Source organism: Nonomuraea sp. KM88 (assembly GCF_052245635.1).
In the GTDB taxonomy this organism is placed as follows: Bacteria; Actinomycetota; Actinomycetes; order Streptosporangiales; family Streptosporangiaceae; genus Nonomuraea.
In genome coordinates, this window is the sequence record NZ_JBQQCC010000003.1 from 1 (window position 1) to 55553 (window position 55553).

The 55553-nt window shown below is 70.6% G+C and carries 52 protein-coding genes (1 of these 52 running past the window's edge); 27 read left to right on the forward strand and 25 right to left on the reverse strand.

Translation table 11 applies throughout. From position 1 onward, the window contains the following. Nucleotides 1-288 precede the first annotated feature (288 nt). Nucleotides 289-1017, reverse strand: coding sequence for an SDR family NAD(P)-dependent oxidoreductase (locus tag ACTWPV_RS09675; RefSeq protein WP_347643093.1), 729 nt, complete (start codon nt 1015-1017; stop codon nt 289-291). A 181-nt stretch (nt 1018-1198) separates the two neighbouring features. Beyond that, nucleotides 1199-2140, reverse strand: a complete 942-nt coding sequence (locus tag ACTWPV_RS09680; protein WP_443151467.1) for an RNA polymerase sigma-70 factor — start codon at nt 2138-2140, stop codon at nt 1199-1201. Nucleotides 2141-2663: 523 nt separating this feature from the next. On the opposite strand from ACTWPV_RS09680, the gene ACTWPV_RS09685 reads away from it, so the two are divergent. The 6 genes from ACTWPV_RS09685 to ACTWPV_RS09710 are packed head-to-tail and all read left to right on the forward strand — an operon-like array spanning nt 2664 to nt 9223. Beyond that, nucleotides 2664-4004: an ABC transporter substrate-binding protein gene (locus ACTWPV_RS09685; protein WP_443151468.1), complete on the forward strand. Its 1341-nt coding sequence runs from the start codon at nt 2664-2666 to the stop codon at nt 4002-4004. 57 nt (nt 4005-4061) lie between these two features. Further along, nucleotides 4062-5018, forward strand: coding sequence for a carbohydrate ABC transporter permease (locus ACTWPV_RS09690; RefSeq protein ID WP_443151469.1), 957 nt, complete (start codon nt 4062-4064; stop codon nt 5016-5018). Next, complete coding sequence (locus ACTWPV_RS09695) at nt 5015-5845, forward strand: carbohydrate ABC transporter permease (protein WP_347643089.1); 831 nt, start codon at nt 5015-5017, stop codon at nt 5843-5845. The genes ACTWPV_RS09690 and ACTWPV_RS09695 overlap by 4 nt, the downstream gene beginning before the upstream one ends. Continuing rightward, nucleotides 5842-7251, forward strand: a complete 1410-nt coding sequence (locus ACTWPV_RS09700; protein WP_443151470.1) for a GH1 family beta-glucosidase — start codon at nt 5842-5844, stop codon at nt 7249-7251. The genes ACTWPV_RS09695 and ACTWPV_RS09700 overlap by 4 nt, the downstream gene beginning before the upstream one ends. After that, entirely contained in the window at nt 7232-8230 is a 999-nt protein-coding gene (locus ACTWPV_RS09705) for a LacI family DNA-binding transcriptional regulator (protein WP_347643087.1), read from the forward strand. Before ACTWPV_RS09700 ends, ACTWPV_RS09705 begins: the two co-directional genes overlap by 20 nt. Before the next feature lie 15 nt (nt 8231-8245). Beyond that, the gene (locus ACTWPV_RS09710) at nt 8246-9223 is read left to right on the forward strand and encodes a phosphotransferase family protein (RefSeq protein ID WP_443151471.1); all 978 of its coding nucleotides are present in this window, start codon (nt 8246-8248) and stop codon (nt 9221-9223) included. A gap of 55 nt (nt 9224-9278) precedes the next feature. Here the strand turns inward: ACTWPV_RS09710 and ACTWPV_RS09715 are convergent, their stop codons facing one another. Further along, nucleotides 9279-10073 carry an anti-sigma factor domain-containing protein gene (locus tag ACTWPV_RS09715; RefSeq protein ID WP_443151472.1) on the reverse strand — a complete coding sequence of 265 codons (795 nt, stop codon included), beginning with the start codon at nt 10071-10073 and terminating at the stop codon, nt 9279-9281. 171 nt (nt 10074-10244) lie between these two features. Here ACTWPV_RS09715 and ACTWPV_RS09720 point away from each other — a divergent pair, with 171 nt between their 5' ends. The 3 genes from ACTWPV_RS09720 to ACTWPV_RS09730 all read left to right on the forward strand — a co-directional run bounded on the left by ACTWPV_RS09720 (nt 10245) and on the right by ACTWPV_RS09730 (nt 13859). Then, nucleotides 10245-11450, forward strand: coding sequence for an FAD-dependent oxidoreductase (locus ACTWPV_RS09720; RefSeq protein WP_443151473.1), 1206 nt, complete (start codon nt 10245-10247; stop codon nt 11448-11450). 81 nt (nt 11451-11531) lie between these two features. Beyond that, nucleotides 11532-12869 (forward strand): class II 3-deoxy-7-phosphoheptulonate synthase, encoded by a 1338-nt coding sequence (locus tag ACTWPV_RS09725; protein ID WP_443151474.1) that lies wholly within the window; start codon nt 11532-11534, stop codon nt 12867-12869. A 183-nt stretch (nt 12870-13052) separates the two neighbouring features. Then, nucleotides 13053-13859, forward strand: coding sequence for an SAM-dependent methyltransferase (locus ACTWPV_RS09730; protein ID WP_443151475.1), 807 nt, complete (start codon nt 13053-13055; stop codon nt 13857-13859). Between the two features lie 49 nt (nt 13860-13908). Here ACTWPV_RS09730 and ACTWPV_RS09735 read toward each other — a convergent pair whose 3' ends face one another. Next, nucleotides 13909-14283, reverse strand: coding sequence for a thioredoxin family protein (locus ACTWPV_RS09735; RefSeq protein WP_347618937.1), 375 nt, complete (start codon nt 14281-14283; stop codon nt 13909-13911). Nucleotides 14284-14352: 69 nt separating this feature from the next. Beyond that, nucleotides 14353-15054, reverse strand: coding sequence for an endonuclease/exonuclease/phosphatase family protein (locus ACTWPV_RS09740; protein WP_443151476.1), 702 nt, complete (start codon nt 15052-15054; stop codon nt 14353-14355). Nucleotides 15055-15243: 189 nt separating this feature from the next. Here ACTWPV_RS09740 and ACTWPV_RS09745 point away from each other — a divergent pair, with 189 nt between their 5' ends. Both ACTWPV_RS09745 and ACTWPV_RS09750 read left to right on the forward strand, forming a co-directional pair. Beyond that, nucleotides 15244-16521: a prenyltransferase/squalene oxidase repeat-containing protein gene (locus ACTWPV_RS09745; protein WP_443151477.1), complete on the forward strand. Its 1278-nt coding sequence runs from the start codon at nt 15244-15246 to the stop codon at nt 16519-16521. A 124-nt stretch (nt 16522-16645) separates the two neighbouring features. Then, nucleotides 16646-17002 (forward strand): AraC family ligand binding domain-containing protein, encoded by a 357-nt coding sequence (locus tag ACTWPV_RS09750; protein ID WP_443151478.1) that lies wholly within the window; start codon nt 16646-16648, stop codon nt 17000-17002. A gap of 3 nt (nt 17003-17005) precedes the next feature. Here the strand turns inward: ACTWPV_RS09750 and ACTWPV_RS09755 are convergent, their stop codons facing one another. Further along, nucleotides 17006-17602, reverse strand: a complete 597-nt coding sequence (locus ACTWPV_RS09755; protein ID WP_443151479.1) for a hypothetical protein — start codon at nt 17600-17602, stop codon at nt 17006-17008. Nucleotides 17603-17819: 217 nt separating this feature from the next. Continuing rightward, nucleotides 17820-19541 (reverse strand): ExeM/NucH family extracellular endonuclease, encoded by a 1722-nt coding sequence (locus ACTWPV_RS09760; RefSeq protein WP_443151480.1) that lies wholly within the window; start codon nt 19539-19541, stop codon nt 17820-17822. Between the two features lie 105 nt (nt 19542-19646). Between ACTWPV_RS09760 and ACTWPV_RS09765 the strand changes: the two genes are divergently transcribed. Then, nucleotides 19647-20849, forward strand: coding sequence for a pentapeptide repeat-containing protein (locus ACTWPV_RS09765; RefSeq protein WP_443151481.1), 1203 nt, complete (start codon nt 19647-19649; stop codon nt 20847-20849). Between the two features lie 12 nt (nt 20850-20861). Here the strand turns inward: ACTWPV_RS09765 and ACTWPV_RS09770 are convergent, their stop codons facing one another. Beyond that, nucleotides 20862-21311 (reverse strand): SRPBCC family protein, encoded by a 450-nt coding sequence (locus ACTWPV_RS09770; RefSeq protein WP_443151482.1) that lies wholly within the window; start codon nt 21309-21311, stop codon nt 20862-20864. After that, entirely contained in the window at nt 21289-21630 is a 342-nt protein-coding gene (locus tag ACTWPV_RS09775; RefSeq protein WP_347643074.1) for an ArsR/SmtB family transcription factor, read from the reverse strand. The genes ACTWPV_RS09770 and ACTWPV_RS09775 overlap by 23 nt, the downstream gene beginning before the upstream one ends. A gap of 129 nt (nt 21631-21759) precedes the next feature. On the opposite strand from ACTWPV_RS09775, the gene ACTWPV_RS09780 reads away from it, so the two are divergent. Continuing rightward, on the forward strand, nt 21760-22431 hold the full coding sequence (locus ACTWPV_RS09780) for a permease prefix domain 1-containing protein (protein WP_347643073.1): 672 nt from the start codon (nt 21760-21762) through the stop codon (nt 22429-22431). A 13-nt stretch (nt 22432-22444) separates the two neighbouring features. Here the strand turns inward: ACTWPV_RS09780 and ACTWPV_RS09785 are convergent, their stop codons facing one another. Further along, nucleotides 22445-22780 (reverse strand): helix-turn-helix transcriptional regulator, encoded by a 336-nt coding sequence (locus tag ACTWPV_RS09785; protein ID WP_347643072.1) that lies wholly within the window; start codon nt 22778-22780, stop codon nt 22445-22447. 100 nt (nt 22781-22880) lie between these two features. On the opposite strand from ACTWPV_RS09785, the gene ACTWPV_RS09790 reads away from it, so the two are divergent. The 8 genes from ACTWPV_RS09790 to ACTWPV_RS09825 all read left to right on the forward strand — a co-directional run bounded on the left by ACTWPV_RS09790 (nt 22881) and on the right by ACTWPV_RS09825 (nt 31162). Continuing rightward, nucleotides 22881-24050, forward strand: a complete 1170-nt coding sequence (locus ACTWPV_RS09790; protein WP_443151483.1) for a cytochrome ubiquinol oxidase subunit I — start codon at nt 22881-22883, stop codon at nt 24048-24050. Nucleotides 24051-24064: 14 nt separating this feature from the next. Further along, complete coding sequence (locus ACTWPV_RS09795) at nt 24065-24829, forward strand: cytochrome d ubiquinol oxidase subunit II (RefSeq protein ID WP_347643070.1); 765 nt, start codon at nt 24065-24067, stop codon at nt 24827-24829. A 6-nt stretch (nt 24830-24835) separates the two neighbouring features. Then, nucleotides 24836-26722 (forward strand): thiol reductant ABC exporter subunit CydD, encoded by a 1887-nt coding sequence (gene cydD, locus ACTWPV_RS09800; protein WP_443151484.1) that lies wholly within the window; start codon nt 24836-24838, stop codon nt 26720-26722. Further along, a complete protein-coding gene (cydC, locus tag ACTWPV_RS09805) occupies nt 26719-28503 on the forward strand; it encodes a thiol reductant ABC exporter subunit CydC (protein WP_443151485.1) in 1785 nt (594 codons plus the stop codon). Before cydD ends, cydC begins: the two co-directional genes overlap by 4 nt. A gap of 95 nt (nt 28504-28598) precedes the next feature. Continuing rightward, nucleotides 28599-29222 carry a hypothetical protein gene (locus ACTWPV_RS09810; RefSeq protein WP_443151486.1) on the forward strand — a complete coding sequence of 208 codons (624 nt, stop codon included), beginning with the start codon at nt 28599-28601 and terminating at the stop codon, nt 29220-29222. Then, nucleotides 29219-29542, forward strand: coding sequence for a transcriptional regulator (locus tag ACTWPV_RS09815; protein ID WP_347643066.1), 324 nt, complete (start codon nt 29219-29221; stop codon nt 29540-29542). The genes ACTWPV_RS09810 and ACTWPV_RS09815 overlap by 4 nt, the downstream gene beginning before the upstream one ends. After that, a complete protein-coding gene (locus tag ACTWPV_RS09820) occupies nt 29539-30429 on the forward strand; it encodes an ABC transporter ATP-binding protein (RefSeq protein WP_443151487.1) in 891 nt (296 codons plus the stop codon). The genes ACTWPV_RS09815 and ACTWPV_RS09820 overlap by 4 nt, the downstream gene beginning before the upstream one ends. After that, nucleotides 30422-31162 (forward strand): ABC transporter permease, encoded by a 741-nt coding sequence (locus tag ACTWPV_RS09825; protein WP_443151488.1) that lies wholly within the window; start codon nt 30422-30424, stop codon nt 31160-31162. The genes ACTWPV_RS09820 and ACTWPV_RS09825 overlap by 8 nt, the downstream gene beginning before the upstream one ends. 67 nt (nt 31163-31229) lie before the next feature. Here ACTWPV_RS09825 and ACTWPV_RS09830 read toward each other — a convergent pair whose 3' ends face one another. The 6 genes from ACTWPV_RS09830 to ACTWPV_RS09855 form a co-directional block, all read right to left on the reverse strand. Next, a complete protein-coding gene (locus ACTWPV_RS09830) occupies nt 31230-32447 on the reverse strand; it encodes a S1C family serine protease (RefSeq protein WP_443151489.1) in 1218 nt (405 codons plus the stop codon). 222 nt (nt 32448-32669) lie between these two features. Beyond that, nucleotides 32670-34205 (reverse strand): AMP-binding protein, encoded by a 1536-nt coding sequence (locus tag ACTWPV_RS09835; RefSeq protein WP_443151490.1) that lies wholly within the window; start codon nt 34203-34205, stop codon nt 32670-32672. A 114-nt stretch (nt 34206-34319) separates the two neighbouring features. Beyond that, nucleotides 34320-34904, reverse strand: coding sequence for a hypothetical protein (locus tag ACTWPV_RS09840; RefSeq protein WP_443151491.1), 585 nt, complete (start codon nt 34902-34904; stop codon nt 34320-34322). 135 nt (nt 34905-35039) lie between these two features. Beyond that, nucleotides 35040-35861 carry a MetQ/NlpA family ABC transporter substrate-binding protein gene (locus ACTWPV_RS09845; protein ID WP_443151492.1) on the reverse strand — a complete coding sequence of 274 codons (822 nt, stop codon included), beginning with the start codon at nt 35859-35861 and terminating at the stop codon, nt 35040-35042. 10 nt (nt 35862-35871) lie between these two features. After that, nucleotides 35872-36528 (reverse strand): methionine ABC transporter permease, encoded by a 657-nt coding sequence (locus tag ACTWPV_RS09850; RefSeq protein WP_347643059.1) that lies wholly within the window; start codon nt 36526-36528, stop codon nt 35872-35874. Next, nucleotides 36525-37502, reverse strand: coding sequence for a methionine ABC transporter ATP-binding protein (locus ACTWPV_RS09855; RefSeq protein WP_443151493.1), 978 nt, complete (start codon nt 37500-37502; stop codon nt 36525-36527). The genes ACTWPV_RS09850 and ACTWPV_RS09855 overlap by 4 nt, the downstream gene beginning before the upstream one ends. Nucleotides 37503-37879: 377 nt before the next feature. Here ACTWPV_RS09855 and ACTWPV_RS09860 point away from each other — a divergent pair, with 377 nt between their 5' ends. Further along, complete coding sequence (locus tag ACTWPV_RS09860; protein WP_443151494.1) at nt 37880-38317, forward strand: MarR family winged helix-turn-helix transcriptional regulator; 438 nt, start codon at nt 37880-37882, stop codon at nt 38315-38317. A gap of 105 nt (nt 38318-38422) precedes the next feature. Here the strand turns inward: ACTWPV_RS09860 and lon are convergent, their stop codons facing one another. Continuing rightward, complete coding sequence (gene lon, locus ACTWPV_RS09865; protein WP_443151495.1) at nt 38423-40780, reverse strand: endopeptidase La; 2358 nt, start codon at nt 40778-40780, stop codon at nt 38423-38425. A 385-nt stretch (nt 40781-41165) separates the two neighbouring features. Between lon and ACTWPV_RS09870 the strand changes: the two genes are divergently transcribed. The 3 genes from ACTWPV_RS09870 (at nt 41166) to ACTWPV_RS09880 (ending at nt 44783) form a co-directional block, all read left to right on the forward strand. Beyond that, entirely contained in the window at nt 41166-42686 is a 1521-nt protein-coding gene (locus tag ACTWPV_RS09870) for a sensor histidine kinase (RefSeq protein WP_443151496.1), read from the forward strand. Then, the gene (locus tag ACTWPV_RS09875; protein WP_443151497.1) at nt 42683-43342 is read left to right on the forward strand and encodes a response regulator; all 660 of its coding nucleotides are present in this window, start codon (nt 42683-42685) and stop codon (nt 43340-43342) included. Before ACTWPV_RS09870 ends, ACTWPV_RS09875 begins: the two co-directional genes overlap by 4 nt. A gap of 79 nt (nt 43343-43421) precedes the next feature. Continuing rightward, nucleotides 43422-44783 (forward strand): phenylacetate--CoA ligase family protein, encoded by a 1362-nt coding sequence (locus ACTWPV_RS09880; RefSeq protein WP_443151498.1) that lies wholly within the window; start codon nt 43422-43424, stop codon nt 44781-44783. Here ACTWPV_RS09880 and ACTWPV_RS09885 read toward each other — a convergent pair. From ACTWPV_RS09885 to ACTWPV_RS09915, 7 genes are read right to left on the reverse strand one after another with little or no spacing between them, the layout of a single operon-like run. Continuing rightward, nucleotides 44780-45772, reverse strand: a complete 993-nt coding sequence (locus ACTWPV_RS09885) for an Lrp/AsnC family transcriptional regulator (RefSeq protein ID WP_443151499.1) — start codon at nt 45770-45772, stop codon at nt 44780-44782. The two genes, ACTWPV_RS09880 and ACTWPV_RS09885, sit on opposite strands and share 4 nt — an antisense overlap. Before the next feature lie 19 nt (nt 45773-45791). Continuing rightward, a complete protein-coding gene (locus tag ACTWPV_RS09890) occupies nt 45792-46631 on the reverse strand; it encodes an alpha/beta fold hydrolase (RefSeq protein ID WP_443151500.1) in 840 nt (279 codons plus the stop codon). Nucleotides 46632-46641: 10 nt separating this feature from the next. After that, nucleotides 46642-47811, reverse strand: a complete 1170-nt coding sequence (locus ACTWPV_RS09895) for a M24 family metallopeptidase (protein WP_443151501.1) — start codon at nt 47809-47811, stop codon at nt 46642-46644. After that, nucleotides 47808-48656: an ABC transporter permease gene (locus ACTWPV_RS09900; protein ID WP_347643049.1), complete on the reverse strand. Its 849-nt coding sequence runs from the start codon at nt 48654-48656 to the stop codon at nt 47808-47810. Before ACTWPV_RS09900 ends, ACTWPV_RS09895 begins: the two co-directional genes overlap by 4 nt. Then, nucleotides 48653-49606, reverse strand: coding sequence for an ABC transporter permease (locus ACTWPV_RS09905; protein ID WP_347643048.1), 954 nt, complete (start codon nt 49604-49606; stop codon nt 48653-48655). The genes ACTWPV_RS09900 and ACTWPV_RS09905 overlap by 4 nt, the downstream gene beginning before the upstream one ends. Nucleotides 49607-49610: 4 nt before the next feature. Then, nucleotides 49611-51194 (reverse strand): ABC transporter substrate-binding protein, encoded by a 1584-nt coding sequence (locus ACTWPV_RS09910; RefSeq protein WP_443151502.1) that lies wholly within the window; start codon nt 51192-51194, stop codon nt 49611-49613. Then, the gene (locus ACTWPV_RS09915; protein ID WP_347643046.1) at nt 51194-52402 is read right to left on the reverse strand and encodes a dipeptidase; all 1209 of its coding nucleotides are present in this window, start codon (nt 52400-52402) and stop codon (nt 51194-51196) included. Before ACTWPV_RS09915 ends, ACTWPV_RS09910 begins: the two co-directional genes overlap by 1 nt. A 128-nt stretch (nt 52403-52530) precedes the next feature. Here ACTWPV_RS09915 and ACTWPV_RS09920 point away from each other — a divergent pair, with 128 nt between their 5' ends. Beyond that, a complete protein-coding gene (locus tag ACTWPV_RS09920; RefSeq protein ID WP_443151503.1) occupies nt 52531-53532 on the forward strand; it encodes an ABC transporter ATP-binding protein in 1002 nt (333 codons plus the stop codon). Next, the gene (locus ACTWPV_RS09925) at nt 53516-54541 is read left to right on the forward strand and encodes an ABC transporter ATP-binding protein (protein WP_443151504.1); all 1026 of its coding nucleotides are present in this window, start codon (nt 53516-53518) and stop codon (nt 54539-54541) included. Before ACTWPV_RS09920 ends, ACTWPV_RS09925 begins: the two co-directional genes overlap by 17 nt. Nucleotides 54542-54563: 22 nt before the next feature. On the opposite strand, the gene ACTWPV_RS09930 is transcribed toward ACTWPV_RS09925, so the two are convergent. Then, on the reverse strand, nt 54564-55553 hold the 3' portion of the coding sequence (locus tag ACTWPV_RS09930; RefSeq protein ID WP_443151505.1) for a SpoIIE family protein phosphatase. The gene runs 609 nt beyond the window's last position; the window shows 990 of its 1599 coding nt (coding positions 610-1599); the start codon falls outside the window, past its right edge; the stop codon is at nt 54564-54566.

The following is a 55553-nucleotide window of genomic DNA, read 5'->3' on the forward strand; positions in this document are numbered from 1 at the left end:
GGGGCTGGGCATCCTGCTCGGCGGCCTCCTCGTCGAAGCGGCCGGACCGGAGCACGGCCTGGCGATCGCCGGCGCCGCCGGGCTGGTCGCGGGAGTGCCGGTGCTGCTGGCCTGGAACAGAGCCACCCACTCGGGTCCGCGCGACCAGCCCCAGAGTAGCTCTCTGTGATCACACCTCTGAAACACCGCCCCGGTCGGGCCGCGTCCAGGGCGAAGCTGTTTCATGAGTCGGTGCAAACGGATGGCTGTCAGAAACATCTCGGCTCGTGCCGGCGCTCGCCCAGATTTTCACCAGGCGATGGGGCCGAGGCGATCGATGAAGATCCCGGTCGGCCCGTCAGAGGCGAGCGTCGCGAGCTCGATGATCGGATCGCTGCCCTCGGCGACCGTCAGCTCGCCCGTGTGGATGTTCATGTCGGTGGCGGTGAACTTGCCGTTGGCCACCTCGCCGGGGGTCACGGCGTTGAACTTGATGGCCGGCAGCGCCTGGGCGTATCGGACGGTGATCATGTTCAACGCCGCCTTCGACGAGGTGTAGGCAAGTTCGTACATCTTCGAGACGGCTTGCGCGGGGTCGGTTACGACGGCGATAGACCCCCCGGCGCCGGTGACCATCACCACCCGCGGGTTGTCGGCCGCCTGCAACAGCGGCAGGAACCCGTGCGTGACCCGGACCGGCCCGTACACATTGGTGTCGTAGACGGCGTGGATGTCCTTGGCTGTCGCGTCCGCCGGGTTGACACCGCCGCCCGGCGTGCCGGCGTTGTTGATCAGCACGTCGATCCGGTCGGTGTGCTCCCGGACCAGCCGCACAGCCCCGGCCACCGACTCATCCGAGGTCACGTCCAACGGAACCATGATGACGTGTGCGCCGTCGGCGGCCAGCTTCTGCGCGGCGGCCCTTCCCCGACCCTCGTCACGTGAGCCGAGGAAGACCGTCCAGCCCAGCTCTCCGAGCCTACGCGCGGTCTCGTAGCCCAGCCCTTTGTTCGCTCCAGTGATCAATACTGAGGTCATGTTCTCTCCTGACGTCGTTGTACTTATGGCCATGTGACGGTGCCGACCCGATTCCTGTGACACTGCCGATTGACGTGGTCACAAGGCGGGCCGGTACGCACGTGTGCCGATGAACGGATGCCTTCGCTCGGGATGCTCCGCACTGCCGCGATGCCGTGATCAAGGCGCGGCGGCTGACGGACTACCTCAGCGTGAGTGGGGTCTCGGATGCGATGCGGGTCAGCTTGGCCGGGTTGCGGACGTAGTAGAGGCCGGTGATGCGGGCGTCCTCGACCCGGACCGCGATGACGCCGTCGATCTCGCCGTCCACGCGGAGCAGGAGCGCCGGGTTGCCGTTGACCACGGTGGGCTCGCTGGTGAGCGCGATCCGGGCTCTGCCGAGACCGTTGACGATCATGCGGGCCACCTTGCCGGCGCCGGTGATCGGCTGCGGCACGGCCTGCTTGACGCCGCCGCCGTCGCTCACCAGAACGACCTGCGGGGCGAGCACGTCCAGCAGCCCCTGCAGGTCCCTGGTCTCCAGCGCGCGCCGGAACGACTCCAGAGCCGCCCGGGCCTGGCCCGGCGAGACCGCCTCGCGCGGGCGGCGTGCCTCGACGTGCCGGCGGGCGCGGTGCGCGATCTGGCGGACGGCCGCGCAACTCTTGCCGACGGCGGCCGCGATCTCCTCGTGACTGACACCGAAGACCTCACGCAGCACGAAAACAGCCCGCTCGGTCGGCGACAGCGTCTCCATGACCAGCATCAGCGCCATCGACACACTCTCGGCGAGCTCGACGTCCTCGGCCACGTCCGGCGCGGTGAGCAGCGGCTCGGGCAACCAGGAGCCGACGTAGTCCTCCTTGCGGCGCCGCATGGTGCGCAGCCGGTCCAGCGAGCGCCGGGTGACGATCCGTACCAGGTAGGCGCGCTGGTCGGACACCTGCTCCAGGTCGACCCTGACCCACCGTAGCCAGGTCTCCTGCAGCGCGTCCTCGGCGTCGGCCGCCGAGCCGAGCATCTCGTAGGCGACGGTGAACAGCAGGTTGCGGTGGGCGAGGAACGCCTCGGTCGCCGGGCCCATCCGGCCGCCACCGGCCACCGGCCCGGCGCTGCCCGTCGCCGCATCCCCGCGCTCGTCCATACCCGGCTCCCGCCTGTCCACCCGTAATCGTTGCTCTATGCACAAGGCGCCGACGCCCGCCACTGTGTGACACCCGAGACCGGTGACACACGTCATATGCCTGCACTGTCACAAAGTCCGGGCGCCGACGCCGCGGTCAGGACGCCGTGCGGACGATGCGCGCGGCACACCACTGCCCGGTCCCTCTCTGTCAGAACCGTCTCCAGGCATGGCCCAAAGCCCTTAACTGACCGGCATTGCCGCCAGGCGCGGTGACGGCCGCGCTGGAGACATGCCCTTGATGCGACACAAAAGATGTCTCTTGTGGTGGGAGCGCTCCCAATCGGCTCTTTGCGAGGTTTGAGGCCATACATCCGGTTACACAGTGATAAACCGCACCATTGGTAACGGTTGCGTTTCGCGGGATTGACGCACAGAGCGGGCAAGTGCACCCTTTGTGGGAGCGCTCCCAAACACTCCCACCGCGGCGGAATCCGAGGCCGCGGTGCTCTCCCCAACACATTCACCCGAGAAGGGGTCCACCATGATGATCAGCAAGCGTCGCGGCGGTCTCGCCGCGGCCTCGGCCCTGGCTGCGGTCGCGCTGACCGTGGCGTCGTGCGGTTCCGGCGGCAGTTCCGAGTCAAGCGGCGCGCCGGCCTCGTCCGCCCCTGCGGGACCGGTCACCATCCGCGTGCAGACGTTCGGCGGCGGCACCAACTTCGGCTACAAGAACGCCGTCGAGAAGTGGAACGCCGAGCACAAGGACATCCAGATCCAGCACGAGAACCTGACCGACCAGTTCGAGCAGCAGTACTGGCCGCAGATGATCCAGTGGCTGCAGGCCGGCAGCGGCGCGGGCGACGTGGTCGGCATCGACGAGGGCGGCATGGGCCTGGCCAAGGCGCGCACCGAGTGGTGGGCCGACCTGAAGGAGCACGGCCTCGAGTCGCGCAAGGCCGACTACCCCGCGTGGAAGTGGGAGAACGGTGTCGCCCCCGACGGCAAGCTGTTCGCCCTGGGCACCGACATCGGCGGCATGAGCCTGTGCTACCGCAAGGACCTGTTCGAGAAGGCCGGGCTGCCGACCGACCGTGACGAGGTCAGCGCGCTGTGGCCCACCTGGGACGAATATCTCGAGGTCGGCAAGCGGTTCCAGTCGAAGGTCAAGGACACCAAGTGGGCCGACGGCACCAACACGCTGTACCAGGTGGTGCTGTACCAGGAGGCGGCCAAGAACGGCAACGTCTCCTACTTCGACAAGGACAACAACCTCATCGTCGACAAGAACCCGGCGGTCAGGACGGCGTTCGACTTCGTGCAGAAGCTGAGCCAGGACGGCCTGACCGCCAAGCTGCGCAACTTCACCGACGAGTGGGCGACGGGCACCCAGAAGGGCGCGTTCGCCACGCTGGGCTGCCCGTCCTGGATGCTCGGCGCGGTCAGCGGCAACGCCGGTGACGACGGCAAGGGCAAGTGGGACGTGGCCGCGGTGCCCGGCGGCGGCGGCAACTGGGGCGGCTCCTGGCTGGCCGTGCCCAAGCAGTCGAAGCACCCGAAGGAAGCGGCCATGGTCGCCGACTACCTGACGCAGGCGCAGACCCAGGCGAGCGTCTTCACCGACTTCGGCAACATGCCGAGCAACACCAAGGCCCAGCAGGACCCGGCGGTGCAGGGCGCGAAGAACGAGTACTTCAACGACGCCCCCATCGGTGACATCTTCGCCAAGTCCGCCGCCAGCCTCCAGCCGGTCTTCCTCGGCGTGAAGCACGCCCAGGTCAAGAACGCCACCGAGGCGGTCATTCAGGGCATGGACGACGGCTCGGTCCCCTACGGCAAGGCCTGGCAGCAACTGGTCGACGACGCGGTCAAGGCCGCGGGCTGATCTCCCCGCCCGGCCCGCCCCGCGGCGGGCCGGGCACGTTGCCGTGAAAGGTCTGTTATGAGCATCGACACCCTTCCCCGGGCGACGCGGAGCGGTAATCGCCGCGCCCGTCCGCCCGGCCGCCGCTGGCGTTCCCGCCTGGACGTCAAGGCGATGCCGTACGCACTGGTGTCCCCGTATTTCCTGCTGTTCGCCGCCTTCGGGCTGTTCCCGCTGGCGTTCACGCTCTACTACTCGCTGTACGACTACGACCTGACCGGCACCACCGAGTGGGCCGGGCTGGGCAACTACACCGCGCTGCTGGGCGACGACGACTTCTGGCGCGCCACGGTGAACACGGTGGCCATGTTCGTCATGGCCACCGTCCCGCAGATGTTGCTGGCGCTGTTCCTGGCCAACGCGCTGAACAAGCGGTTGCGCTTCCGGCTGGCGATCCGCATGAGCGTGCTGCTGCCGCTCGTCACGTCGGTCGTCGCCGTCGCGGTGGTGTTCACCCAGCTGTTCGCCCGCGACTGGGGCCTGGTCAACTGGCTGCTCGGCATGTTCGGCGTCGAGAACACGAACTGGCGGGCCGAACGGGTGCCGTCATGGATCGCCATCGCCACCATGGTCGACTGGCGCTGGACCGGCTACAACGCGATCATCTTCCTGGCCGGCATGCAGACGATCCCGCGCGACCTGTACGAGGCCGCCTCCATCGACGGCGCCTCCCAGCGCAGGCAGTTCTGGCAGATCACGCTGCCGATGTTGCGCCCCACCATGATCTTCGTGGTGCTCAACTCCACGATCGGCGGCCTGACGTTGTTCTCGGAGCCGATGACGTTCTACAACGGCAATCCCGACGGCGGGTCGCAGGGCCAGTTCCAGACGGTGGCCATGTTCGTCTACAAGGAGGCCTTCCGCGAGTTCGACTACGGCTACGCCTCCGCGGCCGCCTGGCTGCTGTTCCTGCTGATCCTCATCGGAGCGGCGATCAACTTCCTGTTCGTGCGCAGGATCGGGGGCACGCGATGACCATCTGGAAACCGTCCGTCCTCACGAGGGTCCTGCTCGGGCTGGCCATCTTCCTGTCGGCCTTCCCGCTGTACTGGATGCTGGTCATCGCCTCGCGTACGAACTCCGACGCGGTGGCCTCCCCGCCGAAGTTCCTGCCGGGCGGGAACCTGGGCCAGAACATCATCGCGGTGCTCAACCACCCCGAGGCCAAGTTCGTGGCCGGCCTGACCAACTCGTTCATCGTGGCGAGCGTCGTCACCCTCTCGGTCATCATCATCTCGACGCTGGCCGGCTTCGCGTTCGCCAACCTGAACTTCAAGGGACGCAACGCGCTGCTGCTGCTCGTGCTGCTGACGATGGCGGTGCCCCTGCAGCAGATGGGCGTGGTCCCGCTCTACCGGCTCATGGTGAGCCTGGAGTGGACGGGCACGCTCAAGGCGGTCATCCTGCCGTACCTGCTCAACGGGTTCGGTGTCTTCCTGATGACGCAGTACACGCGGCAGTCCGTGCCGATGGAGCTGGTCGAGGCCGCCCGGGTCGACGGCGCCGCCACGCTGCGCATCTGGTGGAACGTCGTGCTGCCCGCGGTCAGGCCCGGCATGGCCGTGCTCGGCATCAACACGTTCATGCTCATGTGGAACGACTACATGTGGCCTCTGATCGTGCTCAACCAGGACAACCCGACCGTGCAGATCGCGATCAACTCGCTCAACGCGAGGTTCTCCACGGAGTACTCGTTGATCTTCGCGGGAACGGCGCTGTCCATCATCCCGCTCATCGCAGTATTCGTCGCATTCGGCCGCCAAATCGTCGGCGGACTCATGGAAGGTGCGGTCAAGGCGTGACGACACAAGAGGAACAGACGCGTACCGGGCTGCGCTTCCCCGCGGGCTTCGCGTGGGGCGCGGCGACCTCGGCCTACCAGATCGAGGGGGCCGTCGAGGAGGACGGGCGAGGGCGGTCCATCTGGGACACCTTCACCAGGAAGCCGGGACGGGTGCTCAACGGGCACAACGCGGACGTGGCCATCGACCACTACCACCGGTACAAGGACGACGTCGCCGTCATGGCGCGGCTGGGCCTGTCGGCCTACCGCTTCTCGGTCTCCTGGCCCCGCATCCAGCCGGCCGGCACCGGCAGGATCAACCAGAAGGGCCTCGACTTCTACAAGCGGCTCACCGACGAGCTGCGCGAGCACGGCATCGACCCCTGGCTGACCCTCTACCACTGGGACCTGCCCCAGGAGCTGGAGGACAGGGGCGGCTGGCCCAACCGCGACGTCGCCTACTGCTTCGCCGACTACGCGGCGACGGTGCACGAGGCGCTGAAGGACCACGTGCACACGTTCAGCACCGTCAACGAGCCGTGGTGCGCCGCGTTCCTCGGTTACGCCTCCGGCGAGCACGCTCCTGGCAGGCGCGAACCGGAGAACGCGATCAGGGGCGCGCACCACCTCAACCTGGCGCACGGCCTGGCCGTGCAGGCGATGGGCGCCCGGCGCGTCGGCGGCAGCGTGAACCTGTACGCGGTCACGCCCGCCACCGACAGCGCGGAGGACCTCGACGCGGCCCGGCGCATCGACGGCCTGCAGAACCGGTTCTTCCTGGACGCCCTGCTGCTGGGCAACTATCCGGAGGACGTGCTGGCCGACCTGCCCGTCGAGATGGACTTCGTCCAGCCCGGCGACATGAAGATCGTCAACGCGCCCATCGACGTGCTGCTCGTCAACTACTACAGCCGCTTCACGGTCTCGGGAGCACCAGGCGGCGCCCAGTCGGCCGCCGCGGCCCCCACGGACACGGGGTCGCCGTGGGTCGGCAGCGAGCACGTGTCGTTCGTCAACGGCGGCCGTCCGACGACGGCGATGGGCTGGGAGATCGACGAGTCCGGCCTGGTCGAGGTGCTCACCAGGGTGGCCCGCGACTACCCCGCGATCCCGATGGTGATCGCCGAGAACGGGGCCGCCTTCGACGACGTGCTCGACGACGGCCGCGTGCACGACCACGAGCGGCGGGCGTACGTCGAGGCGCACCTCGGCGCCTGCAAGCAGGCCATCGACGCGGGCGTGCCCCTGGAGGGCTATTTCGCCTGGTCGCTCATGGACAACTTCGAGTGGGCCTGGGGTTACGGCAAGCGGTTCGGCCTGGTTCGGGTGGACTACGAGACGCTGGAACGGCTGCCCAAGGACAGCGCGCTCTGGTACTCGGAGATCATCCGGCAGAATAGGCGACATGAACCGACCGACTCTTGAGGCAGTCGCGGCTCGGGCCGGGGTGGGCCGGGGCACGGTGTCGAGAGTCATCAACGGCTCGCCGAACGTCAGCGCCAGGGCCCGCGAGGCCGTTGAGCTGGCCATACGCGAGCTGGGCTACGTGCCCAACCGCGCGGCGCGGGCGCTGGTGACGCGCCGCACGGACACCGTGGCGCTGGTGGTGTCCGAGTCGCAGCTGCGCGTCTTCGACGAGCCGTACTTCGCGGGCACCATCCGCGGCATCGGCTCGGCGCTGGCCGAGACCGGCCTGCAGCTGATCCTGGCCATGGCCAGGTCGCCGGAGGAGCACGAGCGACTCGAGAACTACCTGACGGGGCAGCACGTCGACGGCGTGCTGCTCCTGTCGCTGCACGGCGCCGATCCGCTGCCGGGCCGGCTGGAGGCGATGGGCGTGCCCACCGTGCTCGGTGGCCGGCCCGTCGGCCTCGACCCCTACAGCTACGTCGACATGGACAACAGGGCCGGGGCCCGGCAGGCGGTCAAACACCTGCTGAGCCTCGGCCGCCGCGCGATCGCCGCGATCGCCGGCCCGCAGGACATGGGCGTGGGCGTCGACCGGCTCTCCGGCTACCGGGACGCGCTGCTGCCCTCGGGCCTGCCGGAGCTGGTGTCCTACGGCGACTTCTCCGAGCAGAGCGGGGCCGTCGCGATGGCCGAGCTGCTGCGGACGCATCCCGAGCTCGACGCGGTCTTCGCCGCGTCCGACCCGATGGCGCTGGGCGCGATGCGCGTGCTCAAGGCCGCGGGGCGGTCGATCCCCGGCGACGTGGCCGTGATCGGGTTCGACGACTCCAAGGCCGCGCTCAGCGCCGACCCGCCACTGACCACCGTCCACCAGCCGACCGAGGCCATGGGCCGCCAGATGGCCCGGCTGCTCGTCGCCCGCATCAACGGCGAGGAGCTGCGCCAGCCCGTCGTCATTCTCGACACGCACCTGGTACGCAGGGAGTCCGCCTGAGGAAAAGGGGTTCTCGTGGACAGCAGGACGAAGCGCCGGTTATCCGCGGCCGAGCTCGACGCGCTGGCCCGGCGCGCGCTGGGCGCGGGCGTCGCGTTCGCCACCGAGCTGACCGACGGCTTCGCCAACGCGGTCTGGCGGCTCGCGCTCGACGACGGCCGCGAGGTGGTGCTCAAGCTGTCGCCGCCGCCCGAGCTCGACCAGCTCAGCTACGAACGCAACCTGCTGCGCATGGAGGCCGCCGCCTACGAGCACGCCCTCAAGGCGGGCGTCCCGGTGCCGTCGCTGCTGCGGGCCGGCTTCGACGACCCGGTGCTCGGCGGCGACTACCTGTTGCTGAGCGCCCTCGACGGCGTGTCGTGGAACGACGTCAAGCCCGACGGCGAGGACGCGCTGCGCAGGGAGCTCGGCCGCCACCTGGCCAGGTTCAACACGGTGACGGGCGAGGTGTTCGGCTACCCGCACGCCGGCATCGTGGGCGCCACGTGGCGCGAGGCGTTCCTGTCGATGGTGGCCGCGCTGCTCGGCGACACCGAACGTTATCCCGCCCCGCTGCCGCGCCCGGCGGCCGAGCTCATGGCCGTGTTCGAGGCCGCCTCTCCGGTGCTCGGCGAGGTGACGACACCCCGGCTGGTGCACTTCGACGTGTGGGCGGGCAACGTCTTCCTCGACCTGAGCGGCCCGCCCAGGATCCAGGCCATCATCGACCACGAGCGAGCCTTCTGGGGCGACCCGATCGCCGAGTTCGTCACCCCGACGATCTTCGGTGAGCTGCGCGAGGACGATCCGCTGCTGGCCGGCTACCGCGAGGTGACGCCGCTGGAGCTCACCCCCTCGGCGCTGACCCGGCTCGACCTCTACCGCGCCTACCTCTACCTGATCCTGCTGGTCGAGAACGGGCCCCGGCAGTATCCGGAGGAGGAGTACGCCAGGGTCCGCGACCGCTCGCTGTCCGCGCTGGACGTCGTCCTGCGCCGCCTCTCCCACGGCTGACGGAAAAGCCCGGCCGCGCGCGTGGCGCGCCGTCGGGCGCGCGGGGTCCGCGCGTTCAGGCGGCGGGCAGGCGGGCCACCATGATGGGGCGCGTGGTGGGCCTCTCGGAGCCGCCCGCGGGCTCGACGGTGAGCGCCACCCGCCGCCCGCCCTCCAGCGGGGCCACCACGGGCACGGTCACCCCGCCGGCCGCCCGGTCGAGCAGCCCGGCGGGGCGTGCGCCTTCCGGCCCCGTCAGCCACAGCTCGTAGTCGTGGGAGTCGGGCAGGTCCCGCAGCCCCGACGAGGTGAACACCATCCGTCCCGCGGAGCGCGAGACCACCACCGTGCCGGTGCCGCCGGTGAAGACGGGCAGGCGCACCGTCCGGACGTCGGGCGCGGCCAGCACGGCGGCGACCTCCCCCGTCCTGGCGGTCAGGTCGCCGAGGTCGCGGCGGGCGTCGACGGCCACCGCCCCGAACGCCGCCGCGGCCGCGGCGCACACCGCCGCCAGCCCTGCCGGCACCTTGGACCGCCGCCACCCGTCCGGCGGACCGGTACGGCGGCGTTCCCGCGCACCGGTACGGCGGCGGCCACGCGACCCGGCGCGACGATCCTCCGGCGGACCGGCGCGAGGGCCCTCCTGCGGGCTGGTGCGGCGGTGTGCGGCGGCCAGCAGGCGGGCGCGCAGGGTGGCGGGTGGGGGTTCGGCCGCCGCCTCCGCCAGCCAGGCGGCCGTCTCACGCAGGTGCCGCACCTCGGCCGCGCAGCCGGGGCACGCGCGCAGGTGGTCCTCGAACAGAACCTCCTCGGCGTACGGCAGCGCGTGCACGGCGTAGGCGCCGGACAGGGCGTGGAGGTCGTCGTCCATCGGTTCCTCCTTCGCTGGAGATCCCGGTCCGGGGATGTCCCGCCTGCGGGCGTGGGAAGGAAGTCAATGTCCACTCCCCTGTGAGAGAGGCGGCTCACGCATGTACTTCGGCTGCCCGGGCATGTCGGATGCCCACGGCCCCGGCTCTTCTGGTTCACCGGGTGATGGCTCATGGGATGCGTGATAGCGGGCGGCGGGCCGGCGGGCGCGGTCCTCGCGCTGGTGCTGGCCAGGGCGGGCGTCGAGGTGACGCTGCTGGAGAAGCACGGCGACTTCCTGCGCGACTTCAGGGGCGACACCATCCACCCGTCGACCCTGCAGGTGCTCGACGAGCTGGGGCTGGCGCGGGAGTTCCTGCGCCTCCCGCACAGGAAGGCCTACGAGGTCGGAATCGTCACCGACACCGGCGAGATCAGGCTGGCGAACCTGCGCGGTCTGCCGGGCAAGTATGACTACATCGCGTTCGTCCCGCAGTGGGAGTTCCTCAACCTCGTCACGTCGGCGGCCGGCAGATATCCGAACTTCCGGCTGCTGATGAACGCGGAGGCGTACGACCTGGTCCGCGAGGGCGACGCCGTGCGGGGGCTCCGCTACCGGGACGCGTCCGGCGAGCACGAGATCAGGGCAGCCCTGACCGTGGCCGCCGACGGGCGTTCCTCGACGCTGCGCGAGCGGGCCGGGCTCGTGCCCGAGGATCTCAGGGCGCCCATGGACGTGGTGTGGTTCGCGCTGCCCAGGAACGACGGGGATCGTGACGACACGTTCCTGCGGATCTCGAGCGGCAACATGATGGTCGCGATCAACCGGGAGACCTACTGGCAGCTGGCGTACCTGATTCCCAAGGGAGGATACTCCGCGCTCGTGAGCGGTGGCATCGACGCGCTGCGCGAGCCGGTGGCCAGGCTGCTGCCGTGGCTGGCCGACCGGACCGGCGGGATCGGCGGCTACGACGACGTGAGCGTGCTCACGGTCAAGCTCAACCGGCTGCGCCGCTGGCACCGGCCCGGGCTGCTGTGCATCGGGGACGCCGCGCACGCCATGTCGCCGGTGTTCGGGGTGGGCATCAACCTGGCCGTCCAGGACGCGGTCGCCGCCGCCAACCTGCTGGCCGGCTCGCTCAGGTCCGGCGCGCCCGTCCCCGAGCCGACGCTGCACCTGGTGCAGCGGAGGCGGATGGCGCCGACCAGGGTCACGCAGGCGGCCCAGCGGCTGGTCCAGAACCTGGTGATCCGCCCGGCCCTGTCGCGCCGGTTCGACCCGTCAGGGCTGCCCACGGACCTGACGAAGGTCCCGCTGGTCAACCGGATGATCCCGCGGTTCGTCGGGCTCGGTGTGCGTCCCGAGCACGTGTACGTCAGGGAAAGCCCGCCGCTGTGAGCCCGTATCCGGATAACTGCCTTCTCACAACGTGGACAATGGGGTCGGTGGGGCCGACGCAGTGGAATACCCTCGTATCTCGTGAGCAGCAATCTCGTGGATCTCGATTCCTGGCGAGCCCTCCCCGCGGCGCAGCAGCCCGACTGGCCCGACCCCAGTGAGCTCGACAAGGTCGTCGCCGAGCTCGGCGGCCTGCCCCCACTCGTCTTCGCGGGCGAGTGCGACCAGCTGAAGGACCAGCTGGCCGCCGTGGCCCGCGGCGAGGCGTTCGTCCTGCAGGGCGGCGACTGCGCCGAGACCTTCGCCGGCGCCACCGCCGACAACGTGCGCAACAAACTCAAGACGCTGCTGCAGATGGCGATCGTGCTGACCTACGCGGGCAAGGTGCCGGTCGTGAAGATCGGCCGGGTCGCCGGGCAGTTCGCCAAGCCGCGCTCCAAGGGCACCGAGATCCGCGACGGCGTGGAGCTGCCCGCCTACCGCGGTGACATGGTCAACGGCGTCGAGTTCACGCCCGAGGCCCGCAGGCCCGACCCGTGGCGGCTGCTCAAGGCCTACCACTCCTCGGCCGTGACGCTCAATCTCGCGCGCGCGTTCACCAAGGGCGGCTACGCCGACCTGCGCCAGGTGCACGCCTGGAACCAGGACTTCGTCGCCGAGTCACCGGCCGGGCGCCGTTACGAGAAGCTGGCCAGGGAGATCGACCAGGCGCTGGCGTTCATGCGGGCCTGCGGGGCCGACCCCGAGGAGTTCCACACGGTAGAGTTCTACTCCTCGCACGAGGCGCTCATCCTCGACTACGACCGGGCGCTCACCCGCATCGACTCCCGCACCGGCCTGCCCTACGACGTGTCGGCGCACATGGTCTGGATCGGCGAGCGCACCCGCCAGCTCGACGGCGCGCACGTCGACTTCTTCTCGCGCATCCGCAACCCGATCGGCGTCAAGCTCGGCCCCACGACCACGCCGGAGGAGGCCGTCTCGCTCGTCGAGAAGCTCAATCCCGGCAACGAGGCGGGACGGCTCACGTTCATCACCCGGATGGGCGCCTCCAAGATCCGCGAGTCCCTTCCCGCGCTGGTCAAGGAGGTCAGCGCGACGGGGGCCCGGGTGGCCTGGATCTGCGACCCGATGCACGGCAACACCTTCGAGGCGCCGAGCGGCCACAAGACGCGGCGGGTCGACGACGTGCTCGACGAGGTGGCCGGCTTCTTCGAGGTGCACAGGTCGCTCGGCACGCATCCGGGCGGCATCCACATCGAGTTCACCGGCGACGACGTGACCGAGTGCGTGGGCGGGGGCCACGAGATCGGCGAGACCGACCTCGCCACGCGTTACGAGACGGCCTGCGACCCGCGGCTCAACCGCAGCCAGTCGCTCGACCTCGCCTTCGAGGTGGCCGAGCTCTACCGCGGCTGACCCCTGACCACGCGTCCGGCCCCTTTACGGCACCGGACACGAGCGGCCCGGCCGTCCCGTCGCGGGGTGGCCGGGCTTTCGCCTGCGCACCGCGCCGGGCATGCCTGTCACAGAACGTGACATGCGTCTCAATGGCGCTCTCGGTCATCCCGTTTTCCGGAGATTTCGGGCGTTTACCCCGCTATGATCGCCGCAAACAGGGCGAAATTTCGGGAGAAAAACGTGGATGATGCCCCCGAGGGGGTCGACCCCAACGTCCCTAACGTCGCGCGAATGTACGACTACTTTCTCGACGGCAAGGACAATTTCGCGGCCGACCGTGCAGCGGCGGAGCAGATCCTCAAGAACTTCCCCCATACCAAGGAGGCCGCCCGCTCGAACCGGGCGTTCCTGCGCCGCGCCGTACGCCATCTCGTGGACGAGGGCACGCGGCAGATCGTGGACCTCGGAGCCGGCCTGCCGACCCAGGGCAACACGCACGAGATCGCCCCGGAGGCGCGCGTCGTGTACGTCGACTACGACGCCGTGGTGTGCGTGCACGGCAGGGCGCTGCTGGCCCGCCGCGACGACGTGGACTTCCTCCAGGCAGACGTACGACGGCCGGAGACGCTGCTGGACAGGCTGGACGGCCTGGTCGACTTCGACCGGCCGGTGGCGTTCCTGATGCTGACCGTGCTGCACTTCGTCCCCGACGAGCTCGCCCACGAGGTGGTGGCGAAACTGCGGGACGCGAGCGCGCCCGGCAGCCACCTGGTCGTCAGCCACGCCGTGGACCCCACGCCCGACATCACCCCGCAGGCCCTGGAGGTCTACCGCACGGCCACGGCCGCGCTCAACCTGCGCACCCGCGAGGACATCCTGCGCTTCTTCGACGGTTATGAGCTGGCCGAGCCCGGGCTGGTGCACCCGTACGACTGGCGCACGGACGACCCGGGCGACCCGGGCAAGGGCATCACCTTCGGGTACGTCGGAGTCGGCCGCAAGCCCTAGCCCGCCGGGCGCGCGAGAGCCCCGCCGGTACCGGCGGGGCTCGCCAGGGTCAGTTCTTCTGGGCGTTCTTCAGCTCTTCGTTGAGCTCCGCCCTGATGGCGTCCATGTCGAGCGCCCGAACCTGCCTGATCAGGTCTTCCAGCGCGGGAGCCGGGATGGCGCCCGCCTGGGCGAAGACCACGATGCCGTCGCGGATGGCCATCAGCGTGGGGATCGAGGTGATGTCGAACCCCTGCGCGAGCCCCTGCTCTGCGTCAGTGTCAATCTTTCCGAACGTGATGTCGTCGTGCTTCTCCGACGCCTGTTCGAAGATCGGTCCGAACTTCTTGCACGGAGGGCACCACTCGGCCCAGAAATCGAGCAGGACGATCCCCTTGTCGGCGATGTCGTTGAAGGTTTTCTCTGTCACTTCGATGGTCGCCACAAAAGGCTCCTCGTTCGTTGGTACGTCTGTGACGGTTAGAACTCATTACCCTGCCCGGTGATTCCGGCTCTACGCCAGAGCGAACTCCACCACCTGGGCGGGGTGGTCGGAGAAGGTCTCGACGGTCTTCAGCGTCACCGCACGCGCCCCTTCGCCGTGCAGCACGGCGTCGCGCCCCGTCGAGTGAACCGGCTCGAGAGGCAGGTCGAGCAGGTCCCGCCTGGGGGTGTTGAAGTCGCCGCCCACGAACGTGAGGGGCAGCATGACCCGCTCGATCTCCTTGCCCGCCCGGTCCCAGATGTGGCTGAAGGCCGGGTCCTCAGCCCGGTGCCCGAACCGTCCGAAGGGCACCATGTGCAGGGCGGCGACCGCGATCATGCGGCCGTGCCAGGCCATCCGGGCGGTCATCAGGCCCTTGTCGAAGGAGCGCAGGCCGTTCGCGGCCAGCTCGGGGTTGGGCAGGATGACGCGGTTGACGCCGTCGAGCGGGAGCCTGGCCGCCAGGGCGATGCCGGCGGAGCCCGGCACGTGCATCGCCTGCGACAGCACGTGGCCGGCGACGTGCCGCAGCGGGGTCTGCCCGGCGATCGACTCCAGCATCGGGGAGCGACCGCCGCGGAAGGGCACCTCCTGGAGAGCGATCACGTCCAGGTCCAGCTCCTGGATCAGCCGCACCACGTCGTGCGTGCCCGTGTCGTCTCCGTCGCCCTTCCAGCCCTCCCGGACGTTCCATGTCCCGACGCGCAACCCGCGCGCCGGCGGTTGATTCACGTGCGCCATTGCACGCCGCCTTCTGTATGGGGGTCGTCCACCGGACGACTCCGTCGTCGTCCGGATGCGAGCAAGCCTACGATGCGACACGCCAGGAGGACACTCCAACCGAATGAGCATCCTTGTGACGCCAGCCCTCATTGCCGCGATAAAAGGATATGAGGTCCATCGTGTACCGCTTGGGGGAACATGCCTGGAGTGGTGGGTCAGGAGGAGCCTGACGTCCAGCGCGGCCTGCGCCGGGCGGAGCAGTGGCTGCGATCGTGTTACAAGTCCTCGCCGGCCTCGTCCGGGTGGGGTCACCACGTCGACGAGGATCCGACGGAGTGGGGCGGGACGCTCGACGGCATCCGCGGCATGCTGGCGATGAAGGCGGAGCCCACCTCGGAGATGCTGACCAGCGCGGCCGGCTGGCTACGCGGCCGGCAGAACCCCGACGGCGGCTTTCCCGCCAGGGAGATGAAGTACTCCCCCGCCGAGGCCACCGCGTGGGTCGTCATCGCGCTGCGCGACATGGGCTGGCACTGCGGCAACGACGAGCACGTCCGGCGGGCCGTGGACTACCTGCGTCAGTGCGTGGACGAGCAGGGCGCCGCGGCCACCACGAAGGACGACATCGGCAACCCGCGCACCCTGCCCACGGCGCTCACGCTCTGGGCGCTGTCCCTGCAGGACCGCCTGGACGACATCCGCGGGCAGATCACCACGCGGCTGCGGCACATGCAGGAGCCCGAGAGCAAGGGCTGGGGCATCACGGTCGGCGCCGCCCCCAACGCCGCCACGACGGCGCAGGTCCTGCACGCCGTGCGGCTGGCCGGGGTGCCGGAGGACTTCGACTGGGTCAGGGAGGGCGTGACGTACCTCCTTGATCGGCAGAAGGCCGACGGGTCGTGGGAGAACAGCTACGACGAGTGGTTCACGGCCGCCCTGGACCGCACGCCGTGCCGGTGTGTGCACTTCGGCACCGGCTGGGCCCTGCTCGCCCTCACCGACTTTCCCTCCGATCCGCGCTGCCATGAGGCGGCGGAGCGGGCGGTGCGCTATCTGATGGAGCGCCAGCGCCCCTCCGGCGCCTGGCTCTTCGAGGAGTACGACCCGACGGAGTTCGTCTGGTGCACCACGCAGGTCATGGTCGCGCTGACGAAATGGCTGGAGATCCGCCGCATGCGGCCGGTTGGAACGGTGGAAACCCGGCGGGCCGCCGAGCGGGCGAGCGCGGCACGCCGGCTGGCCGCATGGACACGCGAATCGTTTCTCTACCTGGCTTTCGGCGCTTTGTCCGTGGCCCAAACATGGGAATTCATCCAGCCGGTACTGTCGGCCGTCCTGACCGGATTCAAGATAGATGTCGAGGGCATCTGGACCAACCTCATCAGCTCCGTCCTGTGGGCGGGCCTCTGCCTCGCTCTGGCCTGGCTCGGCAAGCGGATCCACAAAGGAAAGGCAGGCGAACGCGAGGTTCATTGATAACCGCGTTCGAAGATGAAAGAATTTAGGTTTGTACGTTCGGCCACGCGCGGCCAGAGCACGGCCTAGGCTCCCAGTGGAGCACCGGCAGGTTCACAGCCCTCCACGGACCGGGAAGGTGAGGATGAGCACCCACGTGTTCTTCGAGCCGCACGAATGGAGCTTCCAGAAACTCGGGCATCGGGGCAAACTCTTCGAGTCGGGCAGCGCGGTGACGAGCAGCAACCACCTCATCATCGAGATCGACGGCCGCCTTCCCGCGTGGTTGTGCCAACTGGAGTGCGACTTCGTCTACTACGTCCTCGAGGGCCACGGGACGTTCCACATCGAAAACCGGCAGGAAAACTGCAAGCAGGGCAATCTCGTCACCATTCCGAGAGGCACGAAGTTCACCTACGAGGGCGACGCGCTGAAGATGTTGCTGACTTCGACGCCGCCGTGGGGGCCCGCGCAGGAGCGGGTCTTCGACGACGCGGACTGACGCTCACGCTCCGGTGAGCACGTCGAGCAGTGAGCCGAGCTTGTCCATGATCTCGCCCTCCGCGAGGTGCCGCATCGACCGCGACGGCGGCATCCGCGTCCCCGAGGGCACCAGCACGTGCGAGAAGCTCCGCCGCACCGGGCCCCTGACCACCATGGTGGCGGTCATCGGATCCCGCCCGGGCGCGGCCAGCACACGATGATAGGTGTCACGGTGCATCCGGTAGAACGACCCCGCCGTGACCTCCGCGTCGAGTGACACGCCGAGCGAGACGCGGCCGGTCCGCGCGAAACCGTAGTCGCCCAGCACGCCGCCGGGCGGCATCGTGGACTCGTAACAGTCGTAGGTCTCGCCTTCCCGCGCCCGGTGCAGCAACTGGAAGCGCAACGATCCGGACAGCACGAGCGAGCTGAAATCCCATGCGTGATTATGAATGGTCTCGTCCGAAACAACGCCGGTCCACCAGAGATGCACCCGGACTTCCAGCCCTTGGGGCTCGCGGTGCAACGAGATCCGGTCGAATCCATTCGGATGCGCGTACGAACGCGCCGCCACCGTTTTCCGCTGCTCCGCGTCACCGGCGAGATTTCCGAGAGCCATCCGCAGCACGGCGTGGGCCCTCTCGGGCGACAGAGCCTCCGCGCTCACAGGGTAGGCGCCGGTGGCCGGTGAACTCGTGAGGCGATTGAACGCGTGGCCGCCCATCAAACCCTCTTGACGTCAGTAAGATCCCCTTGCGTTGAGATTACGACTCCTCACACAGCTAGAAAAGGGGGGCAGTTTGCCAAATATCATCTACTGTCCCCCTTCTGCTGTTTTACCGTCCGCCGCCGGGCAAGGTCAGCCCGACGACCAGGGGGTCGTGGTCGGAGGAACGGTAGGCGTCCGGCCGGTAGAGATCGGGCGGGTTGAACTCGGTGTTGTAGTCGCGGATGCGGGGCTCGTCGGCGTTGATGTGCCAGATCGTCGCGCCCGTCACCCTCCTGCGCAGCTCCCCGCCGACGAGCACGTGGTCGAGCTCGCCCGCGAGCCCGTCGAACACGTAGCTGTAGCGCTGCCGCGCGGGCACGAACTTCTTGGTCACGCTGGTCAGGCCGCCCTTCTCGAGGGTCCTGATCGGGTCCTCCTCGCCGTAGGCGTTGAGGTCGCCGAGCACGATCGGGCCTGGCAGGTCCGCGACGACGCCGAGCAGCGCCCGGGCCTGGGCGACGCGGGTGGCGTTCCAGCAACTCTGGCCGTCGCCCTGGTCGGCGTCGGGACCGCTGGAGGGGCAGCTGCCCTTTGACTTGAGGTGGTTGACCACCATCGTGAACGGCCGCCCGCCGCTCTTCCCGCGGAACGTCTGGATCAGCGGCGGCCGGCTGAACACCGCGTCCCGCGACGCCCGGGGCTCCCCCACCGGGGTCAGCCTGGCGGGCTTGTAGATCAGGCCCACCTGGATGGCGTCGGTGCCCGGGTGGGGGTGGGCGAGCGCGGCGTACGTGCCCGCTCCGACCTCGGCGTTGACGGCGTCCACGAGCGCCTGGAGCGCGGTCTGGCCGTTGTTCTCGACCTCCATGAGAGCCACCGCGTCGGCGTCCAGGCCCTTGAGCGCGGCGACCAGTTTGGCCAGCTGGCGCCGCTGCTCCTCGGCGTCGCCCGCCCCGCGCGAGCCGAGCGTGGTGAACCAGTTGAGGGTGTTGAACGAGGCCACCTTCACGTTCCCGGCCACCGGGGACGGCCTGCGCGGGCGCGGATTGGCGGGCCTGTACGCGATCGGCTTCGTGGGCTGCAGCCGGTACGCGCCGAACCCGTACCCGAGCACGCCCGTGAGCCCGGAGGCCACGTCGCCGGCGCGCACGACGGGCGGCAGCGTGGCAGGGTTCTCCCTGGTGGAGCCGTCGTCGACGAGCAGCGAGCGGCGGGCGTTCCGCGCCGGGTCCACGCCCGGCCGGTCGGTCGGCTGGTAGAGCCTGCCCTGGGTGGAGAGCGTGACCTCGCCGTAGCGGCCCAGGTTGTAGTGCTCGCTGACGGTCAGCGGCTGCGGGAACGTCAGCAGGGTGTTCTCGACGGCCTCCAGCTCACCGGAGGGCAGCCGGTACGGCCGCGCCGCCACGCGTCCCGTGCCGCACACGTCCACGGCGGTGACCGGCGACAGCTCCGTCCACCCGTTGAACTCGGTGGCCCGTCCGGTGACCAGCACCCGGTCGCCGGGCTTGACGTCCCTGACCGGCTCCCCCGCGTACGCGAAGAGCCCTTCGGAGGTCCGCGGGTCGGCGTCCGGCCGGGGATCCTGCAGGAAGAAGCCGCCGAGCTGGTCGGTCCGCTGGAAGTCGCCGGTGACGACGCCCTCGACCCGCACGGTCCGGCCGGCCAGCGGGGTGGCGTCGCCGTCGCCCTGGACCTGGGAGATCCGGTGCATGGCGGGGGTGTCGCAGGGAGCGGCCGGCGCGGCGAGGGCCGGTGTGGCGAGGGCCGGTGTGGCCGGCGCCGCGAGGAGGGCCGCGGGCATGGCCGCCACGATCAGGGCGGTCAGGGATGCTCGGGATAAAGCGCGCATGTCCGGCACAATAGAGGTTAATTGGCCCGCATTTTTCCACATAAAAGTGGATAGAACGTTAAATCATCGAACCTTGACATGCGCCGTCGCGGGTATGACGACCCCATGGACTGGGTCACCTGCGCGCATTCCGTCAGCTGCACCGGGGTCGCCGTCCCTCCGGCCGGCCACTGCCTCGCCCACCTCTCCCCTGACCGCCTGTCCGAAGCACTGGGCGAGCTGCGCCCCGGCCGCCTGCTCGACCTGCGCGGCACGACCGTCACCGGCGAACTGCTGGCCCAGGTCATGGAGGCCGCCGGCGGCAGACCGGGCCGGGCGCGCTTCGACCGCGCCCGGTTCACCGGCGACGTCCGGCTGCCGGGCGTGACGTTCGCGGGCGACGTGTCGCTCGACGAGGCCAGGTTCGACCGGCTGGCCTCGTTCTTCGGCGCCCGGTTCGAGGGCAACGTGTCGCTGGCCGGCGCCAGGTTCGCCCGCGAGCTCTCCTTCCACGGCGTCACCGTGCGCGGGCACGTCTCGCTCGACCGGTCGCTGATGTCCCGCGACGCGCTGTTCAGCCAGGCCGTGTTCGGCCACGGGCTGTCGTGCGAGCGGGCCAGGTTCGACGGGTACGCCGCCTTCGACGGCGCCCGGCTCGGCGGCGGGGCCGCCTTCAGGGGGACGCGCTTCGGCCGCACGCTCTCGTTCCGCAAGGTCATGGGGAACGCCGGGTTCGACGCCGCCCACTTCGCGGCGGACGCGTACCTGTCGGCCACCGGCCGGCTCTCGGCGGCCAGGGCCCGCGCGGACGGCCTGCTCGACGTGGTCGTCGCCCGCTGCGGCGTGGACCTGCGCGGAGTGTCGGTGTCGGGTCCGACGACGCTGCGGCTGACCGACTCGCAGGCCGACCTGGAGGGCGCGGTGCTGCGCGGCCCCGCCGTCGTGACGGGCACGGGCAGCTCCACGCTGACCTCGCTGCGCCGGGTGGACGCCGACGACCTGGCGCTGTCGGGGCTGGACCTGTCGGCGTGCCGGTTCGCCGGGCTGGCCCATCCCTCGGGGGTGCGGGTCAAGGACTGCGTGTTCGCGCTCACCCCGCGCGGCGTACGGGTGAGCCTGCGCCGGCCGATGGTGCGCTGGTTCTCCCGCCGCCGCGCGCTGGCCGACGAGCGTACCATGCGCGCGGACCAGGGAGATCCCGCCGCGACGCCGGCCCACCTGGCCGCCCTCTACGCCGGGCTGTCCGAGGGCGACCACGCCACCTCCGCCGACTTCGCCTCCGCCGCCGTGGAGATGCGCCGCCTGGCCGGCCACCGCTGGTGGTCGTAGGCCGTGGGCCCCTCAGAGCCCGTCCACGACGGCGGTGATGGCCCGGAAGACGGCGTTGCGCCAGCCGCCGCCCATGATCCGGCGCGACAGCTGCTGCAGCTCGTCGTCCGGGTCGAAGCCCTCGTGGTCGAGGAACAGCCGCGTGCCCCTGCCCTCGGGCACGAGCCGCCAGGTGACCGTCCAGTCGGCGAGCTTGCCGTCGCTCCAGCTGATCTTCAGCAGCCGCTCCTGCCGGATCTCCAGCACCTCGCAGTGGACGACGCCGTCGAAGCCCACCTGCTTCTTGGGCTCCGTGGTGAACGTGAACCGGTGCCCGACCTCCGGCTTGAAATCGTTGGGCATCAGCCAGCGGGCGACCAGCTCGGGCTCGGTCAGCGCGCGCCACACCTTCGCGGGCGGGTGCGCGATGAACTGGTCGACCCTGATCGCGCGCAGGTCGTCAGCCGTCGTGTCGTGGGGCATCGTCGTCCTCCATCTCGTCGAGCACGGTCGTGAGGGTGGCGAGCCTCTCCCGCCAGAACCGTTCGTACGGGCTGAGCCAGTCGCGGATCTCCATGAGCGGCGCCGCCTCCAGCCGGTAGTGCCGTTCGCGCCCCTTGCGCGTCTCCGACACCAGCCCCGCGTCCCTGAGCACCCGCAGGTGCTCCGACACGCTGGGCCTGCTCATGTCGAACCGTTCGGCCAGCCGGCCCGCGGGCTGCGCGCCCTCGTCGCGCAGCAGGCGGAGCAGCTCGCGCCTGGCCGGGCTGGCCAGCGCGGTGAACACGTGGTCGGGCGTCATGTCTGTGCGGAAGAGATCAGCATGTCGGACACTATACGTAGGATTTTTCCTACATATCAAGCCCGCCCTGGGAAACATCGGGGAAATCCCGGATGGGCCCCCGGGTTCTCACTCCCTAGACTTGACCTCATGCGTATCGACGACTACGTGGCCGATCTCGACCGCGCCCTGGCCGGCCCGCACGGCCTGAAGCGTGACCTGGTCGTCGAAGCACGCGACAGCCTGACCGACACCGCCGACGCGCTGGAGTCGGAGGGCCTGGACCGGGCCGAGGCGGAGCGGGCCGCGGTGGCCGAGTTCGGGGAGGTCGCCAGGATCGCTCCCGGCTACCAGGCCGAGCTGACCGCATCCGCCGGCCGGCGGCTCGGCGTCCTGCTGTTCGCCGGCCTCCCGATCACGGTGCTCATGTGGTCTCTGCTGTGGCGCCTCTACCCGCCCAGCGACGACACCTGGACCTACCAGCCGGAGTGGTACCACACGCTCTCGCAGCTGCTCGACGGCGTCCAGCTGGCCACCGGCGCGTACGGCGGGATCGCGCTGTTCGCGCTGAGCCGGGGCGCCCGGTGGATCCAGCGGCCCCGGCTCGTGACGAGGTCGCTGGGGTGGATCGTGTGGGCGTCGCTGCCGATCTCCGGTGGCCTGGGGCTGGTGCTCTCCTACGGCACGAAAGACCCCAACAGCCTGGACGCCCTGCCCGCCATGCTCGCCAACCTGGTGACCTGGGCCGTTTGGGGGATGCAGATCTATTGTGCCGCCAGGTGCATGCGCATCACCCGCGCCTCGCGGCCGCCCGCCGCCTGACGCGCACCGCCTCTCACCCTGGCGCGACGGCGTTGGCGCGCAGGACGCCGCCGATCACCTGCGTGAACTCCCGCCAGGCCGAGCGCTCGCCCTCGAGCTGCTTCTTGCCCGCGCCGGTGAGCCGGTAGGTGCGGCGCCTGCGGCCGCCGACGGTCGCCCACTCGCTGGCGAGGTAGCCGATGCGCTCCAGCCTGCGCAGCGCGGGATAGACGGTGCCGGTCGGCACGTTGAGCGCGCCTCCGCTGCGTTCCTGCAGCGCCTCGATGATGGCGTAGCCGTGCAGCGGCTCCCGCTCCAGCACGGAGAGCAGCAGCGCGTCCATGTGTCCGCGTAGCGCGTCCGGGTTCATGGTTCCGATCCTAGACATCCGTCTCCCATATAGACAGCCTACATGTAGGCTGTCTATATGTAGGCTGTCTAGAGTAGACAGGCACAACAACGGAGTCGTGATGGATGTACTCGACCTGGCCCGCACGCAGTTCGCGGTGACGGGCAGCCTGCACTTCCTGTTCGTCGTGCTCACGCTGGGACTGGCGCCACTGGTGGCGATCATGCACACGCGATGGGCGATCTCGGGCAGGCCGGTGCACGAGGGAATGACGCGCTTCTGGGGGCAGATCTACGTCGTCAACTACGCGCTGGGCATCGTGACCGGGCTGGTGATGGAGTTCCAGTTCGGGCTCGCGTGGAGCGGGCTGGCCCACTACGCGGGCGACGTGTTCGGCGCGCCGCTGGCCATGGAGACCCTCGTGGCGTTCTTCCTCGAATCCACGTTCCTGGGGCTGTGGATCTTCGGGTGGGGCCGGCTGCCCACGTGGGCGCACGTGGCGTGCATCTGGCTCGTCACGCTGACGGCGTACGCGAGCGCCTTCTTCATCATGGTGGCCAACTCCTTCCTGCAGAACCCGGCGGGCTCCGTGGTGAGCGGCGGCCGGATGATGCTGACCGACTTCGGCGCCCTGCTCACCAACAAGGCGCTGATCTTCGCCTTCCCGCACGTGCTCGGGGCCGGGCTGTTCACCGGGGGCATGGTGCTGGTGGGCGCGAGCGCGTACCAGCTGCGGCGCCGTACCAAGGAGCTGGAGTTCTTCACCCGGTCGATGCGCATGGGCGTGTACACCGCGGCCATCGGGATCCTCGTGACGCTGGGCTTCGGCTACGCGCAGTTCGGCGGGGTCGCCGAGGGCAAGTTCGACGGCAACGTGGGCGCCGCGCTGCCGCTCGCTCTCATGATGGAGGCCGGGCATCTGCTCGCGCTGGTCGTGCTGCTCGGGATGTTGCCGATGGCCGGCGTGCTGCACAAGTGGCGCTGGACCCACCCGATCCTGATGCTGATGACGCCGCTGCCCTTCATCGTGTCGATCCTGGGCTGGGCGGCCAGGGAGGTCGGGCGTCAGCCGTGGATGATCTGGGAACGGCTCACCGTGGCCGACGCCATGTCGCCCGGGCTGACCACGGGCATGGTCACGGCCTCGCTCGTCGCCTTCACCGCCGTGCTGGGGCTGCTGGCCGTCGTCGACTACGTCCTCATCGCCCGGATCGTCAGGCGGGGACCGCGCGAACCCGCCCTGGGCGCCGCCGCGGCGGACGAGCCGCGATCCCCCGCGCTGAGCTACTGAGGAGTGCGTGACCCATGGAAGTGATCTGGTTCGTCTTCTTCACGGTGCTGCTGGCCGGCTATTTCGCCCTCGAAGGCTTCGACCTGGGCGTGGGGCTTCTGCTGCCGGTCCTCGGCAGGACGCGGGAGACCCGCGACCGCATGGTGGCCGCCGTGGCCCCGTACGTGCTGGCCAACGAGGTGTGGCTGGTCGCCGTCGCCGGAACCCTGTTCGGGGTCTACCCGCTCCTGGAGGGCGAGGTGCTGTTCGGGCTGTACCCGCTGGTCGTGGCCATGCTGCTGAGCTGGGTCGTGCGCGACGCCGGGCTGTGGTTCCGGCGCAGGCTCGACGGCTCCGCGTGGCGGGGCTTCTGGGACGCGGCGATCGCGTTCGGGTCCTTGGGGCTCTCGTTCGGCTGGGGAATGGCCCTGTACGCGGCGGCCACCGGGTTCGCGTCACCGCCCATCCACCCCCTCGGGGTGCTGCTGGGCGTGGTGATGACGCTGCTGTTCGCCCTGCACGGTTGGACGTTCCTCGCCTGGCGCACGCCGGGCGACTTCGGCGGCACGCGGTCGGGGCGGGCGCTGTTGGGAACGGGACTGGTCGCCGCGATCCCCGCGCTGGGGGTGCTGGCGGGCGCGATGCCGTACCTGCTGGGGCACAGCGCGCCCCCCGCCACGCTGAATGTGCTCAGTCTCATGGTGCTGCCGTTCGCACCCATCATGCTCGGCGCGCAAGTATGGGTATGGCGGACTTTCCGTCCAGGTAAGGACGCCTTCCGGTTCCCGTCGTTCTTCTGAGGGCACGTGCACAAGGATCTCCTGCGGCTCATGCGGGCCGAGCGCTCGGTCCGCCGCCATCTCGCCGTCACCATGGCCGCGGCGGTGCTGGCGGGGCTGCTCGTGCTGGTGCAGGCCGAACTGCTCGCCGGGGTGCTGTCCGGCAGGTTCACGGCCGCCGCGCTGGCCGTCCTCGCGGGGGTGGTGTGCGTACGCGCGCTCCTGGCCTGGTCGCAGGGTGTCTTCGCCGGGCGCACCGCGACCGGCGTGAAGTCGGCGCTGCGCCACCGGCTGCTCGCACGCCTGCGCGAGCTGGGACCGGGCAGGCTCGCCGCGCACCGCTCCGGCGAGCTGGTCACGCTCGCCGGGCGCGGCCTCGACGGGCTCGACGCCTACCTGACCGGCTACCTGCCCGCCGTCGCGGTCGCCGGGGTCGTGCCCGTGGCCGTGCTCGTCCGGTTGTTCGCCGCCGACCTCGCCAGCGCGGTCATCGTGCTGGTCACGCTGCCGCTGATCCCCGTCTTCGGGGCGCTGGTGGGCATGACGACCAAGGCGGTCACCGAGCGCCAGTACCTCGCGTTGTCGCGGCTCGGCGGCCACTTCCTCGACGTGGTGCGCGGGCTGCCCACCCTGCGGGCGTTCGGCCGGGCCCGCTACCAGGCGGGCGTCATCCGGCAGGTCGCCGACGCCCACCGGAGCGCCACCATGCGGACGTTGCGGGTGGCGTTCCTGTCGTCGCTGGTCCTGGAGCTGTGCGCGTCGCTGTCGCTGGCGCTTGTCGCGGTGCCCATCGGGCTGCGGCTGCTGGGCGGGTCGCTGGACCTGACGACGGCGCTGCTGGTCCTGCTGCTGGCGCCGGAGGCGTACCTGCCGCTGCGGGCGATGGGGACGCGGTTCCACGCGTCCATGGAAGGGGTGGCCGCCGCCGACGCGGCCTTCGCCGTGCTCGACCGTTCCGCCGCCGGCGACCCCGTACGCCGCCCGGCAACGTCCCCGGAGACGGGCACGCCCGGGTCCGGGGCTCCGTCGGCGGCCGGCGCGCCGGAGATCCGGCTGGAGAACGTGACCGTCCGCTACCCGGGCCGGGACGGCGCCGCGCTCGACGACGTCTCCCTCACCATCGGCCCGTGCGAGCGGGTCGCCCTCGTCGGCGAGAGCGGCGGGGGCAAGAGCACGCTGCTCCACCTCATCCTCGGCTTCGTCCATCCGTCCGAGGGACGGGTGCTCATCGACGGCACGGACCTGCGCGAGCTCGACCTGGCGAGCTGGCGGGCGCGGCTGGCGTTCGTGGCGCAGCGGCCGCACCTGTTCGCCACCACCGTGGCCGGCAACATCCGGCTCGGCGCGCCGTCGGCCTCCCTCGATGAAGTGCGCAGGGCCGCCGCGGCCGCGCACGCCGGCTTCGTGGCCGACCTGCCGAGGGGGTTCGACACCGTGGTCGGCGAGCGCGGGGCCGACTTCTCGGCGGGCCAGCGGCAGCGGATCGCGCTGGCGCGGGCCTTCTGCCGTCCTGACGCCTCCGTGCTGCTGCTCGACGAGCCCACGGCCCGCCTGGACGGGCGGAGCGAGGCCGCCGTGGTGGCGGCGACCGCGGACCTGGCCCGGGACCGTACGGCCGTCATCGTGGCGCACCGCCCCGCGATGATCGACCTCGCCGACCGTGTCGTGCGCGTCCACGAGGGCCGCGTCGTCTCCGACACCACCCGCCCCGCCGCGACGGCGGACGCGGCCCGCATGCCCTCAAGAGGCGGGGCGGCGGACCTGGCCGACGTCCCCTCAGCGGACGCGACCGGCGTCCCCCCAAGGGGCGGGATCGCGGACGCGACCGGCGTCCCCTCAGGACGCGAGGCGGACGGAGCGGCTCGGGGTGGGCGGCGGGTGGCGGATGTGCGGCGCGAGGAGGGCGGGCGATGAACCGGCGCATGGGGACGCGGCTCGCCTGGGCCGTACTGGCCGGGTCGGCAGCCGACCTGGCGGGGCTCGGGCTGATCGCCGCCGCCGCGTGGCTGATCACCAGGGCGGCCGAGCAGCCGCCGCTGGCCGCGTTGAGCGTGGCGATCGTGGCGACCAGGGCGTTCGCCACCGGAAAGGGCGTCTTCCGCTACGCCGAACGGCTCACAGGTCACGACGTCGCGCTCCGCGCCCAGGCGGGCACCCGTGAGCGGCTCTACCGGGCCCTGATCCCGCCGCAGCGCACCCGGCACGGCGGCGCCGACCTGCTCAGCCGCATGGTCGACGACACCGAGGCCGTGCAGGACCTGCTGGTCCGCTGCCTGCTGCCCGCCGCCGCGGCCGCGATGGCCGGGCTGGCCGCCGTCGTCATCGGGCTGACCATCCTGCCGGTGGCCGCGCTGGTGCTGGTGGCCGGCCTGGTGCTGGCCGGCGTGGTCCTGCCCGCGGGCACGGCCGCCGCCGCGCGCCGCTGGTCGGCCAAGATCGCCCCGGCGAGGGCGGCGCTGGCGGGGCGGGTGGCGGACCTCGTCCACGGCGCCGCAGACCTGGCCGCCTACGGCGCCGACGACGCGGCGCTGGCCAGGGCCCTGGCCGCGGACGAGTCCCTGGCCGCACTCGAACGCCGCCAGGCCCGCGTCCATGCCGCCGCCCTGGCCGGGGGCACCCTGGTGCAGGGGCTGACGGTGGCGGCCGTCGTCCTGCTCGCCCAGGGGGCGGGCGCCGGCTCCGTCGGGACGGCGGTGCTGGCGCTGACGTCCCTGGTGGCCTTCGAGCCGGTGCTGCCCCTGGCGGCCGCGGGCGAGCGCATGGCGGGCATCACGGCCGCGCTGCGGCGGCTGCGCGAGGTCCGCTCCGCCGAACCGGCGGTCGGCGAGCCCGCCGCACCCGCGCCGGTGCCCGGCGGACCCCTGACCGTCGAGATCGACGATCTGGTGGTGCGCCACGCCGCCAGGGAGGCGTCCCCGTCCGGCGTCCCGTCGTCCCCCGGCGCCGCTCCGGCAGCCGGTGAACACACCCCCCGGCCGCCCGGTTCCCGGGGCACGGCGGGCGGCGCCGGCGGCCGGCCGGCGCTGGACGGGGTGTCGTTGCGGCTCACGCCCGGCAAGCGGGTCGCGGTCGTCGGGCCGAGCGGGGCGGGGAAGAGCACGTTGCTGGCCGCCCTGATGCGCCTGGCGGAGCCGGAGTCGGGCACGATCACGGTGAACGGCACCGACCTGCGCGAATTCGCCGGTGACGACGTACGGACGCTGATGACGGGGCTCACCCAGGACCCCTACATCTTCCGTGCAGGCCTGCGCGACAACCTGCGTCTCGCGGGCCCCGAGGCGGACGACGAGGACCTGCGGCGCGCCGTACGGGATGCCAGGCTCGAGGCGTGGGTCGAGCGCACCGGCTGGGACACGGAGCTGGGCGAGGACGGCACCACCGTGTCCGGCGGGCAGCTGCAGCGGCTGGCCCTGGCCAGGGCGTTGTTGTACGACCCTCCCGTGCTGCTGCTCGACGAGCCCGCTGAGGCGCTCGACGAGGAGACGGCCGACCGGCTCATGGCCGACCTGCTCGACGTGACCAGGGACCGCACCACGCTGCTCGTGACGCATCGGCTCAAGGGCCTGGAGGCGGTCGACGAGGTGGTCGTGCTCGACGAGGGCCGCGTCATCCAGCGAGGCCGCCATGACGAGCTCGTCTCCGTACCCGGCTACTACCGGGATCTGTGGGAGTCCGAGGTCCTGACCAGGCGTTAGGCCGGCACCGCTCCGAACGCCCGCTCCCCGGGGTGGAGTTGGCATGGCAATCTGGTTTAAGCTACAAACCAGTTTGCGACATCGAGGAGTTTGCATTGGTAGACGATGACCGGCCGCCGAGCCCCGAGGAGATGCTCCGCGTCATCGAGGAGCAGCGCACCGCCACCACGAAATGGCTCTCCGGCGACCCGCTGCTGCTCTACATGCCCTGGGGCGTGGCCTGGCTGATCGGCTTCACCGCGTTCTTCCTGCACTACGGGCTCGACGAGCGGGCGTACGCGCCGATCTCCCAGATGCAGGCGCTGGCGGTGCTGATGGCCGCGCAGATGGTGGCGGGCGCGATCGCGGCGTTCGGCATCGTGCGGATGAACAGCCTCGTCCGGGGCGAGAGCTCGGCCCGCGGGGCGATGTTCGGCTACGCGTGGATGGCGGGCATGCTGCTCATGGTCGTCATCTGTTCCAGGCTTGGCCCTCTGCTGCCGCCCGACGAGACCGGCCTGCTCTGGGCGGGCACGTCGCTGCTGGTGGTGGCGGTGCTGCACATGGCCGGCGGCGCGATCTGGCTCAACTGGCCGATGTTCTTCGTCGGGGCCTGGGTCGCCGCCGTCAACGCGCTGGGCGTGCTGCTCGGCGCGGGCTGGCACGCCCTGCTGACGGCCGTGCTGCTCGGGGGCGGATTCATCGTGGCGGGCGTCTGGCTGCGGCGGCGCGAGAGGTGAGCGGAGACAAGGCACTGCCCGATCTCGACCCGGTGATCCACGCGCAGGCCAGGCTGCGGGTGGTCGCCGCGCTCAACGTGCTCGCCGACGGCGACGAGATGGCCTTCGGCTCCATGAAGGAGCTGCTCGGCATGACCGCCGGCAACCTGTCGGTGCACCTGACGAAGCTGGAGGAGGCCGGATACGTGCGGATCACCAAGACGCACAAGGGCCGCACGCCCGTCACGTTCGTGGCGCTGACCAGACGCGGGCGGCTGGCCTTCGAGGAGTACACCAAGGCGATTCGCGCCCTGCTCGACAACGCTGGAGGCGTTACATGACCATCCTCGCCCAGGCGGCCGAGGTCACCCGCCGCTACGGAGACATGCTCGCGCTCGACCGGGTCTCGCTCGACATCCGCGCGGGCGAGCTGGTCGGGCTGCTCGGCCCCAACGGCGCCGGCAAGTCCACCCTCATCAACCTGTTCGTGGGGCTGCGCCGCCCGTCCTCCGGCACGATCACGCTGTTCGGCGGCTCGCCGCAGGACCCGGCCGTGCGGCGCCGCATCGGCGTGACCCCGCAGGAGACGGGGCTGCCCGAGACGTCACGCGTCGGGGAGATCGTCGACTTCGTCTCGGCGCACTTCCCCGAGCCCTGCGACAAGGACGAGCTGCTGTCCCGCTTCGGCCTGAGCGACCTGGTCAAGCGGCAGGTCGGCGGCCTGTCCGGCGGCCAGAAGCGGCGCCTGGCCGTGGCGCTGGCCTTCACCGGCAACCCCGAGCTGGTCTTCCTCGACGAGCCGACGACCGGGCTCGACGTCGAGGCCAGGCGCTCCCTGTGGGACGGCATCGCCTCCTTCCACGACGAGGGCGGCACCGTGCTCGTCACCAGCCATTACATCGAGGAGATCGAGGCTCTGGCCAGGCGGGTCGTCGTGGTGGGCCACGGGCGCGTGCTGGCCGACGACACGATGGAGTCCGTACGCGACATCGTGGGGGTGCGGCGCGTCTCCTTCACCGCCGACCTGCCCGACGTGGCGCGGCTGCCGGGTGTGCTCGGCGCCGAACGCGACGGCGACGGCCGGGTCAGCCTGGTGACCACCGACCCCGACCGGCTGGTCGTCGAGCTCGTGACGGGCGGCACGCCGTTCACCGGTCTCGAGATCAAGCCCACCACGCTCGAAGAGGCGTTCCTCGCCATCACCTCGAAGGAGGCCGCGCATGTCTAGCATGGTCGCCGCGCACACCCGCTATCTCATGACCGAGCAGATCAGGGTGCCCATCGGGCTCCTGGCCAGCGCGCTGTTCCCGGCCATCTCCATGGTGGCGTTCGTGGTGCCGATGGCGGGCGACCACGCCCAGGCGGCCACGATGGCATCGGCGTCGATGATGTTCTTCGGCGCGACGTCCGGCGCGCTGATCGGGCTGAGCATCGCCGTCGCCACGGACCGCGAGCAACCGTGGAACGCCTACCTGCGCACGCTTCCCGCGGGCCCGTTCCCGCGCTTCGCCGGGCGGATGTTGTCGACGCTGGCCGTCATGCTCGCCTCGGTGGTGCCCGTGCTGCTGGTGGCGGCGTTCCTGACGGAGGCGACGATCACGCCGCTCAGGCTGCTGGCCGGGCTGGGCGTGCTGGTCGCCTGCGGGATCCCGTTCATGCTGATGGGATTGTTCCTCGGCTACGTGCTGCCGTCGAAGGCCGTGATCGCGGTGTCGCAGCTGCTGTTCTTCCCGCTCGCGATCCTCGGCGGGCTGCTGGTGCCACCGGCCTACCTGCCCGACTTCATCGGGGTCGTCTCGCCGTACACGCCGATGAGGGGCGCGGCCGAGCTGCTGTGGGCGGTGACGGCGGGCACCAGCCCTGACCTGGTCTCGGTGGTCATGCTGGCCGTGTGGACCGTGGCCGCGGCGGTGGCCGCCGGATGGGCCTACCGCCGCGACGAGGGCCGCCGATTCTCCTGATCATGGGGGGTGTGCCGCCGAGTCCGCAGCGATCTCAACGGCACACCCGTCCATGAGGGGGTCCTTGTTATTTTTTCTCTTCGAGGGTGACGGTGACCTCGTCGGCCTTGCCGTCCCTCATATATGTGATCTTGACCTCTTGGCCGGGTTTGAAACCTCTGACCTGTCCCACCACAGTATCTCCGCCGTCAACCGCCTTGCCGGCGATCTTGGTGATGAGGTCGCCCTCCTGCAGACCGGCCTTCTCCGCCGGGCTGCCCGCCGTGACCTGCCGGACCAGGGCGCCCGGCACGTCGCCGGTGGCGTCGGTGACGCTCACGCCGAGGAAGGCGTGGGTGACCTTGCCACTGGTGATGAGCTGCTCGGACACCTGCTTGGCGGTGTTGACCGGGATGGCGAAGCCGACGCCGCCGCCGGCCGCCTCGGAGGCGATCGCGGTGTTGATGCCGACCAGCTCGCCCGCGGCGTTCACCAGCGCGCCGCCGGAGTTGCCCGGGTTGATCGAGGCGTCGGTCTGGATCGCCCCGCCGATCGTGGTGCCGCTGCTCTCCTGCTGCTGGGGCCAGCTCGGCGGGAGCTGCTGGCGCGGCTCGTCGCCAGTGGTCAGCGTACGGTCCAGCGCGCTGACGATGCCCGCCGTGACCGACCCGGCCAGGCCGAGAGGGCTGCCGATGGCGAGCACGGCGTCGCCCACCTTGAGCTTGTCGCTGTCGCCGAGCGTGGCCTTGGGCAGCCCCGAGACCCCTTCCGCGCGGATGACCGCGAGGTCGGTGGCGGGATCGGTGCCGACGGCGGTGGCCTTGGCCGTCTTTCCGTCGCTGAACTTGACGGTCATCTGCCCGCCGCCGGGCTCCACCACGTGGTTGTTGGTGAGGATGAGGCCGTCCTCCGACAGCACGACTCCCGAGCCCTCACGGGTCTGGCCCTTGATCATCACCACGGTCGGCTGCACCTTCGCCGCGACGTCGGCGACGGTCAGCTGGTCGGCGGCGGGCTTGAAGACGGGGCTCGGCGTTCCGGTGCTGGCGACCGGCTCGGGCTGGAACGAGGTGGCCACGGCGGCGCCCACGACGCCGCCGCCGACGGCCACCGCGGCCAGTGCCAGCCCGGCGATCGCCTTCCTGCCGGCGGAGAAACCCGGCTTCTTCGGCGGCGCGGGCGGCGGGGGCGGCGGCTGCTCCATCCTGATCGTGTCGCGCCGGGGAAAGCCCCCGGCGGACGGCGGGGTGGCCCCGAACTGGCTCCACCCGCCGGTGCTCTGCTCGCGAGGCTCGTTCGCGTCCATTCGTCCATCTCCCTCAAGTCCCGATGACTCAAGAGTGCCAAGTCACGCGTAAGAGCCGTTTAAGGTCGTGATCGGCCGCGTCGGGGCGCTTTGACATGTCGTTTATCACCGCTGGTCAAGGGCCGGTCGCAGGGAGCGAGATCGTGGTCAGAAATTTCTCGCGGACGGCGGCCCCACCCTGCTCCCGGCCGCCGCCGGCGCTTTCCGACCGTGGCCGAACTTTTACGTTTGCGCCGGCCAGTACTCGTCCCGCAGCAGGCGCTTGTAGAGCTTGCCCGTCGGGTGGCGGGGCAGCTCCTCACGGAAGTCGACCGACTTGGGGCACTTGTAGTGCGCGAGGCGCTCGCGGCAGTACGCGATCAGCTCCGCCTCCAGCCCTGGGCCCGCCTCGGCCATGGACGCCGGCTCGACCACCGCCTTGACCTGCTCCCCCATCTCCTCGTCCGGCACGCCGAACACCGCCACGTCGGCGACCTTCGGATGTACCGACAGCACGTTCTCGGCCTCCTGCGGGTAGATGTTCACCCCGCCCGAGATGATCATGTACGAGCGGCGGTCGGTGAGGTACAGGAAGCCGTCGGCGTCCAGGTAGCCGATGTCCCCCAGGGTCGTCCAGCCCCTCCCCCGCGGGTCCTGCGCCGCGCGGGTCTTGCCGGGGTCGCCGTGATATTCGAAGCGGCCGCCGTTCTCGAAGTAGATCGTGCCGTGCTCGCCCGGCGGCAGGTCGTTGCCGTCCTCGTCGCAGATGTGCACGATGCCGAGCAGGGAGCGGCCGACGGTGCCCTTGCGCCGGAGCCAGTTCTCGGAGTCGACGTAGAGGAAGCCGTTGCCCTCGGTGCCCGCGTAGTACTCGTGGATGATCGGGCCCCACCAGTCGATCATCTGTTCCTTGATGGGGATGGGACAGGGGGCGGCGGCGTGGATCGCATACTTGAGCGAGGAAATATCGTATTTTGCGCGGGTTTCTGGCGGGAGCTTGAGCATCTTGATGAACATCGTCGGCACGAGCTGCGAGTGCGTCACCCCGTACTTCTCCACCAGCGCCAGGTACTGCTCGGGGTCGAAGCGCTCCATCACCACCACCGTCGCGCCGAGCCGCTGGAACGTCAGGGAGTAGCGCAGCGGCGCGGCGTGGTAGAGCGGCGCCGGCGAGAGGTAGACGCTGCCGGACGACGGCGCGAAGAGGGCTTCGATGAGCTTGAACAACATCCCGGGCTCGGTGAGCGGGCCGTGCGTGGAGGCCGTCTTGACACCCTTCGGCCGCCCCGTGGTGCCGGAGGAGTAGAGCATGTCCGCCCCGAGGCACTCGTCGGCGATCGGGGTGAGCGGCTGCTTCGCGACCGCCTCCTCGTACGACGCGAAGCCGTCGGCCACGCCGTCGAGCATGAGCCGCAGCTCGACGCCCGGTGTGGCGTCGACGATCGAGGTGGCGACGCCGGCCAGGTCGGCGCTCGCGATGAAGACGCGGGCGCCGCAGTTGCCGACGATGTAGGCCAGCTCGTCGGCCTGCAGCCGCGAGCTGACGGGCGTGTAGGACAGGCCCGAGCGGTGTGCGGCCCAGGCGATGGCCAGGAAGAGCGGATGGTTGGCGAGCATGAAGGCGATGTGGTCGCCCGGCCGCAGTCCCGCCGCGCGGAACAGGTGGGCCAGCCGGTTCGACTCCTCGTCCAGCTCGCGGTAGGTGACGACCTTCCCGGAGCCCGCCATGATCACAGCGGGCTTGTCTGGGGTGGCTGCTGCGATGGCTCCCGGATACATGAACAGAACAGTATTCGGTCGCCTGCCCTCCCGCCATAACCCGATTCGCGGGCTTCCTCCGGCATGGCGAAGCCGCGGCCCCGTCGTCGAGGCCGCGGCTCCTACGCCGCCGTGTCAGGCGCCCGCGTGGAAGACGTCCTGCCAGCCGCTGTGGTGGCCGGTCGGGTGGTGACGGCCGCCCCTGCTCACGTCCACGTAGATGTGGTCGACGTCCGTGGCGTGGAAGGAGAAGCGCCTCGGGTGCCTGTCGCAGTTGCGGAACCGCTCGACATACGAGGAACCGTCCTCACGCACAACCTTGAACGTTTCCCACGCGCACTTGTTCTGGCCCCACCATTTGTGGTTGGAGAGGGTGCTGCGCACGGTGTAGGAGTGGTCGTACCGCCACTGCCACACGTGCTTCTTGATTTTCTTCACGACCCACTTGCAGTGCTTGTGGCCCTTACGGTCCTCCCAGCACACCCGCTTCTTCACCGGCACCCACTTCACGTACCAGTGCTTGACGCGCTTCTTGTCGACCGCCACGTGGCCGGATGCCTCGGCCTTGTGGTCGGTGGAGTCATAAGGTCCCCAGCTCACGTAGTAGGAGCGGGTTTCGGATGCCGTGCCGCCTGCCGTCGCGTTCGCGGCGGCAGGAGCGATGAGCGCCACCAGAAGGGCGGCGACGACGCCGAGCATGATTCGCGAGACGAATCGCACTTGGGCCTCCTCGGGAGAGGGTTTTGCTGACCCTGTTTTAATACGCCCGGCGGATTGCGCGCCGCTTACAAATGACTTGCCACCGCAATGGCATTGATCACCCGTTATTCCCGGCCGTCACACGCGTTCTCAATATCATTGTGCGGGAATCACCGAGCCGGCGTAGTTCTGCTGGATGAAATCTTTGACCCGCTGGTCCCGCAGCAGCTTGCCGAGGGTCACGATGTTCGCGTCCTTCTCGTGGCCCGCCCGCACGACCAGGCCGTTGACGTACGGGTTGCCCTCGCCCTTCTCCAGCACCAGCGCCTGCGACGCGGGCTTGAGCCCGGCCTCGATCGCGTAGTTGCCGTTGATCACCGCGGCGTCGACGTCCTCCAGCGAGCGCGGGAGCTGCGCCGCCTCCAGCGGCTGGAAGCGCAGGTTCTTCGGGTTCTCCGTCACGTCGCGCTCGGTGGCGGCGGTGCCCGCGCCGTCCCTCAGCTTGACCATGCCGTGGTCGGCCAGCAGTTTGAGCGCGCGGCCCAGGTTGGTGGCGTCGTTCGGGACGGCGACCGTGGCGCCCGCCGGCAGCGCCTGCGGCTCGGTGATCTTCTTCGAGTACAGGCCGAGCGGCTCCAGGTGGACCGGCGCGGCGAAGGCCAGCTCGGTGCCCTTGGAAGAGTTGAAGTCGTCGAGGTACGGCTTGTGCTGGAAGTAGTTCGCGGTCAGCAGGCCCTCGTCGAGCTGGGTGTTCGGCTGCACGTAGTCGGTGAACTCCACGACCTCCAGCTTGAGGCCGGCGGCCGGGGCCAGGTTCTCCTTGACGAAGCCGAGGATCTCGGCGTGCGGCACCGGGCTGGCGCCGATCTTGAGCACGCTGTCGGCCGACTCGGCTTCCTTCGTGGCGGACTGCGACGTACCGCATGCGGCGAGCGACAACGCCAGCGCAACCGCACCCACAATGCGACCAAATTTCATGATTCTTTCCTTACTTGTGCGATAGGCGCCTGGCGACCCAGTCGCCCAGGCTCTGCAGGAGTTGCACGATCACGATGAGCACCACGACGGTGACGATCATCACCAGCGTCTCGAACCGCTGGTAGCCGTACCGGATGGCCAGGTCGCCCAGCCCGCCGCCGCCGATCGTGCCGGCCATGGCGGAGTAGCCGATGAGCGCGACCACGGTCACGGTCAGGCCCGCCACGAGTCCGGGCAGCGCCTCGGGCAGCAGCACCTTGCGCACGATCGCCGCGCGGCCGGCGCCCATGGCCTGGGCGGCCTGGACGACGTCCGTACCGACTTCCCTGAGGGCCGTCTCGACCAGCCGCGCGAAGAACGGCACCGCACCGACCGTGAGCGGCACCACCACGGCGGCGGTGCCGATCGTGGTGCCGACGACGAGGCGGGTGAACGGGATGATCGCGATCATCAGCACGATGAACGGCAGCGAGCGCCCGATGTTGACCACGAACCCGAGCGCCTGCTTCAGCGCCGGCATCGGCCGGAGCCCGCCGCGGTCGAACACCACGAGCGCCACGCCGAGCGGCAGCCCGAACAGCACGGTGAACAACGTCGACCAGCCGACCATCTGCGCCGTCTCCACCGTCGCCGGCCACAGCAGGGGCAGCATCTCCTCCCAGGTCATGCGGCCCTGCCTTCCCGGGTCTCCCCCGCGACTTCGACGATCAGCCCGCAGTCACGCAGGTACGCCAGCGCCGCACCGGTCTCGGCTCCGTCGAGCGCGACGCGCAGCCGCCCGGCCGATCCGCTCGCCAGTTCCTCGATCGAGCCGCCCAGGATGCTGACGTCCACGTCGAACTTCCGCACGACCTCCGACACGACCGGCCGGCCCGGGTCACCGGTGAACGTCAGCGTCACCACGCCGGGCCGGGCGGGCTCGGGCAGCGGGAAGATCTCCCTGGTCAGGCGGGAACCCGGCGTCCTGATGAGGTCGGCGACGGCCCCCGACTCCTCGATGCGTCCCTCCGACATGATGGCGACGGAGTCGCAGACCGTCTTGACGACGTCCATCTCGTGGGTGATGAGCAGGATCGTCAGGCCCAGCTCGGTGTTGAGCCGCTTGAGCAGGGCGAGGATCGACTGGGTGGTGGCCGGGTCGAGGGCGGAGGTGGCCTCGTCCGACAGCAGCACCGACGGGTTTCCCGCCAGCGCCCTCGCGATGCCGACCCGCTGCTTCTGCCCCCCGGAGAGCTGGTGGGGGCGGTCCTTGCCGCGCCCGTCCAGCCCCACGAGGGCCAGCAGTTCGGCGACCCTGCGCCGGCGCTCGGCCCGCGGCACGCCCATGACCTCCAGCGGGAAGGCGACGTTGCCGGCGACCGTGCGCGAGGAGAGCAGCGCGAAGTGCTGGTGGATCATGCCGATGCGCTGCCTGGCCCGGTTCAGCTCGCCGTCGCCGAGCGCGGTCAGATCCTGGCCCGCGACCGTGACGGTGCCCGCGGTGGGGCGTTCGAGCAGGTTGACGCAGCGCAGCAGCGTGCTCTTGCCCGCGCCGCTCTGGCCGAGCACGCCGTAGATCTCGCCTTCGCGCACGTGCAGGTCGACACCGTCCAGGGCGACGGTCTCGCCATAGTGTTTGCGCAGGCCTGAAGCCTGGATCACGAATCATCCCCACCACTGTGGGCGGCCGTCGTCGGGGCCGCGGAAACGTACAGGATCGAACAGCAGGTGGCCGGCGTTCAGCGCATGCCCGGGTGGAAGGGCAGGTGGCTCAGCCTGCGCAGCACGAAACCTGGTGTGATCATGAGGACCTTCGAGGAGAACGGGCGGACGGGGTGCTCTAATGGGCTGGAATTCGCCCCATACGCATGCGACAACACGAGACGCCCCGGCGGGCGCCCTGGTCGTTCGCGTATGCCTCGTTCACGCCGTTGCTAACGACGCGGCGAGATGCCCCCATTCCCCGGTCGACGCGTGATTCGTGTCACTTCGCTATTTATATCGCTGGAGATACATCGGTAGCGATGTAATGTCCTGCCATGGTCATGAACACCGCGAGACTGCGCAGGCTGGGGCGGCGGCTGGTGGAGCTGTCGATGTCGACGGGCGACGAGGGAGAGCCGATGTTCACCCCCGGGGAGGAGGCGGTCTTCGAGGACGTCCTGGGCCATCCGGGAAGCACGGTCGGGGAGATCCACGCCCGCACGGGATTCGCCCAGAGCCACGTGTCGGCCTCGGTCGCCCGGATGCGCGAGCGCGGCCTGCTGGCCACCGAACCCGACCCGGACGACGGCCGGCGCACCCGGGTGCGCGTCCCCGACACCACCGTGCAGGCGTTGTTCCGCCGGGCCACCACACCCGTGGCGGAGGTGGTACGCCGGGCCGTACCGGACGGGGAGGACGCCGAACGCGCGGTCTCGCTCCTGACGCAGCTGGAGGCCCTGCTGGTGACGGACGGCTCACACGGCCGGGGCTGACACTCCCCGGCCAGGGCCGCGAACGACATCCCGCCGCCGAAGCCACGGGCGCAGACACGCCGCCCGCCGTACCCGGACATGTTCGGATACGGCGGGCGGTGGGGGTCAGGCCGCCACGGAGGAGGCGACCTGAGCCGGGGTGAGCGCGAGATCCAGGACCTCGCGCACGTCGCTGACCGCGTGGATGGTCAGCTCGTCGCGGACCTCCTCGGGCACGTCGTCCAGGTCCGGCTCGTTACGGGCCGGGATGAGGACGGTGGTGATGCCCGCGCGGTGCGCGGCCAGCAACTTCTGCTTGACGCCGCCGATCGGCAGCACCCGCCCGGTCAGCGAAATCTCGCCGGTCATGGCCACGTCACCGCGGACGAGCCGCCCCGACAGGAGCGAGGCCAGCGCGGTCGTCAGCGTCACACCGGCCGAGGGGCCGTCCTTGGGGACGGCACCCGCGGGGAAGTGCACGTGGACCGAGCGGTCCTTCAGCGCGGTGACCGGCAGCTCCAGCTCCGCGCCGTGCGAGCGCAGGTAGGACAGCGCGATCCGGGCCGACTCCTTCATCACGTCGCCCAGCTGGCCGGTCAGCGTGAGGCCGGTCTCGCCGGTCTCCGGGTCGGCCATCGACGCCTCCACGTAGAGCACGTCGCCGCCGGCGCCGGTGACCGCCAGGCCGGTGGCCACACCCGGCACCGAGGTGCGCTGGCGGGACTCGGGCAGTGACGACTCCGGCACGAACCTCGGCCGCCCGATGTAGCCGACCAGGTCGTCCTCTCCGACCGTGACGGGCAACTCGTCCTTGGCGGTCACCTTGCGCAGGATCCTCGCGACCGACCGCTCCAGGGAGCGCACGCCGGCCTCGCGGGTGTATTCGGCGGCCAGCCTGCGCAGCGCCGCCTCCTCGACCGTGACCTCCTCGGCGGTCAGCCCGGCCAGCTCCAGCTGCCTGGGCAGCAGGTGGTCGCGGGCGATCGCGACCTTCTCGTCCTCGGTGTAGCCGTCGAGCGTGACGACCTCCATCCGGTCCAGCAGCGGCCCGGGGATGGCCTCCAGGACGTTGGCCGTGGCCAGGAACAGCACGTCGGACAGGTCGAGCTCGACTTCGAGGTAGTGGTCGCGGAACGTGTGGTTCTGGGCCGGGTCGAGCACCTCGAGCAGGGCGGCCGTGGGGTCGCCGCGGTAGTCGGCGCCGACCTTGTCGACCTCGTCGAGCAGGACGACGGGGTTCATCGAGCCGGCCTCGCGGATCGCGCGGACGATGCGGCCGGGCAGCGCGCCGACGTAGGTGCGCCGGTGGCCGCGGATCTCCGCCTCGTCACGCACGCCGCCGAGCGCGACGCGGACGAACTTGCGCCCCATCGCCCGGGCCACGGACTCGCCCAGCGAGGTCTTGCCGACTCCGGGAGGGCCGGCCAGCGCGAGCACGGCGCCGCTGCGGCGGCCGCCCACCACGCCGAGACCTTTGTCCTGGCGGCGCTTGCGCACGGCCAGGTGCTCGATGATGCGGTCCTTCACGTCGGACAGGCCCGTGTGGTCGGCGTCGAGCACGGCCCGTGCGCCTGCGATGTCGTAGGTGTCCTCGGTGCGGTCGTTCCACGGGATGTCGAGGATCGTGTCGAGCCACGTGCGGATCCAGCCGGTCTCCGGGGACTGGTCGGGCGTCCGCTCCAGCTTGTCGACCTCCTTGACCGCGGCCTCGCGCACCTTCTCCGGCAGGTCGGCCGCCTCGACGCGGGCGCGGTAGTCCTCCTCCTCGGTCTCGGAGTCGCCGTTGAGCTCCTTCAGCTCCTTCCGCACCGCGTCGAGCTGCTGGCGCAGCAGGAACTCGCGCTGCTGCTTCTCCATGCCCTCCTGGACGTCCTTGCGGATCGTCTCGGCGACGTCGAGCTCGGCGAGGTGCTCGCGCGACCACTCGACCAGCTTGGCCAGCCGGTCGGCGGGATCTGCGGCCTCGAGCAGCTCGACCTTCTGCGCCCTGCTCAGCCAGGGGGTGTAGCCGGAGCTGTCGGCCAGCACCGAGGGGTCGTCGATCTGGTTGACCTGGTCGACCACCTGCCAGGCCCCGCGCTTCTGCAGGATCGTCGTGGCCAGCGCTTTGTACTCCCTGGCCAGCTCCTGGGCGCGCTCGCCGGCGGCGACGGCGTCGATCGTGTCGGCCTCGACCCACAACGCGGCGCCGGGGCCTGTCGTGCCGGTGCCCACGCGGACGCGGTCGACGCCGCGCACCACGGCTGCGGGCTCGCCGCCCGGAAGCCTCCCGACCTGCTCGACCACCGCGCGCACGCCGATGGCGCCGTAACGGCCGTCGATGCGGGGAACGAGGAGGACCCGCGGCTTGTTGCCACCAGATGCACGGGCCGCGTCTATGGCAGCGCGCACGTCGGAGTCGGACAGGTCCAGCGGAACCACCATGCCCGGCAGGACGACCTCGTCGTCGAGCGGCAGGACCGGAAGGATCAAGCTCTCACTCATGCGAACTCCAAAGGGTTGAGTACATCCGACTCAATTCATCGGAGCCTCGGATTGTTCCCTTCCTTGCCGATGTTCGCTCACGGCGATCGTAAGCATGTAATCGGATACCTGAGGGCGACAGCGGGATCAACCCCTGGTGTGACGCGGCCGACGACGGCCCGACCGTAAGCTTGACCAGGTGATCTCCGTCCGACGCGCCCGCGACCTCGCCCGCCGGCGTCCCGGCCGTTCCCGCGCGGCCTCCGGCGAGGCAGCCGACCGCACGACCGGCGCCGGACCAGCGACGGAACCCGCGACGATGCCCGCGACGGAGCCTTCGACATTCGCGACGGAACCCACGACAGAGCCCGTGGCAGGGCCCGTGGCAGGGCCCGTGGCAGGGCCCGTGGCAGGGCCCGACGGAGCCCTTGGCGCCCTGCCCGCTACGGGTCCGCATGCCGCGCCCGGCGACGAGCACGTCAGGGGTGACTCGCCACGGTGGAGCGACGGGCCGGCGAGCGATGTGGCGCTGAGGCTGGTGCGGCCCTTCGCGCGGGCCCTGTGGCAGGGTGACGCCGACCCGCCACCGTCCCCCCGCCGCCTGGTCTTCACCGTGCCGCGCTGGCTGGCGGTGCTCGTGCCGCTGAGGACGGTCAACCTCCTCCAGCTGGCCGAGCTGGCGCTGGCCTTCGCCCTGTTCGGGGTGACCCAGTCCATGGTGAACGACTGGAGTCTCCGGGCCCGGCTGCCGGTCGGCGAGCAGCTCACCTACCTCACCGCTCTGACGGTCGCGTTGCCCGTGGCGCTGCGCGACCGTTGGCCGCTGGCCGCGTGGCGGGTCGCCTTCGTGTCGATGCCCCTCGTCCTCTGGGTGGCCAAGACGGCCGGGCCGCCCGGAGCCCTGCCCTACGCGCCCCCCGTGATCGTGGCCTACCTGCTGGTCCTCTACTCCGTGGCCGTGCGCTGCGACCGGCAGATCACCTGGGTCGTCTGGATCCTCACGGTCCTCACCGCCTGGATCGCCGACCCCAACTCGATGCCGCTCGTATCGGTCGTCACGGCCGTCGCGGTGCTGTTCGGCTACAACGTACGAGTCAGGCGCTCGGCCACGGCCAAGCTCGTGGTCGAGGAGCTCCGCTCCCAGGTCGCCGAGAGCGCCAAGGCCGTGCTGGCCGAGCGCACCCGCATCGCCCGCGAGCTGCACGACGTGGTCGCCCACCACATGTCGGTGATCGCGATCCAGGCGGAGGCGGTGCCGCTCAAGGCGGCCGGCGACCCGGTGCAGCTGGAGGCGGGCCTGGCCGAGATCCGCGGGTTGTCGCTGGAGGCGATCGCGGAGCTGCGCCAGGTCCTCGGCGTGCTACGCGACCAGGACGGCCGCACCGACACCGCGCCCCAGCCGGGGCTCGACCGGATCGACGAGCTGTTCTCCAACGCCCGCGCCGCCGGGCTGGCCGTGCTCGTCAAGCGGTCGGGCCCGCTCGACGGGCTCCCGCCCGCCGTTGAGCTGTCGGCGTACCGGATCGTGCAGGAGTCGCTGAGCAATGTGATGCGGCACGCGCCGGGAGCGCCCGTCGCGGTGGACATCACCCGCGACGGGAACGAGTTGCGGTTGTGCGTGGCCAACGGTCCGGGCAGCGGCCCCGGCGGCGCCGCGGGCACCGGCGGCTCCGGCGCCCCTGCTGATGTCCCTGCTGATGTCCCTGCCGACGTCCCGCACGAGGCTTTCCGCAACGGGGCACGTCGGGCGGGCGGCGAGACCGCTCGCGGGCCAGGCCAGGACACGGCGCGCGGGGCGGGGCAAGGGCTCGTGGGGATGCGGGAACGGGCGGCGTTGCTCGGGGGCTCGCTCGACGCCGGGCCCGTGTCCGGTGGAGGCTTCGAGGTACGCGCAGTGCTGCCGATCGTGACGAGGGAGAACGCTTGATCCGGGTTCTGATCGCCGACGACCAGGGGATGGTGCGCACGGGGTTCACCGTGTTCCTGAGCGGCCAGCCGGACATCGAGGTCGCCGGCGAGGCGGCCGACGGGCGGGAGGCCGTGGATCGGGCCGCCGAGCTCGATCCCGACGTGGTGCTCATGGACGTGCGCATGCCGGTCATGAACGGTCTCGAGGCCACCAGGGAGATCCTCGCCCGCCAGGAGTCGACGAAGGTGCTCATCCTGACGACGTTCGACCTCGACGACTACGTCTACGAAGCGTTGCGGGCGGGAGCCAGCGGGTTCCTGCTCAAGGACGCCTCGGCCGCGCAGCTCGCGGAGGCGGTGCGGGTGGTGGCGGGTGGGGAGGCGCTCATCGCCCCGTCGATCACCAAGCGGCTCATCCACGAGTTCGCCCGGCTCGGCGGTCCACGGCCGGTGCCGGGCGGGCGGCGGCTCGACGAGCTGACCGAGCGGGAGACGGAGGTGCTCGCCCTGGTCGCCCAGGCACTGTCCAACCAGGAGATCGCCGCCAAGCTGTTCGTGGCCGAGCAGACGGTCAAGACGCATGTGGGGCGGGTGCTGATGAAGCTCGGGCTGCGCGACCGGGCCCAGGCGATCGTCTTCGCCTACGAGACGGGTCTGGTCCGCCCCGGCGAATGAGACGCTCACGGCGGCGACCACCGGGTAAGCAGCGGGTGTGGGCGTTTCGTTGGGGGCGGGTTCGCCGTAGAGTCGGCTGATGGACCCGGTTGCGCTCTTCCAGCAGGTGGCGGCGAGCGTTCCCGCCTATCGCGCCTTTCTGGCGGAGAACTCCATCGATCCCGGGAAGATCCGTACGTCTCAGGACTTCGCGCGGCTGCCGATGACGACCAAGGAGACCTACACGCGTCGCCATCCCCTCCCTGACCTGTGCAGGGGCGGCGTGATCGGGGACATCGTGGCGGTGTCGTCCGGTTCCACCGGCGAGCCGTCGTTCTGGCCGAGGTCGGCGGCCGACGAGCAGGTGATCGCCGCCCGCTTCGAGGAGGTCTTCAGAGACTCGTTCGCCGCCCATGAACGCCGCACCCTGGCCGTCGTCTGCTTCGCCCTCGGCACCTGGGTGGGCGGCCTGTTCACGGTCGAGTGCTGCCGCCAGCTGGCCGCGCGCGGCTACCCGATCACCGTGGTCGCCCCAGGGACCGACCGGAGGGAGATCCTGCGCGTGCTGCCGGAGCTCGCCCCCCACTTCGACCAGGTCGTGCTGCTCGGCTACCCGCCGTTCCTCAAGAACGTCATCGACACCGAGGACCTTCCGTGGCACCGCTGGAACGTCAGGCTGGTCACGGCGGGCGAGGTGTTCAGCGAGGAGTGGCGCGCGCTGGTCGCCGGTCGGGCGGGGATCGAGGACCCGGTACGCGGCATCGCCTCCCTCTACGGCACCGCGGACGCGGGCGTGCTGGGCAACGAGACCCCGCTGTCGGTCGAGATCCGCCGGTTCCTGTCCGCCCGTCCCGACGCCGCCAGGGAGCTCTTCCGCGAGTCGCGGCTGCCGACCCTCGTCCAGTACGACCCCGAGGTGCGGTTCTTCGAGGAGCACCAGGGCACGCTGCTGTTCTCGGGCGACAACGGGGTCCCGCTGATCCGCTACCACATCGCCGACGAGGGCGGGCTGGTCGCGTACGACGAGATGCTGGCCTTCGTCCGCCGGCACGGCTTCGAGCCGGCCGCGCGCGGCCCCGAGCGCCCTTTCGTGTACGTGTTCGGCCGCAGCCACTTCACCGTCTCCTACTACGGCGCCAACGTCTTCCCTGAGAACATCGCGATCGGCCTGGAGCAGCCCGCGATCAGCGGCCGGGTGACGGGCAAGTTCGTGCTGGAGGTGAGCGAGGACGCCGACCGCGACCGGCATCTCACGGTGACGGTGGAGCTGATGCCGGACGAGAAGCCATCGGAGGAGATCGCCCGGGCGGCGGGCGAGTCGATCCTGGCGCAGCTGCTCCGGCTGAACAGCGAGTTCGCCCACTACGTGCCCGCCGCGCGGCAGCCGCCGTTCATCCGCCTTCGCGAGTCGGGCGATCCGGAGTATTTCCCGCCGGGCGCCAAGCACCGCTACACCCGCTAGGCGGTCAGGGCGGCGGCGATGCGGTCTTCCGCCCACGGCACCATGAGGAAGCCGCGCTTGACGGTCAGCACCTGCACGCCGGCCGTCCAGGAGTGGATGCCGGGGATCGAGGCCAGCGTGCGGGAGGTGAAGCGGTGGATGTCGGCGGTGGTCGGGACGATCACCTCGCACACGAGCGAGGCCTGCCCCAGCATGGAGGCGATCATCCGCACGCCGCGCTCGCCCGACAGCCGTTCGGCCACGCTGTCCTGCAGGCTGGGCTCGACCGACAGCCAGAAGAGGATCTCGGCCTCGTAGCCGAGCGCGGCGGCCGGAATGAACGTGGTCACCATGGCGCAGCCGCATTCCAGCAGGCTCTCCAGCCGCCGCCTGGCGGTGCTCTCGCTGATGCCCAGACGCCGCCCGACCGACTGGAAGCTGGCCCGCCCGTCCTCCCGCATCGCGGCCAGCACCTCGCGGTCGACGTCGTCGAGGTGGCAGCGTCCGCACGTCCGGGCGCGCGGCGGCACCGCGAACGACGCCGCCTGCTCCCCCAGCACGGGGACGCTCCAGTCGTAGCTGACCTTGTACGTGTGCAGCACCAGGTCGGCGCTGCTCTGCTGGGCGCCGGGGATGGCGTGCACGAATTCGACCAGCATCGAGTAGAGGTCGCGGTCCTTGGGCGCGACCAGCTCGAAGACGATGTCGTAGCCACCGGTGACGATGGTGACGTAGCGGACGTCGGGGTTGGCCGCGAGCAGCCCGGCGACCCGCAGCTGGCTGCCGGGCGCGCAGGTGAGCCGTACGATGAAGGTGTTGACAGGACCGTCGCACTCCAGGTGCGGCAGCACGGCCACGCGGACCAGCCCAGCCGCGAACAGCTGCTGGGCCCGCCGCGCCACCGTGGTGGTGGAGATGCCGAGCAGCTGGGCGATGTCGGTCCAGCTGGCCCTGCCGTTCACGTGCAGCGCGGCGAGGATCTTGCGGTCGAGGTCGTCGAGATCATCCATCGGGGGCATCATCGCGCGTTCAGGGCCGTTCGCGCACCTTGCGGAGGAATCCGCGGACGGTAGCCTCCCACAGTTCGGCCTCCTCGACCTGCGGCGAGTGCCCCGATCGTTCGAAGACGCGCAGCTCGGCGTCGGGGATGAGGGCGGCGATGGTCTCGCTGCACTCGACCGGGGTGATCCAGTCGTGCCTGCCGACGGTGATCAGGGCAGGGGCGGTGATGCCGGGCAGGAGATGCTTGATGTCGTAGGCGGGCTGGTTCACGGCGAACGCGTAGTTGTGCGTCTGATAGTGGTACGGCGTGGCGGCCACCCGCTGCTCCACCTTGGCCGGATCGTAATAGTGGTCGTAGAGCGGCAGGATCTCCCGCCAGCAGTCGCGCAGGTCGTCGTCGTCGCGCACGGTGCCGGACATGATCCGGTCGAGCTTGGCCTGGTCGATGCTCACCCGGGACGAGGCGGCGGCGTTGCGGGTGGCGAGCTCCTGGTTGGCGTTGTCGGCCGAGGTGTCGCGGAGCACGACGGCGCTCACCCGGTCGGGGTGGCGGGCGGCGTACTCCATGGCGATGAAGCCGCCGTACGAACCGCCGGCGACGATCACCTGCTCGGCGCCGAGCCAGCGGCGCAGGCCCTCGACGTCGGCGACCCACTGCTCGTGGGTGAACGGGCCCGCCTGGCCGCTCGTGCCCGAGCCCCTGGCGTCGAACACGACGACGCGGTACTCGTCGGCGAGCCGCCCGAAGCTGGCCCGGGGCTCGGCGAGCGAGCCGAGGCCCGGGGCGCCGTGGTGGGCGATGATCGTCTGCTCGCCGTCGCCGAGGATCTCGACGTTGAGCGGGTTGTCGTTGATGTCGACGAACACGGGGTCCCTTTCAGATGATGACGTCGGTGAGCTCGCGCGGGTACGCCGTGAGCCGGCGCGGGCCCGTCTCGGTGACCAGGACGGTGTCGGAGATGCGGTAGCCGGCGTGGCCCGGCACGTAGACGCCGGGCTCGCTGGACAGGATCATGCCGGGGGCCAGCTCGGTCGCGTCGCCGTCGGACAGCCACGGCGGCTCGTGGAAGCCGAGCCCGATGCCGTGCCCCTGCCGGTGGCGGATGTGCTCGGCCAGCCCGGCCTCCTCGATGACCCGCAGGCAGCGGCGGTTGGCCTCCTCGCAGGAGACGCCCGGGACGAGTGCCTCGGTGCCGGTCTCCTGTGCCTCGCGGACGGTCTCGTAGTAGCGGGCCTGCTGCGTCGTCGGCTCGCCGATCACGAACGTGCGCTCGCTCTCCACGAACCGGCCGCCGACGGCGCAGCCGAGCGAGAGCATGAACGTCTCCCCCTGGCGCAGCCGGTCGCCGCCGGGCAGCCGGTGCGGCTGGGCCGAGTTGGGCCCGCCGTAGACGAGGCCGCCGGTGAGCATGGGCACGACGACGACGTCCGTGTGCCTGGCGTACATGAGGGCGCTGCCGTGGGCGATGACGTGGGAGGCCAGCTCCGTCTCCGCGGGCAGGTCGCCGCCGGCCTCGACGGCCGCCCTGACCAGCTCGACGCCGGCCTCGATCATCGCGTCGGCGATGCGGGCGGCCTCCTCGTGCAGGACGATCTCCTCCGGCAGCTTGCGCAGCCGTACGCGGCCGACCGCGTTCGAGGCCCTCCACCGGGTGTCGGGGAACGCCTCGGCCAGCGCCTGGGCCCTGGCGACGCTGGTGGATGGCGCGTACGCGGCCTGGTCGTGCGCCTTCACGTGCCCGGCCAGCACCGCGAACGGCGGCCTGACGCCGGGGAACTCCGGATAGGCGACGATCTCGGCCCGCGCCCCCTGATCCTGGGCGTACTCCCGCTCCAGGTCGGGGACGAGCAGCACGGGGTCGCCGTCGAGCGGCAGCCAGCAGGCGACCGGGCGCTCGTTCGGGAAGTGGTGGAAGCCGGTCAGGTAGGCGACGTCGAGCGGGTCGTCGAGCAGCATCGCCCCCAGCCCCTCGGCGGACATCTCGGCTCGGACCCGGCCGAGCGCGCCGGCGTAGAAGGCGTCGGGCAACTTCTGGGAGAAGGTCATGCATCGCTCCTATGGTTGCGAGCGTCGTTGTAGGCCACGGAGAGCAGGGTCGTGGACAACACCAGCAGCAGGATCGCCACCGACGGGAACAGGGTGGTCCACCAGGCGGAGGCCAGGGAGCCCGACTGCTGCGCCTTGTGCAGGATCGTGCCCCACGACCAGCTGTTCGGGTCGCCCAGGCCGAGGAAGGAGAGCCCCGCCTCGGCGAGCACGGCGCGGGAGGTGGTCAGCACGACCGACACGCCGACGACCGGGATGACGCCGGGCAGCAGGTGCTTGCGGACGATCCACCACGACGAGCCGCCGACGACCTTGGCCGCCGACACGAACGGCATGGGCACGATCGCCAGCGCCTGCGAGCGCACCACGCGGGCCACCTCAGGCCAGCTGAACAGCGCGATGACCACGACCAGCGTGCGCACGCTCGGCCCGGCCAGGGCCGCCACCAGGATCATCAGCGGCAGCATGGGCAGCGACAGGGAGAGGTCCACCAGCACGCCGAGCGGCGTGTCGAGCCGCCTGAAGTAGGCGGCGCTGACGCCGATCAGCAGCCCGATGACGATGGCCAGCACGGACGCGCTGAGGCCGACCGCCATGCTGACCCGGGTCCCCCACACCACCTGGGCGAACACGTCCTGCCCGATGTCGTCGGTGCCGAACCAGTGCGCGGCCGACGGCGGCTGCGAGGTGTCGGCGCCGTACCCCTCGGGGAAGGGCGCGAGCAGCGGCGCGAGGAGCGCGACCAGGGCCAGCAGGATGAGCAGGGCCCCGCTGCCCATGCCGAGCGGGTTGCGGCGGAAGGCGGACCAGGTCCGCTGGCGGGGGGTGAGCTCGACCGTCGTCATGAGGTACGCACCCTGGGGTCGAGGATTCCGTAGGCCACGTCCGTGATCAGGTTGGCCACCACGACGGCGGCGGCGAGCAGCACGAACGCGCCCTGAAGGACGGGGAAGTCGAGCTGGCCGACCGCCTCGTAGACGGCCCGGCCGATGCCCGGGTAGGCGTAGATCGTCTCGGTCAGCACCGCGCCGCCGACCAGGGTCCCGAGCTGGAGTCCGGCGATCGTGGTGGTCGGCAGCAGCGCGTTGCGCAGGGCGTGCTTCCACACGACCTTGCCCGGCCTGACCCCTTTCGCCTTGGCGAGCGACACGTAGTCCTCGCCGAGCGCGTCGATGAGCGTGGTGCGCATCGTCAGGACGTAGCCGCCGAGCTGGATGAGCACCAGCGACAGGCACGGCAGCACCAGGTGGTGCAGCATGCTGAGGGTGGCGGCGAAGCCGGTGGCGTCGAGGTCGACCGCCCCGCCGATGGGGAACCAGCCGAGCCAGACGCCCAGCACGTACATGAGGAGGATGCCCACGCTCGGCACGAACAGCGACTGCGCGGTGACGCCGGTGAGCTGGATCACGCGGTCCATCCAGCCCTTGGCCCGGGTGGCGGCGAGCACGCCGAGCGGGATGCCCAGCGCGATCGTCACCGCCATGGCCGAGATCGTCAGGATCAGCGTCCACGGCAGCCGTTCCATGAGCACGCTGGTCACCGGGACCGACTGGCGGAACGACATGCCCAGGTTGCCCTGGAGGAGCTGCCCCAGATAGTTGAGGTACTGAACGCCGAGCGGCTGGTCGAGGCCGAAGTCGGCGAGCAGCTTCCTGCGCAGTTCCTCGGTCATGTTCGGGTCGGCCACGGCAAGCACCGGGTCGCCGGGCAGCAGGCGCACCAGGAAGAACGTCACCGTGACCGCGAACCAGAGGGTGAGCAGGCCGCGGGCCAGCCGGATGCCGATGAACCGCATGGGATCAGCCCGCCGGCTTCGCCGCGGCGAGGGAGAGCGGGTTCAGGATGGACAGCAGCTCGCTCGGCATCGGCTTGAACCCGGTCCACTTCGTGGAGTGGGCGATGTTGAACGTCTCCACGTACAGGACGTTGTCGTAGACCTGGTCGTGGATGATCCTGGCGGCCTCCTGGATGGGCTGCTTGGCCTCCTCCTGGGTGAGCGCCCGCTGCGCCTGGTCGATCAGGTCGTCCAGCTTGGGGTCGCTGACCTGGGCGTAGTTGATGAACCCGCCCGTCTTGAAGGCCAGGCCCAGGTTGGCGGGCGGGTTGTCCATGACCGCCCACGAGCCGGCGTAGATGTCGAAGTCCCGTTTGGCGGTCTTGTCCAGGTACGTGTTGCGCTCGAGTCCCTGCAGCTTGATCGTGATCCCGGCCTTCTTCGCCGCGTCGCGGACCATGGGGGCCCAGCGGGCGATGTTCGGGTCGGCCTGGTCGTAGATCATGTTCAGGCTCAGGTTGCTCACGCCCGCCTCGGCCAGCAGTTTCTTGGACTGCTCGGGGTCGAAGACGTACTCCTTCGACGCCGGGTCGGCGTAGTCGGGCAGCGAGGGGGTCAGCACGCTGGAGTTGGAGGACTTGGCGAAGCCCTTCAGCGCGATGTTCCTGATCGCCTCGTAGTCGACGGCGTGCGCGAGCGCCCTGCGGACGCGGACGTCGTCCAGCGGCTTGCGCTTGGTGTTGTACTGCAGGTGCGCCCAGCCCAGCGACGGGATCTGCTGGAGCTTGACCTTGGGGTCGTTCTTCAGCTCGGCCGCGGTGGCGGGCGGCAGCACGTTGCCGATGAGGTCGATCTCGCCGTTGCGCAGGGCGAGCACCTCGGTGTTCACGTCGGGGAAGACCCGGAAGACGACCTCCTTGATCGCCGGCTTGCCGGGGCCGAAGTCGTCGACGCGCTCCATGACATAACGCTGGCCGCGCTCGGCCTTCGTCAGCTTGAACGGGCCCGCGCTCACCCAGTCGGAGTCGTTGGCGAACTTCTGCACGCTGGGCGCCTTCCCGAACACGTGCTTGGGCACGATCGGCAGCCAGAAGCCGACGTTGTCCAGGAACGTCCCGTCCGGACGGCTGAGGGCGAACTCGACCTCCGTCGGCGAAACGGCCTTCGCCTTGTCCAGCGCCGTGATGAGCCCGGCGACCACGCCGAACTTCTCCTTCTGCACCGCCGTCACCGAGAACACCACGTCGTCGGCGGTGACCGGCTTGCCGTCCGACCACGTCATGTCGTCGCGCAGCTTGACCGTGGCGGTCCTGCCGTCCTCGGAGTAGGACCACTCGGTCGCCAGGTACGGGACGCGCTTGCCGGCCTCGTCCATCTGGGTCAGGTGCGGGTACATCAGGCTGGTGACCCAGGAGTCCGTACGGCTGTTGCCGACCAGCGGGTTGTAGTTGACCACGTCGGCGGTGGTGCCGATGGTCAGCCGGCCGGCCTCGGCGGGCGCGCCGGACGAGCCGGTGGACTGCGACGAGCCGGGCACGCTCGGGGCGCAGGCGGCGGTCAGCGCGACGGACAGGGCGGCCAGCGCGCCAAGGACGGTGACACGTCTCATCAGATCCAGACCTCTTCCAGCACGCGCATGACGTTGCCCCCGACCACCTTGGTGATCTCCTCGTCGGAGTAACCGTGGGTGACCAGCCAGGCGATGATGTTCCAGAAGCACTCGGCGGGGTTCTCCAGGCCGTCGACGTACGGCACCTTGTCGTAGGCGATGCCGGCGTGCGCCTCGTTGAGCGACAGGTGCTCGGCGAACGTGTCGTGCAGCCCGACGTGGTCGCCGAACAGCGTGTCGGGGCCGAACGCCACGTGGTCGATGCCGACCAGGTCCACACAGTACGTGAAGTGGTCCATGACCGACTCCAGGCTGTGGCGGGGGTGGTCGGGCGACAGCGTGGTGTGCGGGGCCGCCTCGAGGCCGATCACGCCGCCGCGCTCGGCCGCGGCCTTGATGACGGAGTCGGGCTTCATGCGGTTGGTCGGCCAGACCGCGCGGGCTCCGGCGTGGGTGATGAGGATCGGCTTGGTGGAGTGGCGGATCGTGTCGAGCGAGGTCTGGTCGCCGGAGTGGGAGACGTCGATGGCGATGCCCAGCTTGTTCATGCGGCGCACGGCCTTCTCGCCGAACAGGGTCAGGCCGCCGTCGCCGCGCTCCTTCAGGCCGCTGCCCAGGGTGTTGGCCTCGCTGTAGGCGATGCCCATCTGCCGTACGCCGAAGCCGTACAGCATGTCGATCCTGTCGACCTCGTTCTCGATCATGGTGGCGGCCTCGAGGGCGAGCACGAGGCCGATGCGGCCGCTCGCGTGCGCCTCGTGCACGTCGGCCAGGCGCTCGACCTTGATGACGTAGTCCTGGTGGGCGAGGTCCGACAGGCGCATGCCGATGTCGGCGACCACGTCGTTCCACTTCCAGCCGGCCTGGCTGGTGATGCAGCAGGTGCCGTCCATGAGGTTGTCGAAGACGACGGTCATGCCGGAGCGGGCCAGGCCCGCGTACCCGGTGTGGTGGCGGGCGGTGCGGTTGTAGTCGACCGTCTGGCGGATGTCGTCGGGGAAGACCGAGGGGTGGTCGTGCAGGGAGACGACCAGGTTGTCGGTCAGCAGGCGGCGGACGCGTTCCGACTGCTCGGTGGTGAGCTCGGGCCCCTCGTACGCGGGGACCCGGCCGAGTTCGGGCGCCAGGTCGAACACGCGGTAGTCGGTGCCCGCCTCCAGGTATTCGTAGGAACGGTAGCCCTTGTAGCTCTTCGCGGCTTCCAGCACTTGGTATCCCCTCTTGTCCGATTGCCGGAAGTTTGCCAGGATCAGGCGCATAAGACAACATCGATGGTGAATTTCGGCGTCAGGGAAGAGTCATACGCCATCATTCGTCACAGCGAGGAAGGGGTGCGGTGAGCGAGTCACCGGTACTGGAGATCCGCGACCTCCACGTCACGTTCACCGCGCGCGGGCGGGAGATCCACGCGGTGCGCGGAGTGGACCTGACCATCGAGCGCGGCCAGACGCTGGCCCTGCTCGGCGAGTCGGGCTCGGGAAAGTCCGTCACCGCCAAGGCCGTCATGGGGCTGCTCGACCAGCCCGGCGTCGAGGTGCGCTCGGCGGTCGCCCGCCTCGGCGGCCGTGACCTGCTCGCCATGTCCGCCGAGGAGCGCCGCGCCCTGCGCGGCAGCGCGATGACGCTGGTCTTCCAGGACGCCCTGTCGGCGCTCAACCCGGTGCTCAGCGTCGGCGACCAGATCGGGGAGCTCTTCCGCGTCCACCGGGGCCTGTCGCGCAAGGAGGCGAGGGCACGCTCGGTCGAGCTGCTCGACCTGGTGGGCATCCCGGCGGCGGCCACGCGGATCGGCGACTACCCCCACCAGTTCTCCGGGGGCATGCGGCAGCGCATCCTCGTGGCCATGGCCGTGGCGCTCGAACCCGACCTGATCATCGCGGACGAGCCGACCACCGCGCTCGACGTGACCGTACAGGCGCAGATCCTGGAGCTCATCGACCGGCTGCGGCGCGAGCTCGGCACCGCCGTCCTGCTGATCACCCACGACCTGGGGGTGGCGGCGGAGGTGAGCGACCGGGTCGCGGTGATGTACGCGGGCCGGCTCGTGGAGAGCGGCCAGGCCGAGGAGCTGTACGACCTGCCCGCCCACCCGTACACGGCCGCCCTGCTCGCGGCCGTGCCCGACCTGGACAGGCCGGCGTCCGAGCTGCGCGCCATCCCCGGCGCGCCGCCCAGCCCCGCGACCGCATCGCCCGGGTGTTCGTTCGCGCCCCGCTGCGACCGGGCAAGCGACGTGTGCGCGAGCACGCGTCCGGCGCTCGTGCCGCTGGAGACCGGCGCCGGCCGGTACGCCGCCTGCCACCACGCGAAGGAGATGCTCGATGGCGCCCCCACCTGAACCCGCCACCACCGCCGCGCCCACCACCGCCGGGCCGGGCGAGCCGGTGCTGCGCGCCACCGGACTGCACAAGACCTACCGCGGCGGGATCCTCTCGCGGGGCGGGGCCGTACGCGCGGTCGCGGGCGTGGACCTGGAACTGCGGGCCGGGGAGACGCTGGGCATCGTCGGCGAGTCCGGCTGCGGCAAGTCCACCCTGGCCCGCATGCTCGTCGGCCTCGAACGCCCCGACCAGGGCGAGGTGACCTTCCGGGACCGGCCGTTCTTCACCCGCGGCGGCGTGCCCCGCGACATCCGCCGCCGCGTCCAGATGGTCTTCCAGGACCCGCTCACCTCGCTCAACCCCCGCATGACCGTGCTCGACATCGTGGCCGAGCCGCTGCGCGTGCACCGGCTGTGCGCGGACGCCCGCGCCCTGCGGGACCGGGTGGGGGAGCTGCTCTCGCTGGTGGGCCTGCCGCCCGAGCGGATGAACCGCTACCCGCACGAGTTCTCCGGCGGCCAGCGCCAGCGCATCGGCATCGCCCGCGCGCTGGCCACCGAGCCGGACGTGATCGTGTGCGACGAGCCGGTGTCGGCGCTGGACATGTCGGTGCAGGCTCAGGTGGTCAACCTGTTCGCCGAGCTGCAGCGCACGCTCGGGGTGGCGCTGGTGTTCATCGCCCACGACCTGGCCGTGGTGCGGCACGTGTCGCACCGGGTGGCCGTGATGTACCTGGGACGGCTGGCGGAGACCGGACCGGCGGCCGAGGTGTACGGCAGCCCCGCGCATCCGTACACGATGGCGCTGCTGTCGGCGGCCCCCGCGGCCAAACCGCGGCTGCGGGGCCGCTCGCGCATCATGCTGGCCGGCGACCCGCCGAGCCCCGTGGCGCCGCCGCCCGGCTGCCGCTTCCACACCCGCTGCTGGAAGGCCACCGACCGGTGCGCCGAGCAGGAGCCCGCGCTCGAGCCCGTCCCCGGGGACGGCCACGACGCCGCCTGCCACTACGCCGAGCGGCCGTCCTGACTCCACGCCCCGGGATCAGGGCTCAGGGATCACGGCGCAGGACGACCAGCGCGACGTCGTCCTCGCGCACGCCGAACGCCCCCAGCATGCGCTCGGCGAACTGTTCCAGGTCGTCCTCGACGGTCTCCGCCAGCCGCCTGGCCACCTCCAGGCTGTCGTCGAGCGGGGTGTCCCGGTCCTCCACGAGCCCGTCGGTGAACAGCACCATCGTGCCGCCGGGCGGCAGTTTCAGCCGGTCGACCTCATAGCGTTCCGGCAGCACGCCCAGCAGGAGGTTGCCCAGGCCGTGGTAGGCGGCGCCGGGCCCGGCGAGCAGCGGCGGGAGGTGGCCCGCGTTGGCCACCTCGGCCTCGCCCGTCACCGGATCGATGAGCACCATGCAGACGGTGGCGGTCACGCGGGGGTGATAGCGCCGCATCATCCGGTTGAGCAGGTCGAGCGAGGCGCGCAGGTCGACCTGGGCGATGAGCGTGGCGCGCATGGCGTGGCGGATCTCCGCCATCACGGTCGCGGCGTGCAGCGAGTGCCCCTCCACGTCGCCGATCGCCACCAGCACCCGGTGGTCGATCGGCAGCACCTCGTAGAAGTCGCCGCCGACCTCGACGTTGTCGACGGCGGGCTGGTAGCGCACGGCCACCTGCAGACCGGGCACCCGGGGGATGCCGGCAGGCAGCAGGCTGCGCTGCAGGGTGAGCGCGATCGCGTGCTCCTCGGTGTAGGCGCGCAGCGCGTCGACGGCCAGCGCCAGCTGCTGGCCCACCTGGCGCAGCAGGTTGACCTCGTCCGCGTCGAGCGGCGGGCCGCTCGCCACGCCGAGGTAGATGGGCGACCTCGACTTCCTCGTCCGGCAGAGCACGCCGGTGCTGGGGCCCTCCGCGTTCACGCCGGGCAGGAGAGCGCGCCAGCCGGCGGCTTCGACCGTGAACACCTGGGCTTGCGCGGCCCCCTCCGGCACCATCCGGGAGAGCCGGTCGAGCACGTCGGGACCGGCTGTGTGGGAAGTGGCCTGCTC

What these genes read in the sequence shown, in the direction of transcription:
- ACTWPV_RS09675 (WP_347643093.1), bottom strand. Translation starts at nt 1,017, where the DNA reads ATGACCTCAGTATTGATCACTGGAGCGAACAAAGGGCTGGGCTACGAG.
- ACTWPV_RS09680 (WP_443151467.1), bottom strand. Translation starts at nt 2,140, where the DNA reads ATGGACGAGCGCGGGGATGCGGCGACGGGCAGCGCCGGGCCGGTGGCC.
- ACTWPV_RS09685 (WP_443151468.1), top strand. Translation starts at nt 2,664, where the DNA reads ATGATGATCAGCAAGCGTCGCGGCGGTCTCGCCGCGGCCTCGGCCCTG.
- ACTWPV_RS09690 (WP_443151469.1), top strand. Translation starts at nt 4,062, where the DNA reads ATGAGCATCGACACCCTTCCCCGGGCGACGCGGAGCGGTAATCGCCGC.
- ACTWPV_RS09695 (WP_347643089.1), top strand. Translation starts at nt 5,015, where the DNA reads ATGACCATCTGGAAACCGTCCGTCCTCACGAGGGTCCTGCTCGGGCTG.
- ACTWPV_RS09705 (WP_347643087.1), top strand. Translation starts at nt 7,232, where the DNA reads ATGAACCGACCGACTCTTGAGGCAGTCGCGGCTCGGGCCGGGGTGGGC.
- ACTWPV_RS09715 (WP_443151472.1), bottom strand. Translation starts at nt 10,073, where the DNA reads ATGGACGACGACCTCCACGCCCTGTCCGGCGCCTACGCCGTGCACGCG.
- ACTWPV_RS09720 (WP_443151473.1), top strand. Translation starts at nt 10,245, where the DNA reads ATGGGATGCGTGATAGCGGGCGGCGGGCCGGCGGGCGCGGTCCTCGCG.
- ACTWPV_RS09730 (WP_443151475.1), top strand. Translation starts at nt 13,053, where the DNA reads ATGATCGCCGCAAACAGGGCGAAATTTCGGGAGAAAAACGTGGATGAT.
- ACTWPV_RS09745 (WP_443151477.1), top strand. Translation starts at nt 15,244, where the DNA reads ATGCCTGGAGTGGTGGGTCAGGAGGAGCCTGACGTCCAGCGCGGCCTG.
- ACTWPV_RS09750 (WP_443151478.1), top strand. Translation starts at nt 16,646, where the DNA reads ATGAGCACCCACGTGTTCTTCGAGCCGCACGAATGGAGCTTCCAGAAA.
- ACTWPV_RS09755 (WP_443151479.1), bottom strand. Translation starts at nt 17,602, where the DNA reads ATGGCTCTCGGAAATCTCGCCGGTGACGCGGAGCAGCGGAAAACGGTG.
- ACTWPV_RS09760 (WP_443151480.1), bottom strand. Translation starts at nt 19,541, where the DNA reads ATGCGCGCTTTATCCCGAGCATCCCTGACCGCCCTGATCGTGGCGGCC.
- ACTWPV_RS09765 (WP_443151481.1), top strand. Translation starts at nt 19,647, where the DNA reads ATGGACTGGGTCACCTGCGCGCATTCCGTCAGCTGCACCGGGGTCGCC.
- ACTWPV_RS09770 (WP_443151482.1), bottom strand. Translation starts at nt 21,311, where the DNA reads ATGCCCCACGACACGACGGCTGACGACCTGCGCGCGATCAGGGTCGAC.
- ACTWPV_RS09775 (WP_347643074.1), bottom strand. Translation starts at nt 21,630, where the DNA reads ATGACGCCCGACCACGTGTTCACCGCGCTGGCCAGCCCGGCCAGGCGC.
- ACTWPV_RS09780 (WP_347643073.1), top strand. Translation starts at nt 21,760, where the DNA reads ATGCGTATCGACGACTACGTGGCCGATCTCGACCGCGCCCTGGCCGGC.
- ACTWPV_RS09785 (WP_347643072.1), bottom strand. Translation starts at nt 22,780, where the DNA reads ATGAACCCGGACGCGCTACGCGGACACATGGACGCGCTGCTGCTCTCC.
- ACTWPV_RS09790 (WP_443151483.1), top strand. Translation starts at nt 22,881, where the DNA reads ATGGATGTACTCGACCTGGCCCGCACGCAGTTCGCGGTGACGGGCAGC.
- ACTWPV_RS09795 (WP_347643070.1), top strand. Translation starts at nt 24,065, where the DNA reads ATGGAAGTGATCTGGTTCGTCTTCTTCACGGTGCTGCTGGCCGGCTAT.
- cydC (WP_443151485.1), top strand. Translation starts at nt 26,719, where the DNA reads ATGAACCGGCGCATGGGGACGCGGCTCGCCTGGGCCGTACTGGCCGGG.
- ACTWPV_RS09820 (WP_443151487.1), top strand. Translation starts at nt 29,539, where the DNA reads ATGACCATCCTCGCCCAGGCGGCCGAGGTCACCCGCCGCTACGGAGAC.
- ACTWPV_RS09825 (WP_443151488.1), top strand. Translation starts at nt 30,422, where the DNA reads ATGTCTAGCATGGTCGCCGCGCACACCCGCTATCTCATGACCGAGCAG.
- ACTWPV_RS09830 (WP_443151489.1), bottom strand. Translation starts at nt 32,447, where the DNA reads ATGGACGCGAACGAGCCTCGCGAGCAGAGCACCGGCGGGTGGAGCCAG.
- ACTWPV_RS09835 (WP_443151490.1), bottom strand. Translation starts at nt 34,205, where the DNA reads ATGTATCCGGGAGCCATCGCAGCAGCCACCCCAGACAAGCCCGCTGTG.
- ACTWPV_RS09845 (WP_443151492.1), bottom strand. Translation starts at nt 35,861, where the DNA reads ATGAAATTTGGTCGCATTGTGGGTGCGGTTGCGCTGGCGTTGTCGCTC.
- ACTWPV_RS09850 (WP_347643059.1), bottom strand. Translation starts at nt 36,528, where the DNA reads ATGACCTGGGAGGAGATGCTGCCCCTGCTGTGGCCGGCGACGGTGGAG.
- ACTWPV_RS09860 (WP_443151494.1), top strand. Translation starts at nt 37,880, where the DNA reads ATGGTCATGAACACCGCGAGACTGCGCAGGCTGGGGCGGCGGCTGGTG.
- lon (WP_443151495.1), bottom strand. Translation starts at nt 40,780, where the DNA reads ATGAGTGAGAGCTTGATCCTTCCGGTCCTGCCGCTCGACGACGAGGTC.
- ACTWPV_RS09880 (WP_443151498.1), top strand. Translation starts at nt 43,422, where the DNA reads ATGGACCCGGTTGCGCTCTTCCAGCAGGTGGCGGCGAGCGTTCCCGCC.
- ACTWPV_RS09885 (WP_443151499.1), bottom strand. Translation starts at nt 45,772, where the DNA reads ATGGATGATCTCGACGACCTCGACCGCAAGATCCTCGCCGCGCTGCAC.
- ACTWPV_RS09895 (WP_443151501.1), bottom strand. Translation starts at nt 47,811, where the DNA reads ATGACCTTCTCCCAGAAGTTGCCCGACGCCTTCTACGCCGGCGCGCTC.
- ACTWPV_RS09900 (WP_347643049.1), bottom strand. Translation starts at nt 48,656, where the DNA reads ATGACGACGGTCGAGCTCACCCCCCGCCAGCGGACCTGGTCCGCCTTC.
- ACTWPV_RS09905 (WP_347643048.1), bottom strand. Translation starts at nt 49,606, where the DNA reads ATGCGGTTCATCGGCATCCGGCTGGCCCGCGGCCTGCTCACCCTCTGG.
- ACTWPV_RS09910 (WP_443151502.1), bottom strand. Translation starts at nt 51,194, where the DNA reads ATGAGACGTGTCACCGTCCTTGGCGCGCTGGCCGCCCTGTCCGTCGCG.
- ACTWPV_RS09925 (WP_443151504.1), top strand. Translation starts at nt 53,516, where the DNA reads ATGGCGCCCCCACCTGAACCCGCCACCACCGCCGCGCCCACCACCGCC.